This window comes from Xenorhabdus thuongxuanensis, assembly GCF_001908095.1.
In the GTDB taxonomy this organism is placed as follows: domain Bacteria; phylum Pseudomonadota; class Gammaproteobacteria; order Enterobacterales; family Enterobacteriaceae; genus Xenorhabdus; species Xenorhabdus thuongxuanensis.
Genome location: NZ_MKGR01000024.1, coordinates 1 through 57,671, shown reverse-complemented (window position 1 = coordinate 57,671; position 57,671 = coordinate 1). Strand labels below are relative to the sequence as shown.

Annotated in this window: 45 protein-coding genes and 5 pseudogenes (1 of these 50 running past the window's edge); 22 read left to right on the top strand and 28 right to left on the bottom strand. The window is 41.1% G+C overall.

Features of this window, described 5'->3' with window-relative positions; genetic code table 11:
• The 3 genes and pseudogenes from Xentx_RS14415 to Xentx_RS14405 form a co-directional block, all read right to left on the bottom strand.
• Positions 1-989 carry the 5' portion of a peptidase domain-containing ABC transporter gene (locus Xentx_RS14415; protein ID WP_074020960.1) on the bottom strand. Its footprint begins 1,108 nt before the window's first position, so the window shows 989 of its 2,097 coding nt (coding positions 1-989); the start codon lies at positions 987-989; its stop codon lies off the left edge, out of view.
• Entirely contained in the window at positions 982-2,256 is a 1,275-nt protein-coding gene (locus Xentx_RS14410; RefSeq protein WP_074020958.1) for an HlyD family secretion protein, read from the bottom strand. Before Xentx_RS14410 ends, Xentx_RS14415 begins: the two co-directional genes overlap by 8 nt.
• Positions 2,257-2,685: 429 nt before the next feature.
• Positions 2,686-3,709 (bottom strand): annotated as a pseudogene (locus Xentx_RS14405) (IS110 family RNA-guided transposase).
• A 1,272-nt stretch (positions 3,710-4,981) separates the two neighbouring features.
• Between Xentx_RS14405 and Xentx_RS14395 the strand changes: the two are divergent.
• On the top strand, positions 4,982-5,311 hold the full coding sequence (locus Xentx_RS14395) for an E492 group microcin (RefSeq protein WP_074020955.1): 330 nt from the start codon (positions 4,982-4,984) through the stop codon (positions 5,309-5,311).
• A gap of 29 nt (positions 5,312-5,340) precedes the next feature.
• Here Xentx_RS14395 and Xentx_RS14390 read toward each other — a convergent pair.
• The 4 genes and pseudogenes from Xentx_RS14390 to Xentx_RS14375 form a co-directional block, all read right to left on the bottom strand.
• Positions 5,341-5,541 (bottom strand): annotated as a pseudogene (locus Xentx_RS14390) (hypothetical protein); the annotation flags it as partial.
• A 221-nt stretch (positions 5,542-5,762) separates the two neighbouring features.
• Complete coding sequence (locus tag Xentx_RS14385; RefSeq protein ID WP_074020953.1) at positions 5,763-6,743, bottom strand: ParB/RepB/Spo0J family partition protein; 981 nt, start codon at positions 6,741-6,743, stop codon at positions 5,763-5,765.
• Positions 6,733-7,950 (bottom strand): AAA family ATPase, encoded by a 1,218-nt coding sequence (locus tag Xentx_RS14380; protein WP_074020952.1) that lies wholly within the window; start codon positions 7,948-7,950, stop codon positions 6,733-6,735. Before Xentx_RS14380 ends, Xentx_RS14385 begins: the two co-directional genes overlap by 11 nt.
• A 450-nt stretch (positions 7,951-8,400) precedes the next feature.
• Positions 8,401-8,667 (bottom strand): helix-turn-helix domain-containing protein, encoded by a 267-nt coding sequence (locus tag Xentx_RS14375; RefSeq protein WP_074020950.1) that lies wholly within the window; start codon positions 8,665-8,667, stop codon positions 8,401-8,403.
• A gap of 1,230 nt (positions 8,668-9,897) precedes the next feature.
• On the opposite strand from Xentx_RS14375, the gene Xentx_RS14370 reads away from it, so the two are divergent.
• Together Xentx_RS14370 and Xentx_RS14365 are read left to right on the top strand one after the other, a co-directional pair.
• Entirely contained in the window at positions 9,898-10,161 is a 264-nt protein-coding gene (locus Xentx_RS14370) for a RepB family protein (protein WP_074020948.1), read from the top strand.
• Between the two features lie 387 nt (positions 10,162-10,548).
• Positions 10,549-11,763, top strand: coding sequence for a hypothetical protein (locus tag Xentx_RS14365; RefSeq protein ID WP_074020947.1), 1,215 nt, complete (start codon positions 10,549-10,551; stop codon positions 11,761-11,763).
• Here Xentx_RS14365 and Xentx_RS14360 read toward each other — a convergent pair.
• Positions 11,663-12,304, bottom strand: a complete 642-nt coding sequence (locus Xentx_RS14360; protein WP_074020945.1) for a recombinase family protein — start codon at positions 12,302-12,304, stop codon at positions 11,663-11,665. The two genes, Xentx_RS14365 and Xentx_RS14360, sit on opposite strands and share 101 nt — an antisense overlap.
• 169 nt (positions 12,305-12,473) lie before the next feature.
• Between Xentx_RS14360 and Xentx_RS14355 the strand changes: the two genes are divergently transcribed.
• Positions 12,474-15,446: a Tn3 family transposase gene (locus tag Xentx_RS14355; protein ID WP_074020944.1), complete on the top strand. Its 2,973-nt coding sequence runs from the start codon at positions 12,474-12,476 to the stop codon at positions 15,444-15,446.
• 444 nt (positions 15,447-15,890) lie between these two features.
• Here Xentx_RS14355 and Xentx_RS14350 read toward each other — a convergent pair whose 3' ends face one another.
• Positions 15,891-16,424, bottom strand: a complete 534-nt coding sequence (locus Xentx_RS14350; protein ID WP_074020942.1) for a tail fiber assembly protein — start codon at positions 16,422-16,424, stop codon at positions 15,891-15,893.
• Positions 16,424-16,738, bottom strand: coding sequence for a hypothetical protein (locus Xentx_RS14345; RefSeq protein ID WP_074020940.1), 315 nt, complete (start codon positions 16,736-16,738; stop codon positions 16,424-16,426). The genes Xentx_RS14350 and Xentx_RS14345 overlap by 1 nt, the downstream gene beginning before the upstream one ends.
• A gap of 595 nt (positions 16,739-17,333) precedes the next feature.
• Here Xentx_RS14345 and Xentx_RS14340 point away from each other — a divergent pair.
• The gene (locus Xentx_RS14340) at positions 17,334-18,029 is read left to right on the top strand and encodes a Thoeris anti-defense Tad2 family protein (RefSeq protein WP_083600988.1); all 696 of its coding nucleotides are present in this window, start codon (positions 17,334-17,336) and stop codon (positions 18,027-18,029) included.
• Between the two features lie 627 nt (positions 18,030-18,656).
• A complete protein-coding gene (locus tag Xentx_RS14335) occupies positions 18,657-18,857 on the top strand; it encodes a hypothetical protein (RefSeq protein WP_074020937.1) in 201 nt (66 codons plus the stop codon).
• Positions 18,858-19,203: 346 nt separating this feature from the next.
• On the opposite strand, the gene Xentx_RS14330 is transcribed toward Xentx_RS14335, so the two are convergent.
• Together Xentx_RS14330 and Xentx_RS14325 are read right to left on the bottom strand one after the other, a co-directional pair.
• On the bottom strand, positions 19,204-19,449 hold the full coding sequence (locus Xentx_RS14330) for a hypothetical protein (RefSeq protein WP_244149870.1): 246 nt from the start codon (positions 19,447-19,449) through the stop codon (positions 19,204-19,206).
• 480 nt (positions 19,450-19,929) lie between these two features.
• Positions 19,930-20,769: a DUF927 domain-containing protein gene (locus Xentx_RS14325; RefSeq protein ID WP_208607590.1), complete on the bottom strand. Its 840-nt coding sequence runs from the start codon at positions 20,767-20,769 to the stop codon at positions 19,930-19,932.
• On the opposite strand from Xentx_RS14325, the pseudogene Xentx_RS18580 reads away from it, so the two are divergent.
• Positions 20,686-21,299, top strand: a pseudogene (locus tag Xentx_RS18580) (IS1 family transposase); the annotation flags it as partial. The gene Xentx_RS14325 and the pseudogene Xentx_RS18580 overlap by 84 nt on opposite strands.
• Positions 21,300-21,459: 160 nt before the next feature.
• The gene (locus Xentx_RS14310; RefSeq protein ID WP_074020930.1) at positions 21,460-23,238 is read left to right on the top strand and encodes an ABC transporter ATP-binding protein; all 1,779 of its coding nucleotides are present in this window, start codon (positions 21,460-21,462) and stop codon (positions 23,236-23,238) included.
• Positions 23,239-23,515: 277 nt separating this feature from the next.
• Here the strand turns inward: Xentx_RS14310 and Xentx_RS14305 are convergent, their stop codons facing one another.
• The 6 genes from Xentx_RS14305 to Xentx_RS14285 form a co-directional block, all read right to left on the bottom strand.
• Complete coding sequence (locus tag Xentx_RS14305; RefSeq protein WP_074020929.1) at positions 23,516-24,322, bottom strand: PhzF family phenazine biosynthesis protein; 807 nt, start codon at positions 24,320-24,322, stop codon at positions 23,516-23,518.
• Positions 24,312-24,965, bottom strand: coding sequence for a helix-turn-helix transcriptional regulator (locus tag Xentx_RS14300; RefSeq protein ID WP_083600986.1), 654 nt, complete (start codon positions 24,963-24,965; stop codon positions 24,312-24,314). Before Xentx_RS14300 ends, Xentx_RS14305 begins: the two co-directional genes overlap by 11 nt.
• A 771-nt stretch (positions 24,966-25,736) precedes the next feature.
• A complete protein-coding gene (locus Xentx_RS19845; RefSeq protein WP_279625095.1) occupies positions 25,737-25,871 on the bottom strand; it encodes a hypothetical protein in 135 nt (44 codons plus the stop codon).
• A 213-nt stretch (positions 25,872-26,084) separates the two neighbouring features.
• Complete coding sequence (locus Xentx_RS14295) at positions 26,085-27,086, bottom strand: ParB family protein (protein ID WP_074020926.1); 1,002 nt, start codon at positions 27,084-27,086, stop codon at positions 26,085-26,087.
• Positions 27,083-28,285 (bottom strand): AAA family ATPase, encoded by a 1,203-nt coding sequence (locus Xentx_RS14290; protein ID WP_074020924.1) that lies wholly within the window; start codon positions 28,283-28,285, stop codon positions 27,083-27,085. The genes Xentx_RS14295 and Xentx_RS14290 overlap by 4 nt, the downstream gene beginning before the upstream one ends.
• A gap of 952 nt (positions 28,286-29,237) precedes the next feature.
• Positions 29,238-30,137: a hypothetical protein gene (locus tag Xentx_RS14285; protein WP_074020923.1), complete on the bottom strand. Its 900-nt coding sequence runs from the start codon at positions 30,135-30,137 to the stop codon at positions 29,238-29,240.
• Between the two features lie 595 nt (positions 30,138-30,732).
• Between Xentx_RS14285 and Xentx_RS14280 the strand changes: the two genes are divergently transcribed.
• The 5 genes and pseudogenes from Xentx_RS14280 to Xentx_RS14260 all read left to right on the top strand — a co-directional run bounded on the left by Xentx_RS14280 (position 30,733) and on the right by Xentx_RS14260 (position 37,303).
• A complete protein-coding gene (locus Xentx_RS14280; protein WP_074020921.1) occupies positions 30,733-31,146 on the top strand; it encodes a DoxX family protein in 414 nt (137 codons plus the stop codon).
• 198 nt (positions 31,147-31,344) lie between these two features.
• Positions 31,345-32,478 (top strand): efflux RND transporter periplasmic adaptor subunit, encoded by a 1,134-nt coding sequence (locus Xentx_RS14275; protein WP_139292500.1) that lies wholly within the window; start codon positions 31,345-31,347, stop codon positions 32,476-32,478.
• Positions 32,475-35,567: a MexW/MexI family multidrug efflux RND transporter permease subunit gene (locus Xentx_RS14270; RefSeq protein ID WP_074020919.1), complete on the top strand. Its 3,093-nt coding sequence runs from the start codon at positions 32,475-32,477 to the stop codon at positions 35,565-35,567. The genes Xentx_RS14275 and Xentx_RS14270 overlap by 4 nt, the downstream gene beginning before the upstream one ends.
• Positions 35,568-35,696: 129 nt before the next feature.
• Positions 35,697-35,829: pseudogene (locus Xentx_RS20175) on the top strand (IS1-like element transposase); the annotation flags it as partial.
• 517 nt (positions 35,830-36,346) lie between these two features.
• On the top strand, positions 36,347-37,303 hold the full coding sequence (locus tag Xentx_RS14260; protein WP_074020918.1) for an IS110 family RNA-guided transposase: 957 nt from the start codon (positions 36,347-36,349) through the stop codon (positions 37,301-37,303).
• A 407-nt stretch (positions 37,304-37,710) separates the two neighbouring features.
• Here the strand turns inward: Xentx_RS14260 and Xentx_RS14255 are convergent, their stop codons facing one another.
• The 4 genes from Xentx_RS14255 to trxA all read right to left on the bottom strand — a co-directional run bounded on the left by Xentx_RS14255 (position 37,711) and on the right by trxA (position 40,385).
• A complete protein-coding gene (locus Xentx_RS14255; protein ID WP_074020916.1) occupies positions 37,711-38,049 on the bottom strand; it encodes a helix-turn-helix domain-containing protein in 339 nt (112 codons plus the stop codon).
• Between the two features lie 536 nt (positions 38,050-38,585).
• Positions 38,586-38,837 carry a YdgH/BhsA/McbA family protein gene (locus tag Xentx_RS14250; RefSeq protein ID WP_074020915.1) on the bottom strand — a complete coding sequence of 84 codons (252 nt, stop codon included), beginning with the start codon at positions 38,835-38,837 and terminating at the stop codon, positions 38,586-38,588.
• A 175-nt stretch (positions 38,838-39,012) separates the two neighbouring features.
• Positions 39,013-39,963 carry an NAD(P)/FAD-dependent oxidoreductase gene (locus Xentx_RS14245; RefSeq protein WP_074020914.1) on the bottom strand — a complete coding sequence of 317 codons (951 nt, stop codon included), beginning with the start codon at positions 39,961-39,963 and terminating at the stop codon, positions 39,013-39,015.
• A 101-nt stretch (positions 39,964-40,064) separates the two neighbouring features.
• Positions 40,065-40,385, bottom strand: coding sequence for a thioredoxin (gene trxA, locus Xentx_RS14240; protein WP_074020912.1), 321 nt, complete (start codon positions 40,383-40,385; stop codon positions 40,065-40,067).
• A gap of 148 nt (positions 40,386-40,533) precedes the next feature.
• On the opposite strand from trxA, the gene Xentx_RS14235 reads away from it, so the two are divergent.
• From Xentx_RS14235 to Xentx_RS14225, 3 genes are all read left to right on the top strand, one after another.
• The gene (locus Xentx_RS14235) at positions 40,534-40,890 is read left to right on the top strand and encodes a carboxymuconolactone decarboxylase family protein (RefSeq protein ID WP_083600983.1); all 357 of its coding nucleotides are present in this window, start codon (positions 40,534-40,536) and stop codon (positions 40,888-40,890) included.
• 198 nt (positions 40,891-41,088) lie between these two features.
• Entirely contained in the window at positions 41,089-42,573 is a 1,485-nt protein-coding gene (locus Xentx_RS14230) for a class I adenylate-forming enzyme family protein (RefSeq protein ID WP_074020911.1), read from the top strand.
• A 38-nt stretch (positions 42,574-42,611) separates the two neighbouring features.
• Positions 42,612-43,502, top strand: a complete 891-nt coding sequence (locus Xentx_RS14225) for a GNAT family N-acetyltransferase (protein WP_074020909.1) — start codon at positions 42,612-42,614, stop codon at positions 43,500-43,502.
• A gap of 101 nt (positions 43,503-43,603) precedes the next feature.
• On the opposite strand, the gene Xentx_RS14220 is transcribed toward Xentx_RS14225, so the two are convergent.
• Complete coding sequence (locus Xentx_RS14220) at positions 43,604-44,734, bottom strand: thioester reductase domain-containing protein (protein WP_244149869.1); 1,131 nt, start codon at positions 44,732-44,734, stop codon at positions 43,604-43,606.
• Positions 44,735-45,178: 444 nt separating this feature from the next.
• Between Xentx_RS14220 and Xentx_RS14215 the strand changes: the two genes are divergently transcribed.
• Both Xentx_RS14215 and Xentx_RS14210 read left to right on the top strand, forming a co-directional pair.
• A complete protein-coding gene (locus Xentx_RS14215) occupies positions 45,179-46,315 on the top strand; it encodes an efflux RND transporter periplasmic adaptor subunit (RefSeq protein ID WP_074020908.1) in 1,137 nt (378 codons plus the stop codon).
• A 13-nt stretch (positions 46,316-46,328) separates the two neighbouring features.
• Positions 46,329-49,421, top strand: a complete 3,093-nt coding sequence (locus Xentx_RS14210) for a MexW/MexI family multidrug efflux RND transporter permease subunit (protein ID WP_074020907.1) — start codon at positions 46,329-46,331, stop codon at positions 49,419-49,421.
• Between the two features lie 83 nt (positions 49,422-49,504).
• Here Xentx_RS14210 and Xentx_RS14205 read toward each other — a convergent pair whose 3' ends face one another.
• Entirely contained in the window at positions 49,505-50,491 is a 987-nt protein-coding gene (locus Xentx_RS14205; RefSeq protein WP_074020905.1) for a methyltransferase, read from the bottom strand.
• Positions 50,492-51,204: 713 nt separating this feature from the next.
• Here Xentx_RS14205 and Xentx_RS20170 point away from each other — a divergent pair.
• Positions 51,205-51,441 (top strand): DDE-type integrase/transposase/recombinase, encoded by a 237-nt coding sequence (locus Xentx_RS20170; protein WP_074020904.1) that lies wholly within the window; start codon positions 51,205-51,207, stop codon positions 51,439-51,441.
• Between the two features lie 356 nt (positions 51,442-51,797).
• Here the strand turns inward: Xentx_RS20170 and Xentx_RS14190 are convergent, their stop codons facing one another.
• Positions 51,798-52,445: an ArsR/SmtB family transcription factor gene (locus tag Xentx_RS14190; RefSeq protein WP_074020901.1), complete on the bottom strand. Its 648-nt coding sequence runs from the start codon at positions 52,443-52,445 to the stop codon at positions 51,798-51,800.
• Positions 52,446-52,685: 240 nt separating this feature from the next.
• Here Xentx_RS14190 and Xentx_RS14185 point away from each other — a divergent pair, with 240 nt between their 5' ends.
• The gene (locus Xentx_RS14185; protein WP_074020900.1) at positions 52,686-53,183 is read left to right on the top strand and encodes a DUF2938 domain-containing protein; all 498 of its coding nucleotides are present in this window, start codon (positions 52,686-52,688) and stop codon (positions 53,181-53,183) included.
• A 474-nt stretch (positions 53,184-53,657) separates the two neighbouring features.
• Positions 53,658-55,118: an amidase gene (locus Xentx_RS14180; protein ID WP_074020899.1), complete on the top strand. Its 1,461-nt coding sequence runs from the start codon at positions 53,658-53,660 to the stop codon at positions 55,116-55,118.
• A gap of 181 nt (positions 55,119-55,299) precedes the next feature.
• Here the strand turns inward: Xentx_RS14180 and Xentx_RS18395 are convergent.
• Together Xentx_RS18395 and Xentx_RS20165 are read right to left on the bottom strand one after the other, a co-directional pair.
• A pseudogene (locus Xentx_RS18395) lies at positions 55,300-55,640 on the bottom strand (ISKra4 family transposase); the annotation flags it as partial.
• Positions 55,633-55,725, bottom strand: a complete 93-nt coding sequence (locus Xentx_RS20165) for a recombinase family protein (protein ID WP_415843376.1) — start codon at positions 55,723-55,725, stop codon at positions 55,633-55,635. The pseudogene Xentx_RS18395 and the gene Xentx_RS20165, both read right to left, overlap by 8 nt.
• A 20-nt stretch (positions 55,726-55,745) precedes the next feature.
• Here Xentx_RS20165 and Xentx_RS14165 point away from each other — a divergent pair.
• Positions 55,746-56,499 (top strand): IS5 family transposase gene (locus Xentx_RS14165; RefSeq protein ID WP_208607589.1). Its coding sequence is split into 2 segments (ribosomal slippage): positions 55,746-56,209 and positions 56,208-56,499, totalling 756 coding nucleotides; the frame shifts between segments, so codons are not numbered across the junction.
• 520 nt (positions 56,500-57,019) lie between these two features.
• Here the strand turns inward: Xentx_RS14165 and Xentx_RS14160 are convergent.
• Positions 57,020-57,671 (bottom strand): MFS transporter (locus tag Xentx_RS14160; protein ID WP_139292499.1); only part of this gene is annotated, 652 nt, incomplete at its 5' end.

Below are 57,671 nucleotides of genomic sequence, written 5' to 3'. Positions count from 1 at the left end.
CGAATCAAGATATAAGTGGCCGTAAATCCCAATACAACCCATGTTAAATAACCGCCATATAATAACAACATGGTGAATAACCCGATTACCATAATGCTGTCCATAATGGCACCAACGACACTGGTTGTGAATGTCTCACGCAGTGCATTTAAAGATGCAAAGCGGGATTGAATCTCTCCGAGCTTACGTCTTTCAAAATAATCCAGTGATAACCCCAATAGGTGCTTAAATAATCCTGATTGCCACTGTATATTGATAAGTGTTGCCATTACTAGTGATGACCAGGCACGAACCATACTCACTGCGGCATTTAACAGAATAAGCAATGTGAGCCCTGAACATATAAGAGTTAATAGCCCTTTATCACTCGCAGGGATAACATGATCCATAGCCAGCTGCGTTCCTATAGGTAACACAAGGTTAATGGTTTCAATCACAATTGACAGGAAAAAAATTTTTACCAGAGCGCCTTTGATGCCATGGATGCTAGAAATCAAGGTTTTTAATTGAATTAAGCTCTTATTTTTTTCTTTGGTAAATTCACTATCTGGCCAAACTTCAAGCGCAACACCAGTAAATGATTGTGACATTTCCGCCAGACTGACGACTCGACGTCCTTGAACCGGATCATGGATCACAAAAAAATTCTTTTTTACACTAACTAGCACAACAAAATGGTTGAAGTTCCAATGAAGAATACAAGGTGTTCTTAGGGAGCTAATTTCATCCAAATCCAATGATAGGGCGCGACTTGCCATATTTAACTGGTCAGCAATGTCTTTCACTCCTGCCAATGTAGTACCATGTCCTGATAGATTAAATTTTTGTCTCAACGTTATCAGATCTATATTTTTACCATAATGCCCCGCTATCATTGCGAGGCATGCCATCCCACATTCTGATATTTCTGTTTGATGAATAACTGGTATACGATAGCGTAATCCAATATCCAATTTACCTAAGAGGGATTTCAATGTAATGCTACTCACTGACTGGTCCTTGTACGCTGTGTTTCATGTCATAAAATGGTGACAACATCCATTGATAAATTTTTCTTTTTTCGAGAAATAAGGTGGCTTGTGCTTTCATGCCATTTTCCAGTGGCATAGATTTATCTCTATAGTGAATGTGCTGATATTCAGGTTTAACAATAACTTTATAATAAGGTATAGAAAGACCTTGGGTATTCTTAGGGGAACCTTGATAAGTAAGCATTTCTTGATAAGAAGCTGGAATCTTAGATATTAACTCAATAGTAGCTGCAAACTGACCAAATTTTTCAGCGGGAAAAGCCTCGTAACGGACATTAATTCTATCTCCAATTGAAATATAGGGAATGGCCTCATTAGGAACCCAGGTAACCAAATAGTAATTTGTTATTTTTTCAGGAATGATCTGTAACAAACTATCTCCCACATTTACCATTTGACCAATTGTTAGACTCAATGAGTCTATTTTTCCATCTGATAAAGCACGGATAATAATCTCACTACCGGCATCCGTATTTACCCGCTCTTTTTGTAATTCATATTTTTGAATCTCCATCTGATATATGCGGTTATCAAATTCCGCGGCTTGTGTTTGAGTCTGACTTTCTAAACTTGTTATCTCTAATAAATTCTGTTTATTCTGTCCACTTAGATTTAACAGATTGTTCTGTTGTTGGTAGTAATTTGATACCTGATTAGTTAACTGGTCCTTATTAATTAGACCTCTGGCTTGATAATTTCGATAATTATCCATATTGTTTTTGGCTATTTTTATACCTTCTTCAGCTCTTTTAATTATCTCAGATGAGTTTTTAAATGCCTCAGTATATTGTTTTTTTTGTTTTTCTAATGTTTCGAGTGTAATTTTTTTATTTTCTTTAAGCCGTGCAATCATCCCATCAATCTTTGTCAATTGGTTTATAATATCTTTTCTCTGATTGTCACTGACAACCCCACTGAGCGTGCTTTTACCAACATCAACTTGATAAATTGGCTGACCTTTTTTTACTATTTGTCCTTCGCTTATAAATTGTTTTACCACAAACCCCTGTACTCCAGAATAAACACTTACTGCCCTAGGATTGGTGGTAATTTCTCCAGTAACACTTACTCTTCTTGTATATGTACCAAAAATAATAAATATAAGAAAAGCAACAAGAAAAAAAACACTGAATATACTAACTAACCAAGGGGATACGCCTGGTAGCAAAATGGTTTTTCCCCTCCATTTTTTTTTCCGACTCTCAATAGCCTGCTGACGAAACAATGAAACCTCCAAATGACAATTATGATATTAAAATTTCTTGCATTCACATAAATAAGCTACCGTCTTTATTGTCAAGTTTTGATAGCATAGTTTTCATCATATGATTGCTGGGTATTTAGTACTCCATAGCGCAAGTGAACTAATCTACGCATCACATCTCATAAATCCTACAGCACCAGAAAGAATTTTTAACTTACTTTGTAATCATTTTTTCATTATTTTTGTTCCCTAAAAATAGCTATTAATTACTTTGAAAAATACCTTATATGCCAAAGCATGAGGAGGATTTTTAGTAGAAGCATGAACTGATACAACCTACTAATAATTAAGTATAACTCGTGTAATTATCAACCTAATAGTCATATAAGGCCAGATAACCGTTTAGCTCATCAACTGAAGTCAATTTTATTGAAAATGAAACAAATTTATTTAGGCAAAGGCCTTGCTCACCTGGAACACGTTATTATTAACCATGATTGACCAGCATATTCTGGCGCATTTATTGGCGTAAGTGACACACGCTTTATTAAACCCCCGCCGGTTAACCAAAGACTGCATCCAGTCACCCAGTGCATCGTGCCGTAACGTTCTGCGTTGCATGGCTGCTCTGGCATCATGAATTAAAATACAACGCAAGTATCGATTACCATTTTTGGTGATTTTACCTAATTGTGTTTTCCCACCACTACTTGCTTATCGGGGAACCAACCCTAGCCAAGCCGCCAGTTGCCTGCCGTTATTGAATTGCTTTCCATCACCGACATAAGCGATAAATGCAGAGGCGATTAGGGGATCAATGCCGGGAATAGATTGTAATTGCTGCCACTGCGCCGTTTGTGATGATAGCAATTTGAGGGTTTCTTCTATTTCCTCTGTTCGTTGGTGCAATATCAGCCAGTCTTCATAAAGTTGTTTAAAAATCCTACGTGTAACCACCGTTAATCCATTACTAGCATCCTCAAGTGCTTCATACAGCGATTGTCTCAGGGCAGCAGCGTTGCGGAAAAACGATGCCATATTCTGCCGCCAGTCCTCTGATTTGGTTAGAGGTGGCAACGCGTTTCTGAACTAATGACTGTCGCACATTATGGAGAGCACAAAGGTCTTGTTGAGAAAGGTTTTTCACTGGCACAAAATGCATATCAGGCCGATTCGCAGCCTCACAAATTACCAGAGCGTCATTAGCATCATTTTTATGGTTTTTGACGAAAGCTTTAACGTGATGAGGGGGGATAAGGCAAACCTCAAAGCCAAGATGCCCAACCATCCGTCCCCAATAGTGGGCAGTGCTATAAGCCTCCATCGCAACCAAAGTCCCGGGTTCCATTTGTCTGACAGCATCCAGTAACCGATTGCGAGTCATTTTTTTATTAAAGACAAGGTGATTACCGTCGAGCAAACAGAGCTGAAAGACCGATTTTGCTAAATCAATACCAAGAATTTTATTACGCATGATGGACGCTCCCGTAAAATGAGTATGCTATTTCATTTTGGTACAAATGACGCCATGTGGGACGTTCATCTCATCAGATTGTATCATTATTATGAGTATCATCTTTATAAATATTTATTGATCTTGACAGTATCGATTATTTTATATAAGGCAATGCAATTCAGTCAAATAAATTGAAGTATTTTAATATGAAAATACTTATTATTGAGTACATAATGGGATTAAATTTGTATTTAACCAAAGGTAAGTTTCTCACAATCTAAATTAACTATTTAATAGACCCTGCTCATTAGGATTAGATCTCGTACCTTAAACAGGGTTATTTGCGAAAATATCACTCTATTTTCGCATAAAAAATATATATGGCAGATATCGAAACATCTCAATAAAACTGCATTGAGTGTGAGAAATAACCAATATCAGTTCAATGGTTATTTTTCCACAAAGTGGAGTCCTGCTCTGTTCATAGGTTTGTGTAATTTCTTGTTTTTGGGTATGTATTAAATGGTTAAGTCTCCCATTAAATACATGCCACAGAATATGCACAAGATTACACCATTTTCAATAGCAGGAATTGGGTACAGAGTGACAGTTTTAAAATAAAAAAATGAGCATGATATAAATGAGGTTTGATATACCTGTTGTCTTTCAAGTTGTCGTTTTTTTTGGCTGCACTCACACACACCAGTCACATCGTTATCTATGTTCCCGGGGATTCATTCCCTTGCAGCCTCGTTGCATCTTGAAACCCATTGGGTACAGGGCGCGAGCATACTTTGATTAATATTCGTACTTAAAATGTTGATATCGTTCTTTAACTCTTTGGTTGGCTATAAAAGTTTAAAGAACTGTATTTTTGATTAAATATAGCTCGACAAAAACACTGCTAAAGTTGTTTTTTTAAAAATAATAACCTATAAAAGGCAGCTAAAATAGTGTGCTCGCGCCCTGCCATTGGGTATATAATATCTATTATATCTTGACAAGGAGGAATAATGAGTTTTTTTCCTTTTGGTTTCGCTCCGATTTTTCTTTCAATTATGGGATATATAATTTACCTATATAAACGAAAGAATAAAATTAACATTAGGAAGCAAATAGTATTTTTGTCGTTACTATCTTTGTTTGTTTGTTTTTTTTACCCATTAAGCAGTATTTATATTACTCATAATTGCAATCTTTTTGATGGATTTGTATTATTATGCTTTATCTCATCATTAGTCTCTATTGCAATAAATTTACTTATACTCTTTATATATAAAAGGATAAAACATGAAAACATTATCACAAAATGAATTAAACTTTATTTCAGGGGCTGGTGATTCTGTTGATCAAGCTAATGATAAACTTATCAGTGATTTAGGTAAAAATATAGCTTGGGGTACAGGTTTAGGTGCAATCACTGGAGGTCCTGTTGGGGCTGCTGTGGGCGCAGTAGGCGCAGCTGTTCAAACAGTAGTTCAAGAAGCGATTAATCACGGTCCAGTAAACGTCCCTATTCCTTCTATTCCTATGAATCCATCCTGGACTATGGATAGTAATGGTTTATTTAATGGGATGACCTTTTGTCAGATGAAAGATATGCCTGAGGACTGCATGTAAAAACAGAAGCACTCATAAGTAAAATTTTCTCATAATATTAGGGTGTGTTGATGTTTCATGTTCATTATCCAATCAACCCACATTGATAGCCAGACAATAATAAACGCCAGTGCCTGCATACTGGCGTAATTTCGTTCAAGCTTGTCGTACCTTGTTGCTATGGCACGAAAATGTTTTATTCTAGCAAACGCATTTGCTACTAAATGTTGGTAACGGTATAAACATTTATCGTAAGCGCCCAATTAAGCAGTGCGGTTTACATGTGTAGTTTCGTATCGGGTCACATGCGTTGTAAATTTGTTACCTTATTTAATTTCAACAGCTTCTTCAGTTCTACTTTTTAGGTATCCGTTAAGCTATCTTCTGCGATGAAATTTTGGCGATTTCACTCTGAAATTCTTCAAGTAAATTAGAATAAATTTATCTGTTACAAGTTAAATCGGCTTAAGAATTATTTGTCTGAATTGAAGTATTTTTTCATTAACACCTGAATCATTTTTTCCAGTTCTTCCTCAAATTCTTTTGGTACGCGATTAAATTCAAAGCTCACAGATCTATCTTTAACTCGTTTGCGGGCAAAAGAATCCTTATCTTTGAAGTCCCAAAGGGAGCTTACCTGCTGCTTTTCTACTGCGGTTTTTTTTGCTTTGTTGCTGCTAAAATCTTTAAACAGCTTGATGATGATAGACTTCATTTCGTCGGAAGCAACCAGCTTGGTTTTGTTCATATTCTGGATTTCATCACGCACACAGCTAACAACTTCATCAATCGAAAGTTTATTTTTCTTTATGTCAACGGTGACGTCCAAAAGCGCTTTATAATCTGCGTAACTCAATTCTGCCATAATAGGGAACACGGCAACAATATTGCTAGGCACTGAAGCGCACTGGATTGCGCGAGTCACTTTGGCTTGTGACATGTTGTTAGATTCAGCAATTTCTTTTTGGGTCATCCCCCCTTCCCGTAATCGGATCAGACGCAGACCGACTTCACGAATGTTGTGTTCTCTTGCAGTCTGGATATCTGCGGCAAGTTGTCTTGCGTCATCGGTGCTTATGTTTGTGTTCGTGACTAAGATATCTAAACCTACACCACAGAAAATAGCAGCAGCACGTCTGCGAGAACCATCCAGAATCTCTATCTTGCCATCAATACGACGGCCTATTGCCGGGAAGAACTGTTGAAGATTGATAGTACGTATGATGTCGCTGACAGATTCTTTTGTCAGTGCGCTTTGATCCCGGCCGTTGACCCAAAAATTAACGGTCGTTTCAGACTCCAGTTTATTGGCTGGAATGTGCTCTAGTTGAAACATGACTGTTTGTCCGGAAGCAAGTGTGAAACGCTGTTCTGTAGTTTGGTTTACTGCCGGTGTTTCCAAGGATACTGAATTGAACGTTCTTCCGATAGTTGGACGTTTTTTATTTTGCATTGTTGCCTCTGTTAGCTCTGATGAACTCAATACGGTCAAAAACTGCTTTGGCAAAGTCTTCTGCTGCTCCTTTCGCATTCTTTAATGCTTCCCCACTGCCGATATACGTGGCAGGGTTTGCGGAAATAACGGTGTCAAAGGACTCACCGCAACGCTCGAACCCATCCAGTCGCGGGATAGAAAAATCAAGCATGTCACCACCAAAAATTTCTTTTGCCAGGCTATGGCACAGCTTGTGATCGGTCTTATTCACTAGTTTGGACATAAAACCGATGTTACCTCTGAGGCGAGTTGATGCGCCTGTCGATTCGATTATGTCTACCAGCTCCGGCAAGCGAGCTAGATATTTCAGTGTACTGTGGAAATCCACTTGTGCAGGTGGAATTGGCGTCATCAGAAAATCTGCGGCTGCGATCGCGTTAGAGAGGAAGGAGTCCAAGTGTGGCCCACTGTCAATAAAGATGAAGTCGTAATCGTGTTTCACTTTATCGATGATATTCTCGCGCAGAACGGTATAGATGTTCTGGTTTGGCAGGTATTCTGCACAAAGTTCTTCCCAACGTGATGCAATGAATGCGTCTTCAATGGATGCTGGGATAATGTCTACGCCAGAAACAACTGAGGATGTGATAAATTCAGACAGTAACTCTTCGCGTGAAACGTTTTGCAGCATGGCTTGGGCTGATGTTGTATCAACAGAGCCGATCGACTGCTTATGATCGAGGAACATAGTTGCCGATGCCTGTGGGTCAAGGTCGATGACCAAGATCCTAAGGTCTTCGAAAATCAGGTGTGGGTGAGTACGTAATGCATGTGCCAGGGAAACTGTACTGACGGTTTTAGATACTCCGCCCTTCAAATTCCCGATAAAGAAAGTCAAAGCTTCGTGATAGCGATCCCGGTATTTGGGTACGCCTCTGTGATGGTATAAATCTATGATGTTCTCAATGGTCATTGCGTACTTGGATGAAGAGCCTGCTTGCTTCTTGCCAAATACATATCCCTGTCCTTCCATTTCGTTAACGGCATAATCCACGCTTGCACGCGTTAACTTTGGTAATTTTGCGAGAGCCGCTTTTGAATACGTTTGGTAATAAGTTGTTTTACTCAGCTCCTGCTTTTGGCTTTGGATTTGATCGCTGAGTGACTGGAGTAGACGAACTGACCTTTGCGCAACCTTGTCTAATTGTTTATAGGGTTCATTCATATCTTTACTCTATATGTAGGTTTTTTGATTTTATTTAAATATCCTACATAAAATAATAAATGTAAAATTTTTTAATTGAAAAACGCTTTATTTTGCTTATTTTTCTCCATAGATATTTCATTTTTATCTTATTGTTTTAAATCATTTTTAATGAAAAATTTCAGGGTGAAATCGCTAGAATTTCGCATCAATTTCAGAGGGGGGATAGAATTTTGTGTTCTGGCTTAACCTGCTTATCAGGAGGGCTATTGAGAGATCATAAAATTCCACATGAAAAAGGTGAGCTGGTAAACATAGAAACGGGGATATGGTTTTAGATAGCACGCAAAGTCAAAGTAAACCAAAAAAGCCGTGGAGTTTAAAAATGGCTAAATCAGGCTGCCATTTAAATCTCACGGCTTCATATCAAAATTTATCATTTTCACAAACTGGCTAAAAAACAAAGGTGGGTTATTTCTGTGGTTTGTTGCGAATTTTACGCTCAATAAGTTGACCACGCTGATCAAAATAACGGCTAGGCCAAATCTCTGAGGGATGGATGCCGAGATAATTTGCGATGATCCATTCACCTTTAGGCCACGGTCTGCTGAATGCATTTGCGAGTGTTGATGAGCTGAGTCCCGTTTCTCGGGAGAGTGCTGCTAAGGTTGTACCGCGTTTACGTAATGCAGCAATAATGTCGGCCTGATGCCAGTCATTTCTAACATTGTTATTCATTCCTGCTACCCCTTTCCATTAATTAATATTGATGGTGGCGATCCAGACAGGGTTTGCAATACCGGGACACTCATCCGGCGAGGTCGAAACCTCCCCTGCCTGAATCCCCATAGAAAAGGCGAACGCAGGCACACTGGTAGAAATATCCTACCAGTGAAGTGTCCACAGGGTTGCAAATCCCTGACCATTGGTATTTGCCAATGGCGGGAATACTTTAACTGATTGTTTTAGCTTACTCAATAACTAAACCGCTAAGTTTAACGGCTATAATTCCTCTCAAAAGCGCACAAACTCAGGGAAGAAAACGGACGGCTAAATCAATCTTTGTTATTTATTCTCGTTCGTGATCACTTCGCTATCCGTATTTCCCCTTTGTTTTCAGACTCATTTTACTTATTTCGAAACATTTTCCCTGCGTGTCGGTTAGGTTCACCGTTCCGTGGTGCGTCAGATAATGTGTAGCAGGGCGAGGGTTATGTTGAGTTTTTGCAGGAGTTCGCTGCGTGCTCAGCACGGCGATGGTTTACTCCCCGTTCAGTGCCTGATTCAATCAGGATGAATGCCTCATTATTCGTGACGTGTGATATCTCCTTTCTTTACTGCATCGGCCTATTACAAGGCGGTGAGTGAAAAACAAACGAAATAAGTGAATTAAGGCAGAAAAATGCCAATGAAAAGTGGTGACACTGAGTAGTACGGGGTTCAAATCGGTCGTAAAGCCAGACCGGACGTGCTCTGGACGTTGATCACCTGGCGGCGTCACTTGGTAATCGCTTCGCTTAAACGCAAGTGACGCCGCGAAGTTTTCGGGACGTTTATTGTGCGTGACTTAAAGCGTAGGTAAAAGTCGTATAAGGTAAAACGGTTATGGTGACCGTAGCAGGATATTGCTCAATGTATGTGATAAGCCTGTCTGGTGTATAAAGTGACAGGATAACTTTCATCGTCAGACGATATCTGCTTCCAAAAGTGTGCAGATGTACCGCTATTTTGCTCTCCCTTTCAGGCTACAGGAGTTTTATTTCGCCACCCGAAGGCGATCCTGATAGGCGATGGATCGTTTTTGTAGAAAAAATATTAACGGTTAGGTAAGAAGACGTCAAACTGTTGCTGTGACTTTTACCTCAATTTACCTGTGCATTGTTCGGGAATAACCCATATTAACTGGTTATGATATATACTGATTTATTCGCCAATAAGTAGATTTTGAATTATATGCATGGGGGTTCTATGCCACAAACAAGTACTGCTACTTCTTCTTCAAAACGCCCATACAGAAAAGGTAACCGATTAACTGGGATTGAAAGACAGCAGGCTTTTATTGCTCGTCGTAAAGCTGCAAATGATAAATCTATTAGAGTATATGTATCTAATGAACTGAAGCTACAGTTACAAAAAATGTGCAAAGTAGAGGGAGTATCTCAAGGTGAGATGATTAGTCGCTTAATCGAACGAGCCAGTGCGGATCACAGTACTAATGATGTTAAGTCATAACTTTCTTGAGAGTTTATTCTTCCGGTGCTAGTATGAATATTGTTTAATTTTTGTTTACTGATTTTATTTTTTTGATAAATTTAGATAGAGTATTGGTGAGAACAAAAGCAATTATAAAGGTTTATTGAATTTTTTGTTTCACAGTGCTAGCTTATCAGGGTTTTTCGTTGGTCAGTCACGCCGAAAGGTGACTAAATGCGGGCAGTTAATAACGTGATTAACTAACCGCTAAAAAGAAGAAACCCCACAATCTGTATCAAACTTGGCGGCTTGCATCAGATATATGGGGCCCACTTGCAGAAATCGAATTAGTGGTTTCTGCATAGGAGTATAGAACGATGAAACTTCTATTGCAACCTTTTAACCCCCGCCATAAGTGCAGGGGATGTGTTTAAAAATCAACACACCCAATCAACATTTGATCTCTCTGTTCGTCGTAGCCGGCGTGGTGAATCCAACGCTTTACGTCGGGGGCAGCCTAAAATCCATCGGCGCAATATCCCGAAACAGGACATCAAAATCCCAACAGGAACGCCTGCTCGGTTGTCTCGTACCCTAAAAAGTCATGACTGGCGGCGGGATAGAGCTCTTATCGCGCTTCGTCAAAAGGGCTATACGCCGTATTCCGAGCGAAAAAATCCGCACTATGTGCCAAAACCCATGCGTATCAGTACACGCTCTGAGAGCCGTGAAGCATTAACTTCGTTGTCGCTGGCGTTCGTGGCGAATGCGGATTTTTTCCCCGGTCATGATTATCTGTTTGAAGTGATGGTGCCCTTTGAATTTATTGCTAAAGCAATGGGAGTATTGCATGAATATGATAACGGCCGTAAATCGTATGATGTGGCACTTCATGCTTTGTCTGTTCTTGAGCAACTGGAGCAAATCGTTGTTCATAGGGATAAAGACAGGGATGCTGGCCAAAATAAGCCCGTGCGGATTTGGTTGAAACCGGAATTTTTTATGTCTAAAGGTATTCCGTGTGACGAAATCCGGCGCAGCTTGATTGACTTCCAAAACTGGGCAATTAAAAGTGGTCAGCTTGAAAATCTGGAAAAAAAATACCAGCGTCATTTATTGAATATGGTGCGATTAGGCATTGATATAGAAAGCAAACACGCGCTGCGTCAGCTACTGAAAAAGATTAAACGCTCAGTGGTTGCTCCGGATTTACAGGAACAGAAAGTTGAAGCACTCAAACAAATTGAAGATAGTATTGAGTTGTTAGATCGTAAAAAATCAAAAAATCTGGACGCCGAACTAGATAGAACGCAACGTTCGGTCGATAGTTTGCGAAAGAAAGATAAATCAGATTCAATTTACTGGCGTATGTTTGTTGAATGGCAAAAAACAACAACACCGGTTGCTGTCTATTATGCAAAAACTAAATTAAAGGCACAGTATCCTCACGTAAACGAATATTCGGAGCAATTTTATCGATTGTTACTTGAACAAGGGGTCAGTTTGGATATCGAAAATTATTGTACGTTAAGTCTGCTTTTTAATCAGGCACCACTTCTTTATAAAGAGCCTGTATACGGCAAACCTGAGAAATGCTGTAACCTGTCGCTTCTGCGGTTTCGCGGATACTCAGTTTTTTAACTTGTCGGTAATACAGCACTTTCTGGTGTCTTTCTTTGTCAGCCTGCTTTCCCCGATACTTGCCCAGTGTATGTGCCCGTTCAATCCCTTGTTTTTGTCGCTGGCGACGACTCAGCCAGTCTTTATGCGACATCGCGGCCATCAGGTCTATCAGCATATTATTGATAGCGGTAATTACAGCGCGAGTAACCGGATCGTTTTGTGAGGGGTCTTGATCCGATAGTGCCTGCCATGACGTAGGAATATCCAGGCTGACAATGCGTAGTTCGTGCTGTTCAATCTGTCTTTTCAGCGTCAACCAATCATGGTTACTCAACCGGGTTAACCGGTCTATTTGTTCGAGCAGTAAAATGTCATTTTGATGACTGTCCATCAGTAAACGTCCCAGCTCCGGTCTATCGAGTTTTGTACCACTGACATTTTCCCGATAGTAACTGGCAATCTTATGTCCCCGTTCCTGAACAAACTGTTCCAGCATTTCTTTTGCCCGATCAGCAAACTGGTCTGCTGTTGATGCTCTTAAATAAGCCCGGATAAACATTTTTTTCACCGCGTTATCGCATTTAGATTATTGCGTTTATTCTATCGCATATAGGTTATTTCATTAACGGGTCGTTCGCCTATTTTTGACTATATTATAAGGGTGTACCCTTATGCGATATCCAGTTTTGTTAAAAATACCGTGCTGAATAATTTACGAGGAAAACTATATGGCAAGGAGGCAGATTCTTTCTCTGTCTGAAAGAGAATCATTACTGGCATTACCGGACGATGAGTTAACGCTGACCCGAATGGCGTATTTTAGTGAACATGATCTGGCGCTTATCAGTGCTCACCGTAAACCCGCCAGCCGTTTTGGTTTTGCCGTCCTTCTTTGCTACCTGAAAAATGTCGGCTTTGCCCCAGATAAAAAAATTCCACCATCTGATGCACTGCTGAAGCATATCGCCAGCAGGCTAAAACTCACCGGGGATCTCTGGCCTGCTTACCTTTCCGGCAGGGATACAACCCGGCGTGAGCATTTAACCGAACTGTACCGCTATCTTGGCGTAAAGGCGTTCACCGGCAAAATACAGCAGGACTGTATTACACACCTGCTGTCGATGGCGACTCGCACCGATAAAGGTATTCTCCTGGCCGAAGAGTTACTGGTCTATCTCCGGCAGAACAACGTGCTAATCCCCGCGATTGATGTCGTGGAGCGTACCTGTGCGGAGGCCATGGCAGGCGGCGATAAAATCGTATTTCAGACCCTGAATACCCCGTTAACTCCGGCTCACAGGGATGCCCTGGATCGTTTACTTGAGTCCTCAGATAATCAATCTTCCAGGCTGACATGGCTTCTGCAACCGCCGGGTAAAATCAATGGTAAGAACGTGCTGCAACACCTTGATCGGCTCAGTAGCATTGAATCCCTGGCATTACCGGAAGGTATAGATCGTACCATTCACCAGAACCGGTTGCTGAAACTGGCGCGGGAAGGCCGAAAGATGAGTAGCCGGGATTTGACCCGATTTTCAGCAGCCCGGCGTCATGCGATCCTGGTGTGCGTGCTGGAAGAAGCCAGAGCCACACTGACAGACGAAGTGATTGAGCTGCATGAGCGAATGCTGAACAGCCTTTTCAGCAAAGCCAAAAGAACACAGGCTGAGCGTCTTCAACAGACCGGAAAGCTGATCCAGTCAAAACTGAGGCAATACATCGATGTCGGTTTGGCACTGTCTGAAGCCCGTGATTCCGGTGGCGATCCATGGCTCGCAATAGAAAATATACTGCCATGGCCTGAATTTGTCGCCAGTCTGGAGGAAACACGCCATCTCGCCAGGAAAAATAATTTTGATCCGCTGCATATTATTACCGAGAAATACAGCACATTACGGAAATATGCCCCGCGCATGTTGTCCGCTTTACAGTTAGTCGCAACCCCAGCAGCGCAACCTCTGGCTGATGCGCTGGCTGTGATCAAAGATATGTACCGGAAGCAGTCACGTAAAGTTCCGGCGACAGCGCCGCTTGAGTTTGTCCCTGAAAGTTGGCGCAAAGTGGTGATTACACCTGCGGGTATTGACCGGCAGTACTATGAGTTTTGTGCGCTCAGCGAGCTTAAGGGTGCGTTGCGCTCCGGGGACATCTGGGTTAAAGGCTCACGCCGCTACAAAAACTTTGATGATTACCTCATTCCCAAAAAGGACTTTGACAAACTCACACCGGCGCTGCCACTGCCCGTATCTGCTGATTATAGTGAGTACATTACCAGCCGTATGACCCTGCTTCAGTCTAAACTTGAAGAGGTCAATGCCATGGCTACCCTTGGTGAGCTGCCCGATGTGGAAATATCTGACAGGGGCGTAAAAGTCTCTCCGTTGGATAACTGCGTCCCGGTGCAGGTTTCACCGCTGGCAGAGCTGGTTTACAGCATGCTACCGCGCCCTAAAATCACGGAAATTCTCGATGAGGTAAACAGCTGGACGACGTTTACCCGACATTTTTCGCATATAAAAAATGACATTACCCGTCCCGATTCCCGCCTGCTTCTCACCACCATCCTTGCGGATGGCATCAATCTTGGTCTGACCAAAATGGCGGAAGCCTGCCCCGGAAGCACCAAATCATCACTGGAAGATATCCAGGCATGGTACATCCGCGACGAAACCTATTCAGCCGCCCTCGCAGAGCTGGTGAACGCGCAGGGGAAAAGGCCGTTGGCGGCATTCTGGGGAGACGGGACAACGTCATCATCAGATGGACAGAATTTCAGAACAGGCAGCTCAGGCCGCTATGCAGGGCAGGTTAACCCGAAATATGGGCAGGAGCCTGGACGTCAGTTTTATACCCATATTTCGGATCAATACAGCCCGTTTTACACCTGCATAATCAGTCGGGTCAGGGATTCAACCCATGTGCTCGATGGCTTGCTGTACCACGAAAGTGACCTGGAAATCAGGGAGCATTACACCGATACCGCGGGTTTCACCGATCATGTCTTTGCCCTGATGCATCTGCTGGGATTTGCGTTCTGTCCGCGAATCAGGGATCTCCACGACAAAAAGCTGTTTATCAAAGGGAAAGCGGACCAATACCCGGCGCTTCAGTCACTGATATCAACAACCAGCCTGAATCTGAAAGAGATCGAAATTCACTGGCGTGAAGTACTGCGTCTGGTCACCTCAATAAAGCAAGGAACAGTGACGGCATCCCTGATGTTGAAAAAGCTTGCCAGCTATCCCAAACAAAACGGGCTGGCCAAAGCACTGAGAGAAATTGGCCGCATTGAGCGAACCCTGTTTATGCTCGACTGGTTCCGCGATCCTGCACTGCGTCGGCGGGTACAGGCGGGGCTGAATAAAGGTGAAGCCCGTAACGCGCTGGCGCGTGCGGTATTTATGCACCGGCTGGGAGAAATCAGGGACCGAAAACCGGAAAATCAGAGCTATCGCGCCAGTGGGCTGACGCTGCTGACGGCGGCGATCTCTCTGTGGAATACCGTGTATATGGAAAGAGCGGTCGATGCCCTGAAGCGTAAGGGGCTGAAGATCAACGAACAACTGTTGTCGCATTTGTCCCCGTTAGGCTGGGAGCACATAAATCTGACAGGCGATTATATCTGGAAAAGCAACCGGCTTCCGGCTTCCGGTAAGTTTCGTCGGCTGAGGCCAGCTAAAGTCGAAAGGGTCAAAAAATAGCCTTAACGTACAATAATTTTCGATATCCAAACTGACCCCTGCTGTATCTTGCGTAGGGCGTCCATCTGCTGACGGGTCAGTAAGATGGCCTTGTTATCGATTTTCATACTTACACCTCAATTGCTGATAATTTATACAGCTATATTATTGCAATATATGCAATAAATCAAATTAATGATGCAAAATAAGAAATAATAAGATTCACTATAAATTAAGGACAGGCAGGAAGCGGCAATATCATGTGATACCGCCGTTTGATGAGGCTTATTATTCATCAGGTAAAGCCTTCATTCTGACACTGGAAACATGAGAACAGGATACTGACAAATCTTTGCTTTTTAATGCCCGTTCTGTAGGTGGTGCGGGTATGTGATATTTACGAAGGGTATTAGTTAGACGTCCGTGTCTAGTTGGTATACAGCTAATACATAGCTACATACCTTGTCATTCCTTCGGTTGTTCCGGCCATACGATATCAGGTGCAGTAGTGCAATCTATCCGATTGAGTAGTATTCGGTAACGTTTCCATTTTGTTAGTTCAGTAATTTCCTGAACTGTTGATATATCAAGCTCTACAGCATCTTCTAAAGGCATAATTACAGCATTCGCTTTACTCAATAATTTTTTCTTATGTTCATATGCATGAGCAATAAGTTCATCTTGAGTATAGCTCCGCAACTTAATGCTACCATTTGAATACTGCCAATTTCCCAGAGTATCAATGTTATCAGGTAATAATTCAACTTCAACAATGCTTCCGTTTTCAGGGCATATTGTTGAAGCATCCTTACTTATCGCAACAATTATACCATTAGAGTCGTACTTTATTTTATACGTGTCATTATTGAATTTCGAAATACATGCATACCAATCTTGATTGTCCTCACTGCGATAAAATATTGCTTTATATCTTTTTTCAATTTCTTCTTCATCTTCATTACTTGGAGGATATCTGGAGAATTTTCTGAAGTGTAACATTATATAAATCCTATATTATACCAAACTCCATTAACTAATTTTTGCAATGGACGCCGATAAACAGAATCAATATATTTATCAGAATTATGATTAATAACACCAGTAATAACATATGGTGGAAAATCAGAAAATCCATATGATTTCCAAACTGACGCGCTTTCCACTGAACCTAAGCGAATATCTTGGATATATTTACCATCAGCATCAAGCTTAGCGAAACGCTCATCCATCAAAGAAGTTACTTCTTCAATTGCTCTTTTAACATCTTCTATTGTTGGAGCCACTACAGAGATATTGCTGTCTTGAGTACTCATATTCATTCCCTCATCTAATCAACAATACAACATTGCTAAATAACATGAAGGCGGTGGGAGACTTCTCCGCCGGTGAACATCAATAAAAGGGTTCATCAATACGAGAAAGTACGGCTTGAATTCAATTTGAGGCATGTTTTGATGGTAGGATGGCATAGAATAGCAGGCGGGTCATTAATAAAATTCTCTTCACTATTGATGGAAATTAACGAAATAAAAAGGCTACATAGATTATTAAATAATCAGATATGGGAATTCCCATAACGAAACAAATTCAAGTGGTTATATCAGGGTTGGGTAGCGCCATATACCATATTTAAATCAGTGTGTTAGGTGTGATTTTGGTTGATATGAGCAGCATCTCGATCCCTACAAATTAAGTCATACCAGCACCAAACTTCAAATATACACCTCACTGAATCACGCATCATCTTTCAAATTATAAGCCTTGCTATAGTCGTAATCCGATTGAGATGAAGATTTGACCTCAGTAAGGTTTCTGGTGCGTTAACAGTAGGATGAAATGACCTTTAACGAATAATAAAGTGAGGTGTTTATGTCTAATGTTAATAAGCTGGATAGTACGCAATGTTAAATTAACCCTGACCAATACAAAATTAAGATTGATACAGTAACTGCACCAGTTGGTTCCTGTCCGTGGGCAATAATTCAAGTATATTTGGGGAATAAGTTGCATCGTAGTGATTGGGACACCCCTAATGAGTACATGCGTCTTACTTCCAAAAAACAGGGTAATGATTCTGTTTATATTGAGAAAAGAGATAAACATGGTACTTGGTTTTCTTGGCAGCCCACACCAGAAGATTTGATGGCTTGCGATTGGATATTGTTGTCTGAAGTAAAACCAGTTGAATGTATGCTGTCTTTTGATCTTGAGATAGGGACTGGCCAATATAGTAGCGGTCAGGGTCAGGGTCAGGATTGGGGATATTTGACCAAGGGTGGACATGTGTGGGCAAGTCAACCTACTTTTGGTACTCTGACTAATCTTCAAAGCACTATAGGTATTAGAAGCATCTTGACATTTTATTATGAAGAAGCCCCAATCGGTACTTTTTATACTATAGAATTGCAAGTTGACACCCAAAACCAACCGAACTTAGGGAGTAAAACTCTTGAAGTGACGGTGAATGGTTCAACTTATAATCTGGGTACCGCTGGTAATTCTACAACTGATTTCAACTATACCTCTGACGGTGCAAAACAACTAGGCGATCTACTGAAACAAAACGTAGGTAATACACTGTCTTTTTGCCTCAACTGGAAATAAATCCACGTACTGAATTCAAGGCTGCTTAATGCCTGTCTCTTATACACAATTTTGTATCCTGCTGTTTTTTATATGAATTATTTTAAACTTATCGAGACAACGTTGGGAAATATTTCCTTTAAAATCAGTTGAGTATATTTATCAAATTACAGTCATTTACTCGTGATTTGAGATGTGACTAAAAGACAGGCTTAATGCGGCCTTTTTCACAAAATCCACCTTTAACTCATTGATATCCCTTATCTCCTGCATGGTGCAGGTTTAGTACCATGTCATGCTTCCGTTTGAAACGTAGGCATGGAAATAAACTCAGAGGCTACCCTCTTTAAGAGGGTTGGTTAAAAGTAGCTCAGTATGTTTGATATACCTACCTGCTGCCGTAGTCCTCACTTTGGCTCAGTTCTAATCAGTCAAATTTTAGTCCTATGAACCCACAGAAAGCTGCGGGTTAAAATCCGACCAATATTGTATAACTCAATCCTGAACCACCTGCGGCAACTGTAATGATTTCCGTTATGGTTGGATAGGACGTGCTGATCTTCCCGATTTGAAATCGGAGAAACATTGCCTCCCAGAGCAAATACTCTTCGCATTCAAAGTTACAAAACCAAAACTCAGGCAAGCCAAATGATAACATTTGATAACGTTAATGCTGAGAAGGCAGAAAGTGATTCTGCACACACCCAAGCCAGCACAATGATAAGTTTTGATAAGGTTGATGCTTTTCTCTGCACCCTACTTCAAAGAAATAGCACAAGCGAAATCCTAAGAAATCTTAAGGTAAAAGCCTCTTTTGGCAGACCAATCAGGCAGATCACTAATCGCTAAATCCTAACAAGTCTTAACATTAAAACCGTTTTACGGAGTATTGCAAACTCGTTCCGTACCTGTAACCTGCTGCGCAATACTGCGCAATACTGCGCAAACTCAGGCCACATCTGCGCAAGCAAAGTGCGCAAAGCAATAAACTGCGCAAAATGATACCCAAGAAAAGCCGGGGTATTCAGCCATTGCGCAGAATGAAACGGCTAAAACTGCGCAGTAAGAAGCGACGGAAAACGCGGGTATTCAGAGACTGTTGCGCAGAACGGGGGCAAAATGCGCAAGAAAACGCAGGTATTTTAAAGTGATACTGGAGTCGCCAATTTATCAGCGGCTCTTTATCCGTTTATAATTATTCTGTTTCTCTAAATATCGTGACTTGGAAAGTTTCTAACGCCTCCGCAATACCCCGAATATTCATCGCTAACTCATCTCGTGCCGCTGTCTTCATGAATGCGGCTATAAGCTCTGGGTGCTGTTTGGCATACCCTTCACCGAACAAAGCATCTATTTCTGTGACTGCTCTTTCCATCCAGTACGCCGCTGAATTAGCTGCCTGTCTTTCAATCGTTGTTGCATCTAACATAACGTACTCCATTTAAGTTAATCATTGTTTAAGCTGAATGAATATCGTTTCGGCAAAAATCATATATAGATAGGCGAATAGGGGTTGTCTCGGTTGTCTCAGTTGTCTCAATGAGATCAACTAATTGATTTTTAATAATTTAATTATTTTCTCTGAGACAACTTAGCTATTTTTGGTTGTCTCAATTTCTCATGACTTCGAGAGTTTATTTTTTATCTTTATGATTAATAACGATTTAACTTGTTTTGCTAGGTTGTCTCAGCCCTCTTTTTTGGTTGTCTCAGTAAAAAAATGGCCTGCCAGTGATAAGATTATTTTTATTTTCTGGGTTGTCTCAAAATCCCCCTAAGTTGTCTCAAAACAGGGTTAAGTTGTCTCAGGGTTGTCTCAGAAATAGATACTGTTTTATATAAATATCATATAGTTAATTATTTAATATATCCTTTGAGACAACCGAGACAACCTATAAATAGACTTTTCGTGATGTGGTATTTACTCCTCTTCATCCGGTATAAACATCATCACATACGCCCGCTGCTGCGTGTTCCCTAAGTGCCTCAGGCGGGGCGTTCTGCCCTGATAACCCTTTCCTTTGGCAGGCTTCTTTAACATTCCAATAGTGGCTAATGCGGCTGCGAATGACTCCGGGTTAAATCCCTTTGCCATTTCCTCCTTAAATGCGGATGGCAGGGTATAGAAAATGACAGGGGCATCATCATGTCCACTTTTTTTCTCCCGATACCCCGCTAAATCACGGATAGGCAAATCCCGATCATCATAGGGTAATGGTGCATAACGGCTCATTCCGTAGGTATTCAGGAATGCCGTTGCACGCTCCACTATCTGCTCAATTTCTTTGTTGCCCGTCCCGAATTCCGCTAACCAGACATTGAAAACCGCCTGTACCGTATCGCGGCAATCCTGCTCACTCCAGCCAGTGACAACATGCCCCATAAGTAATGCGGCTTCGATAGCAGCAAAGCGATCACTTGCTCGGTGCACCTGTTCGCCATAGCTGGACGGGATTAACTTACTCCAGCGCTTTTGTGCGGCTCTGTAGGCTTCCATTGCTTCGGCTTTGTGGTGAGAAAGATATTCAATCCAATAACGCCCGGCTACACCATAGTTAGCCCTGCAATTGATTTTGATTGCGTCAGCGTGCTCTTTCCCTGTTTCGCACTCGTGTAGCTCTGTGGCGCGTTCTATCGGGATATTGAGCAAGCGCACTAACTGCCCGGCATTAACCTTCAACGCTATCGCTGTTTTTCCTGCCAGCGCACCTTCCAACTGGATTACGCCTATCGCGCGTGCCAAGCGGGTATAAAAGAACACGTTGTTGACCTTGCCATGAATAATGCGGGTATCCGTGATACGGCCCGTGCATTACATATCAGTATCAATGCTGTTGTTCGCACTTTAAAAAACTCCAACCACGATGCGTAACAACGCTCCCACTGGATAATGTCAACGTTCAGCTCATTTGTGAAGTTGATGAGGTGTGGTCATTTGTCGGGAATAAAAAGTGCCAACGTTGGTTATGGTATGCTTGGGAACCTCGATTAAAACGTATCATTGCCCATACATTCGGAGCAAGAAGCAAAAAAACACTCAAGAAACTCCTCAAAAAACTGGCTTCGTTTAATGTTGTCTTTTGGTGTACAGATAATTTCAAAGCTTACAGTTTATTACCCAAAAACCAGCATGTTGTCGGAAAAACCTTCACTCAACGTATTGAGCGGGAGAATTTGACGTTGCGCAACCGACTTAAGCGACTCAATCGTAAAACGTTGGGTTATTCTAAGTCACCGGAAATGCATGATAAAGTCATCGGGACTTTCATTGAACGTGAATACTATGTTTAACACAAATCAACGGATTGAATACGCGACCGATTTTGACATTGGAACACTATCTGATGTTCTTCAATATGAAAATATTAATAGTTGGGTTTATCCTATTCCTTAGAAAGCATCCGGAATTTTATAAAAAGCACTACTAATTAAAACTTGGATAACGAAATATATGGATAATTTTGACGATTACGAAAAACTTTCTGCGCGCCATGTCTCTTTAAAACGCATTCTGACCCTATTTAAGCCTTGGCGAGGACGCATTATTTTTATTGGTTTACTCATCGTCATTGGGGCTGGTATCGGCGTTCTCGCGCCCTTTTTATTACGCGAAATTATTGATACTGCACTACCTCGACAAGACATACAACTCCTTGGCTGGTTAACATTAGGTTTGATCGTGATTACCGCTCTAAACGCAGGGATTAACGCAACACAAATGATATTATCTACCAAGATAGGTCAAGCCATTATGCACGATCTACGGGTACGGCTCTATGGGCACCTGCAAACACTTTCTCTTGCCTTTTTCACTCGAACTCGGACAGGCGAAATTCAATCAAGTATCGCCAGTGACATTGGCGGACTTCAATCTGTCGTCAGCAATACGGTGACCGAAATCATTCGCAATGCCACCATTACCGTAACCACCGCCATCGCGATGCTGTTGCTGGACTGGCGACTCGCCCTGTTCTCCTTTGTCGTCTTGCCGCCATCACTCTGGATCAGCCACAGAGTCGGACTCATACGTGAACGCCTGACGCATCAACAACAAGATGGTCATGCAAATATGTCTGCGATCGTACAAGAGACCCTATCAGCGCCAGGCATTATCCTGTCGCGTACTTTGGCACGTGGTCTTTTTCTGATCCAGCGTTTTGAAAACGCATCGTCCAAAACCTTGCATTTAGAAGTGCGTGCACATACTGCCGGTGAATGGTCATGGTCGGTGATTGAACTATTACTCGGTGCGATGCCAGCGCTGACATTACTATTGGGTGGCTTGCTGATTGGACAAGGCGTGCCAGTTACCATCGGTACGCTTGTGGCCTTGATCGCACTACAGGAACAATTGTTGTGGCCCTTAGAAAATTTATTGGAAAATACGGTAAAACTGCGCACTACACGGGCACTATTTACACGTATTTTTAAATATTTAGACACCCCTCCTGATATTGTAGAGCCTGTTCAGGTTCGAGACTTCCGTAATGAAGGTTCGCGTGGCCATGTACGATTTGAAAACGTCAGTTTTAGCTACGATAATACTGACATGTCAGGCTTATGCAATGTGTCAATAGATATCCCAGCAGGGAGTCATGTGGCTATAGTCGGGCCTACAGGTGCAGGTAAAAGTACCTTCGGTTATCTTCTGGCTAGACTCGTTGATCCGAGTCAAGGTCGAATTACCATTGATGGTATTGACCTTCGAGAAATGAGCTTTGAACAACTTGCAAGCGTACTTGGCGTAGTCACGCAAGAGCCATTTCTCATGAATGCCAGCATCGCAGAAAACTTACGCTTTGCCTGCCCAGAGGCCAGTGATAAGGATCTTGTTGCATCTGCACGTACTGCACAAATCCATGATTTAATTGTCTCGCTGCCTGAAGGCTATCAAACCAAGGTTGGTGAACGTGGCTATCGCTTTTCAGGCGGGGAAAAACAACGCCTCGCGCTGGCGCGAACGATCCTTCGTAACCCGCCAATTCTACTGCTGGATGAGGCAACAAGCGCGCTTGACAACACAACAGAGAAGGCAATTTCTCTAGCTTTAGCGCAAATGGCATCCGAACGCACAGTCATCTCTATTGCGCACCGTCTCTCTACTATTCGTCATGCGGATCAAATATTGGTGCTCAAGGATGGTCAGTTAGAAGAATGGGGAACCCATCAACAGTTGGTCGAAAAAGATGGCATCTATGCCGGACTGTTACGTACAGCTGAGCCAACTTAAAGGATGGTGAGCCGCCTAAGCAAGTACAGTGCCAGTAAAAGGGTATCTATCGTATTATGAACAGACTCGGTTTTCTACTACGTTAAAATGGGGTAATCAGAGCATGACAGAGATATCAATGCGGCGTTCAATATCAACCAGCAGGGTTTAGGCGGCGGGTCTCGTCGTCTCTGCTCATGGAGGCCAGCGTCAAACTTGTCACGCATAAGCAGCGACCTGTGAAGTGGGAAGCCTCGCCCGATAGGGCGGGGAGCAGTTACAATTTTCCAGCCTATTTTTAAAAATGAAAGGTTCCTTCAATCATTAATCGTGCAGAGCCGTAAAGCGCGATACGACCATCATCTCTTACGATGCAACGTAGCGTCCCTTTGCGGTTGCCTCCCTGCTGTGCCGTGAGTTCAGATTTCCCGGTACGTCCCGCCCAGAACGGAGCCAAAAAGGTATATGCCGACCCAGTTACCGGATCTTCATTCACGCCAACCCGCGGGCCAAACCACCTGGAAACAAAGTCAAACTGGTCATCATCCGCTGTCACTATGATACCGCGAGTTTTAAATACCGCCAGTTTATTAAAATCCGGACTGAGGTGCTCAATGGCGGATTTATCTTTTACCAGCACGACAATATCATCTGACTGCCAGATACCTTCTACTTCGTCGATGATCCCCAGCGCAGCAAGCAATCCTTCTGGTTCTTCGATTTCCTGAACCGTTTTTGCCGGGAAGTCCATGCAGTATTGATCCCCTTCTCTACTGACGGACAGAGTCCCGCTGCGGGTAAAAAAACGGATAACATTTTCAGGATAATTCTGTTTGTTGAATAGTACCCAAGAGGCTGCCAGCGTAGCATGACCACAAAGATCGACTTCTACAGTGGGTGTAAACCAACGCAGATGAAAACCGTCTTCTGACGGCACAAAAAAAGCGGTTTCAGAAAGATTATTTTCGCGGGCAATAGCCTGCAAAATGGCATCAGTAGGCCAATGTGTTAGCGGACAGACACCTGCGGGATTGCCGTTAAACGATTGTGATGTGAAGGCATCCACCTGATAGAAAGGGATTTTTGTAATATCATTATTTTTCATTGAGTTTATCCAGATAGTTATAAATGGTATAACGTGTCACACCGAGCGCTTTCGCAATATGGTTGACACTACCTTTGATTTTAAAAAGCCCCATAGCATATACTTCAGCCACAACCCGCATTCTGAACTCTTTGTTGCTTTCTGAACCCGTAGCTCTGAATCGTGAAAGCAGCTCATCAATGGACTGTTCGGATAAGCTGTTTATATTATTTTCCTGTTCGATCAACACCACAGGATCAGGAACCAGATAGTCCAATTCGCGCTTTAAGCGCGTTACGATGTCGGTGTCGACATTCACGCAAAACGCGACTAAAGGGCAACCGTTGTAGTCGTAGTAAAGTGTCGAAGAGCTGTGCAACTTTTTGCCCGCAGCAGTGATTGTCGTATAGCCGCTAAACACATGATGAGATAAATGTTGGGGTTTATCTATCAGGCCTAAAAAAGCCTCATCCTCATTTGGCCCAGATAGCAGGGCATCACCTTTTTTACGCCCACTGACATGCCCGTTTACTATATCGATAACAGATGCTTCCGGTCGGGTAAGATCGTGTAGTACAGCTTCTGTATTGGCAGGTAATGTCGTCCTAAGAGCTTCCAGAGAGGCCGAAAGTACGTTTATCAATATGCCGAGTTCATTATTCATATTTTCCTCGTTCATGAGTGACTACTTGCTTGAAGCTCTATTTCCACATCAAGATCGAATGCAACTAGATGATGGTGCCATAGAGAGGTTGTCCGTCTAGACTCATTGATACCTGTCCTGACAGAAAAAGAAAGCCATTCGCTTCTACTACGTCGGAGAAGAGAAAAGGCTTCATTGTTGAGTAACGAGTAAAATTCATAATGAAGATCTGGCGGTAAAAAGTATACGTCACGATAACACTGCCACAACAAAAAAATCAACATAATTTTAATTATCAACAAAGTGTTTATTTTGAATCACAATATCCGTGTTGCAAAAACAGGAGCGACCATAAATTCTGAGATAACCTCAAACAGGAAAGGCAAAAACAACGATGTCGCTTCTCTACTCCGTGCTAGTATCACATACCTGATTTCACCTATAAGCCCTATCCTGTTTGCAACACTGTGTGCCGTCATTACCACCACGTCTTGCAATTCTATGTGCGAGAAAAAACCGTTACAATCGCCAGTGGGTTGGATTAGTTCGACAATGTATAGATATCTACACCTCGACAGGATGGGAAACAGTCACATGATATGCAAGAGATTCACGAAGAAAAAATGAAATTTCCCCGCTATTTATTTTTTATTTATCAATTTGATTTAAAAGTGTTTTTTTAAATATTTTCAGGCTGAAAACCCCAATTTTTCATTCATAAGAAAGAGAAAAAATATTCGCATTTGTGTATAAACAATGGAGTACTTCAGAGTAGCTAAAATCAACCTTTCCTTACAAGATATCTACATCAAAAAAATAGCCTTGTACGGTTAATATCTCTGTTAATTCACCTGCTTTTGGCAATTCACAAAGTTGGACGATACCGGATAAATGCGTAACGAATTTATCAACTCCAACCGAATACATGTATAAATCTAGGAATCATCAAGCATCTATTTATGGTGGCGGACTTTCTATTGTTGGCAATAGGCTAACGTCCAGATTGTTAGTGATAAGAGATATCACGGAGATGCCGAGTGTTTACAGCATCTCTGCGGCTACGCGAAAATCTCATATGTCTTCAGAAAAATTAAGCCTGGTTATCAGCGAACATATTGAAGCTCTATGAAATCTGTATTATCAATCGTCTTCTGCTGATTGCGCTTTTTTTTCGTTGTACGATTTAAAGATGTCCTGTAACGCTTTATCTATACGGGATTGCAACTCTTTATCAATACGGGAAAACTCATAAACAAGGGTTCTATTTTTTGGATTTTCTTTTCGCCTCGCATACGTACGCTTATCTTCGAATTCAATCAATGGAGTTACCACTGCGTGGCTTATGGGACGTGAAGCTCTACGGGTCAATTTTATATTGCGAAAATGATTCATAATCGCATTCTTAATGGCATCTGGTGCCTCTTCTTCTATTTTTTCCTTATCTATTTTCTCTCGGACTTCATCCAATATTTCTGCTAATGAAAGCTGACGCTTTTCTATCTCTTTTACCATATCCAGCAGAAATTTATAATCTGGCAGGGAAAGTTCAGAGACGATTGGAAAAAAGGAAATTATTTCAATCGGAACTGATGCAGCCTGAAATGCGCGTGTGACCTTCGCGTTCGAAATACCCTCAACTTTGGCGATCTCACTCTTCGTCATCCCACTATCCAACATCAATTGAAAACGCAACCCCAACTCACGTAAATTATGCTCTTTGGCTGTCTGTAAGTCGGCTGCCAACTGACGGGCATCTTTTACGTTAATGTCTTCAGAGGCTACTAAAACATCCAATCCAATATTCAAAAAGATACAAGCAGCACGACGACGGGAACCGTCTAGAATTTCAATTTTCCCATTAACAATACGCCCAATGGTTGGGAAAAACTGCTGCAAATGTATCGTCCTAATAATGTCCTGCAAGGACTCTTCAGTCAGCATACTTTGGTCACGGCCATTAATGGTGGGGTCAACAAACGTCTTTTCTTGCAATTCATTTGCTGGTATATGCTGGCTCGTAAAAATTACCTTTTTCCCTGAGGCAAGAGTGAACGTCCGGTTTCCGGCTATCTGAGAAACCATCAGACTACTCAGTGGAGAATTCCCCATTGTGCGACCGAGCCGCTGAATAGGTTTGCTCACGGTTGACTCCTTATGTACTCAATTCTGTCAAATACAGCACGGACAAAAATATCAGCCTGATTTTTGGCGTTTCTTAGTGCATCCGCACTCCCCGGATACGATGCTGGATTGGCGCTAATCACCGTATCAAATGATTCGCCACTGCGTTCAAATCCATCCAATCGAGGAAGTGATGCATCCAGCATAGATGCGGTAAAGACTTCACGAGCATAACTTTGTGAAGTCTGGTGATCGTATTTGGTGCTCATTTTCGACATGAAACCAATATTGCCACGCAACCGTAATTGTATTCCTTCAGCCTCAATTCGCTCTACCATTTCTGGCAGACGAGTCAAATATTTCATTGTTGAGTGAAAATCGACTTGGGCGGGTGGTGTTGGTGTCAATAAAATGTCACTGGCTGCGATAGCATTGAGCATAAATGCGTCGAGATGTGGCCCTGTATCGATAAGAATGAAGTCGTAGTCTTTAGAAAGACGATCAATAACTGTTTTCCGCAACACTTCAGACGGAAACATGCCTGGCAAATATTGCTGTACCAGTTGACTCCACTCGCTAGCTACGAAAGCATCATCAATAGAGGCAGGTATTACATCCACTCCTGACATAACCGTAGGCCGTACAAACTGTTCAATAAGTTGTTCACGACTTACGTTGTTAAGCATCGCCTGAGCAGCTGTTTCCAGAACAGAACCAATACTGTTGTGATGACTTAGGAACATTGTGCTAGATGCCTGTGGGTCCATATCAATCACAAGAATACGTAGATCGTTATGAATTAAAGAAGGATGAGCACGCAAACCATGTGCAAGTGTTACCGTCGATACCGTTTTTGATACCCCACCTTTGAGGTTAACTACGAAGATCGTAAAAGCCTCTCCCCACTTATCTCGATAAGTCGGAATATTGCGGTGTTTATAGATATCGACGACATTTTGAAGTGTTAGTGCATACTGAGAAGTAGAACCAGTCTGACGTTTGCCAAATATGTAACCCTGTGCTTCCATCTCCACTACTGCCTGATCCACAGAACGACGATTCAGCATAGGCATTTTGGCTACAGTATTTTTCGTGAAAGTTTGATAATACCTAGTTTGTTTAAACTCTATACGTTGCTGCTCGATCTGATTACTCAGCCCTTGCAACATTATCTCCGCTCTTTTCGCAGTGTCTAAAATTCCACCATAGTTTTTTTTCATATGTACAACCTTATCCAAAATGTACAGAATAAGTATGATTGTACATAGTTTATATGTTTTTCTAAAAAAAGTTGTACAAATTTAAAAAATAATCATAACTGATTTGCTTCGAAGAAGTAGAATTCCATCTTGGCAAGATCGTAACGTGGTCAAATAGCATGTTTTCAAGAACAGATTGACAATAAAACAGGCAATTGTTCCCCTAAATATGTTCTCGGGACATGTAATAAACAGCATATTTGCAGGAACGGATTAGCAACAAAACAGGCAATTGTTCCTCTAAATATGCTCTTATGGCCAGGTAACAAACAGTATATTTGCAGAAACACCCTCATTACTGCATATTTACAAGAACAAATTGACAAAAAACAGGCAATTGCTCCTCTAAATATGCTCTTATGACCAGGTAACAAACAACATATTTGCAGGAACATCCTCGTTACTGCATATTTACAAGAACAAATTGACAAAAAACAGGCAATTGTTCCTCTAAATATGCTCTTATGGCCAAGTAACAAACAACATATTTGCAGGAACATCCTCGTTACTGCATATTTACAAGAACAAATTGACAAAAAAACAGGCAATTGTTCCTCTAAATATGCTCTTATGGCCAGGTAACAAACAGTATATTTGCAGGAACACCCTCATTACTGCATATTTACAAGAACAAATTGGCAACAAAGCAACCAATTGTTCCTCTAAATATATTCCTCCTATGAACACATAAAAAATACATATTTAGAGGAACGATATTCATGTAATAAATTGTAATATAAGGAATATGTGTTTTTTTAACATAACGAAACATATGTGCTTTCACACTGCATATTTAGAGGAACATTTTTAAAAAAACGTTTAACTACATGTAATTATGTAATCTACATCATTCAAAAAGAACAGCATAAAAACGTAATTCATTAAAAATACCTTCTATTATTAAAGAAATCTATCAATCTTCTGTCTCAGTTAGATCTGGATCACGAGAATTGATCGAGAAATAAACTTGACGCTTTCCTCCTCTAACCTTATAGCCTTCGGTATAAGTTAAGTATTTGACTTCCTCTAACAACTTCATAGCACGGCGCACAATCATCAGTTGTTTTCTAGGTTCAGAACGCATATTCAAGCGCTTCATGAGCCTGTCAAAAGACACAATCTGGACTTGATTGTTCGGTAGACCTTCCAAAAAAGTATAAATCGCCTTAGCTACTTCATCACGTTTAATCGCCGGGAATACCTTCAACTTGAGCACACGTTTTAGGTCAATATCATAAAGGTCTTTTAAGCCAGGATTGTATTCAAGAACGACTTCATTGTTAGCGGTATCAACTTTGGAAAAATTAATAAGATGGGTAGTTGCGCTGATTATTTCTTCTCCCATGTCTTTATACACAGACAACGAAGTAGATGTAATCTTACGCAGTGACTTTGCGATTCTTTCTTTAAGGTTTTTATTCACCTGCCTTGTACTGAACTCACAAAGCCGAGCAAAATCAGTGAAAGACATTGAAATCTGATTTTCCACAAGAGGATATTGAGTAAGTGCAGAAATAATAGCAACCCAGACTCGGAAATCAGTATCCATGTCGAGCTTTGGGCCGCTTATCGTCACTTTGTTATAACCTTCTTTATTAACGATCTCCAAATTACGAAGCTCTTCAGAAGCATCCATCGTTCGGTTAGCAACGTTTTTCTTCTCTCGCATACCAACAGGACAGAAAACACTCAATCTTAAAAGGGAAAGTGGCTGAATAGATCTTGTGCTTGTGGATGAAATGTATTCTATTTCGCCAGTTGACTTATTCAAATACTCAACAGATATACCTATATCATTGATATCTTTAGACATTTCATATTATCCCAGAATGTTCATTTGCCCACAAAGAAAAAGACATTTACATGTTTACAGGAACATTTATAGCATATTTAGAGGAACAGATTAGCATATTTAGAGGAACAGATGACATAATTGCAAGAACATATCACATATTTAGAGGAACAAAACAGCATATTTAGAGGAACAAAAAGTTCTATAACATTTTGTTTAATAAATAATTTTCCTACCTTAGATCCTTTAAGATCTTTTTAAAGATCCTTTTTTAGATCAATTAAGATCCTATAATTAGATCCATATTGTTAATAATGTGGATAACTTTAATACATTACTAAGATGACACTAGCTGTTATAGTGCATCAGATAACCCCAGAACCATCTATCAGCCCACTACTCAGCTTCCAAACAACAACTCTGCTACGTTTTGATATTTCTCTCAGAGAATTAAAGACACATTAAAATCAATGTCTTTATCTTTCACCTTATCTATTGACCTCAAGTTAACTTGAGATTTTATACTGCATACTTAATGTTTCTGTTAAAAACTACTCTATATTTTCATAAATTGAAAAAAGACAGTGTCTTCTACTTAAAAGGTAAAGACAAAATTATGCAATGGTCTGTTAAGAATATTCTGGAGAGTTCTTGGTTATGGATTATTACTCGATTACTTCTTTTGTTTATTTTCATTCCGTCAGGGCTTGCCAAGATTACCGATTTTGAAGGCGGTCTTGCAGAAATGAGAGCGGCAGGTTTACACCCTGATTGGTTTTTCAATATTTCATCAGCGATTGTTTTACTTTTCGGCTCAATATTGATTTTATTAGATCGTTTTGTCTGGTTCGGTGCAGGTACATTAGCTGTCTTTCTTTTGTTAACTATTTTTATCGTCCATACTTTTTGGAATCTCTCCGGCGAATATGCCAAAACTTCTTTCTACTTTGCGCTTGAACATACCACTGTAATTGGGGGATTGCTAGCAACTGCGATTGCAAGCCATTTAAGAAAAAAACTTAAGGCATAGACAAATATCTCACATACAGGAACTACTATGGCTGATCAAATACCGAGTTCGAAAATTAACATTTTCCCATGACTATCTACCGTTATACCGTTATTTCATTGGAGAGCAGTCAATTTATCAATTTTGTTTGCAACAAAAATGACTAACCACTCGAGAAAAACTCAATTCAAAATTAAATTCTTTAAGAGGTTGATACAAATGATAGGAAAAAAAATCTCTGTTAGTCTAGGAGTTGCTTTATTGTTAGTAATTAGTATTTTTATTTATAACCTAAATAGTTCTGCTAAGAATGAATCAGGGAGCATAGCTTATCCCCCTATAAAGGTAGCCTTAGCGGAAGTAAAAGAGACACATCTTCCAAAAATATTACATGGTGTTGGAGAACTTGAAGCTGACAAACAAGTTTATTTGGCAGCGGAAACCAGTGGAAGAGTGACAAATATTACATTTAAATCCGGTCAATATGTAGAACAAGGCCAATTATTAGTGCAAATCAACGATAGAGTTGAACAAGCTGAACTTGGCCGTTTACAAGCTCAATGGAGAAATACTGATAAGTTATATCAACGCACTAATAAATTATTTACTAGCAAGGTAGTTTCCACATCAGAATTAGATAAGGCATTAGCAGAGCGCGATATGGCATTAGCGGCCATTCGCCAAACAGAAGCACTGATTGCCCAGAAAACTATTCGAGCTCCTTTTTCAGGCATCATAGGTATCCAGCAAGTACAAGTAGGGCAATACCTGCATGCAGGAGATGCGATTGCCAGTCTGGTAGATGCCAAAAAACTCAAATTGAATTTTTCTCTTGATGAACAGACAAGTCCTAACCTAAGTATTGGGCAGTCAGTCAATGTGTTAATTGATGCATATCCAAATCAGAATTTTCCTGCCCGAATAAATGCTATTGACCCTTTGGTTGGTAAATCCCGCACTGTACAGCTACAGGCAATCTTGGATAACCCCGATGGAAAATTGAAAGCAGGTATGTACGCCAATATTCAGGTCGTACGTCAAGAAAATACGCCCGTTTTGACTATACCAGAGACAGCTGTGACTTATACCGCCTACGGGAATACTGTATTTATAGCACAAGGGACAGTACAAGATCCCAAACAGCCTATGACAGTAAAACGTGTTTCCGTTGATGTGGGACAAAGTTGGAATGGTTTGGTGGAAATTCAAAAAGGATTGGCTAAGGGAGAAATAGTTGTGACATCGGGTCAACTGAAATTACATGATGGTATACCTGTGGTCATGGTTGATGAAGATACACTGAGTACAGCAAAACCCTCCACAACAAGTGCTTTAATGGAGACGGAAAAATGACATTTACTGATATTTTTGTTCGTCGTCCGGTACTTGCTCTGGTAGTTAGTACATTAATCTTGTTATTGGGGTTATTTTCCCTCAGTAAACTTCCTATCCGACAATATCCACAATTAGAAAGCTCAACAATCACTGTTACGACAGAATATCCGGGGGCTTCATCCGATTTAATACAGGGATTCATTACCCAGCCCATTTCACAAGCTATTTCTTCTATTGAAGGTCTCGATTATCTATCATCTTCCTCGGTGCAAGGCAGAAGTACCGTCACAATTCGCATGGAACTTAACCAGGATTCAACCCAGGCTCTGGCACAAGTGATGGCTAAGATAAACCAGGTTAGGTATAGGCTGCCAAAACAGGCTTATGATCCTGTTATTGAACTCTCATCAGGGGAATCAACAGCGGTTGCCTATGTTGCATTCTCTAGTGATATGTTGCCTGTATCGGCGGTGACAGATTACCTTTCAAGAGTGGTTGAACCCATGTTTTCATCTATTGAAGGTATTTCTAAAGTACAAGTTTTTGGAGGACAACAACTTTCTATGCGCTTGTGGTTGGATGCAGATCGCCTAGCCGGGCGTGGATTAACCGCAGCAGATGTGGCCACAGCAGTCAGGCAAAATAACTATCAGGCGGCACCAGGAAAAGTGAAAGGTGAATATGTCGTTTCAAATGTCAATGTTAATACAGATCTCACCAATGTTAATGAATTCCGTGATCTGGTTATCCGTAATGACGGCAATGGATTAATTCGTCTCAAAGATGTAGGCACAGTAGAATTGGGTTCTGCAGCCACTGAAACCAGTGCAATGTTAAATGGTAAGACAGCGGTGCATCTGGGATTATTTTCAACACCAACAGGGAATCCACTTATTATTGTCGAAGGTATCAGACAATTGCTACCGGACATCGAAAAGACACTTCCCCCAGGCGTTAAGGTTGAGTTGGCTTTCGAAACTTCCCGCTTTATTCAGGCTTCCATCGATGAAGTTACTAAGACCTTATTAGAAGCATTGATTATCGTGGTGACAGTGATCTATCTCTGTTTAGGATCGTTGCGTAGTGTATTGATCCCCATTGTTGCTATTCCTTTATCAATGTTGGGCGCAGCAGGGTTGATGTTGCTATTTGGTTTCAGTATCAATTTATTAACATTATTGGCAATGGTATTGTCAATCGGTTTGGTCGTCGATGATGCGATTGTAGTGGTTGAAAACGTACATCGCCATATTGAGGAAGGGAAATCACCAATCGCCGCAGCGCTGATCGGCGCAAGAGAAGTGGCTGGTCCTGTGATTGCCATGACGATTACCCTTGCTGCAGTGTATGCACCAATTGGTTTAATGTCGGGTCTGACCGGTGCACTATTTAAGGAGTTTGCTCTAACATTGGCTGGAGCGGTTATCGTCTCAGGTATTGTGGCACTTACTTTATCCCCAGTAATGAGTTCTTTTCTATTAGATTCTAGGCAGCAAGAAGGAAGAATGGCACAGATGGCTGAAATGTTTTTTGATAAAACAGCTCATTATTATTCTCGCTTGCTAAATATCTCTTTACATTATCGGTGGATAACGGGCGGATTTGCTGTATTGGTTGTCATCAGCTTACCCTTACTTTATCAGCAAGCCAGTCAAGAATTAGCGCCGGTTGAAGATCAAGCAGGGGTTCTGGCCGCAATTAAGACACCACAACATGCTAACCTAGACTATGTGGAACAATTTTCTCACAAACTAGATCGCGTATTTAACGATGTTCCGGAAATGTCCGTTACATGGATTATCAATGGAGTTGATGGGGTTTCTTCGAGTTTTGGCGGCTTAAACTTATCAGAATGGAGTGAACGTAAGCGCTCAGCTTCAGAGATTCAGGCGCAATTACAGATCGCTGTGGGAGAAGTAGAAGGTAGCAATATTTTTATATTCCAGCTTCCGCCACTGCCTGGTTCTACTGGGGGACTGCCAATTCAGATGGTACTACGTAGCTTACAGGACTATCCTGTCCTGTACCAAACGATGGAAGATATTAAGCAGCAAGCACGCTCAAGCGGGTTATTTGTTGTGGTAGATAGTGATCTGGATTACAACAATCCGGTAGTACAAGTGCAGGTTGACCGTACGAAGGCCAATAGTCTGGGGATTAGAATGCAGGATATTGGTGAATCATTAGCGTTGTTGGTAGGAGAGAACTATATCAACAGATTTGGGATGCAAGGCCGTTCATATGATGTTATTCCACAGAGTATACGCAGCCAACGATTAACACCGGAAGCTTTATCCCGTCATTTTGTTCGGACTGAAAACCAAAATATGATCCCACTTTCTACGGTTGTCTCTGTTTCGACAAAAGTTGAGCCAAATAAACTGACCCAATTCAATCAGCAAAATGCGGCTATTTTTCAAGCTATTCCTGCACCAGGTGTGACTATGGGGCAAGCGGTGACTTTCCTTGAGAATGTGTTGGATAATTTGCCTGCAGGATTCAGCTACGATTGGCAATCAGACGCCCGTCAATATAAACAAGAAGGGCATGCCTTGCTTTTCGCATTCTTGGCGGCATTGATCATAATTTATCTGGTATTGGCCGCCCAATATGAAAGCATTGTTGATCCTTTGATTATCCTTATCACCGTTCCACTTTCTATTTGTGGCGCTCTGATCCCGTTAGCTATGGGATATATTACTCTGAATATTTACACTCAAATTGGATTAGTAACACTGATAGGGCTTATCAGTAAGCACGGTATCTTAATGGTGGAATTTGCCAATAAGTTACAGGAAAGCGAAGGGCTGGATAAGCGTTTGGCTATTTTGCAGGCAGCTAAAATCCGTCTTCGTCCGGTATTGATGACGACGGCCGCTATGGTAATTGGCCTGATCCCACTGCTATTTGCTAGTGGTGCAGGTGCAAATAGCCGCTTTGGCATTGGATTGGTGATTGTAACGGGTATGTTGGTAGGAACATTTTTCACCCTATTTGTATTGCCAACTATATATACCCTACTGGCAAAAAATCACTCTGCTTCTGCGATAACACCAAGAAAACAGCAGCTTATGGAAGCTGATAAGATACTAAATAAAACAGTTTAGCGCTCTGTTTAAGAAGGAAACTAAAATGCCTGAGGTACAACAACGCTTTTATCAAAGAAAAACGTTAATCGTACCTCAAGCTATAAATTCAATGGGAACCAAACTCTTTCGCTGCCGCCGTATGAAATTCAGTTGGAATACACTTATCACGTTTATAAACCCGATATGAAAGTAGTTTGTTGATATGGCCATGAATAACTCGTATATTCGTGATACCGCTCGTATCTTGAAAATTGGTATTAATACTGTCCTTCGCCATTTAAATCTATGGTCGCTATATGAACACATCCCGTTAGCAAGACAAAAATCACGTTGACATCGACGGTAAGTTGTGGCTCTGGCGACCATTCAGGTTTAGCAAGTCACGGTCTGACCTGTTTTTGTCATTATTATTATTGCCTCAGCAATCTTTCTGCATTCATCCTTGTCATTAAATATTGAGGTTAATCAGTGCCAAGTTTTAATTAAGGCCTGACACTGACGTAATCTTTTTGGTAATCCCGCTGATGGGCTAAGTGCGATGGTGTTCATAATGGTAGCGTCTATCAGAGATAATTACCCTGTTAATATACCGTCGCTAGGGTGAGAGCGGCCATCTTGTATCTTTAATCTGGTTTATGCTGGTTAAGTGAGATTGGCAACAATCATGCAGTCAGACAACCATCAAGGGATTAAGCCCGTTAATGAGCTTTCGACGCATGATTGTTGCTTTTCTTCGAGAAACCCGAACAGTTGCTTGAAACTAAATTCGCATTGGCAAGAATGGGAGCCGAAGAACCATGACTGAAACGATTTGTGTCGGTATTGATGTTGCCAAAGCTTCACTCGAAATTGCGCTTAGTACACAGGGAATTGTCATGACATTCCCAAATACCCCTGAAGGCCATGATCAACTAGCATCTATTTTGGCTAACTATGAGATTGATTTAGTTGTATTAGAAGCAACCGGGGGTTATGAGATGCCCGTTGCTTGTGTTTTGCAGGCCAGAGGGCTAGCTGTTGCTATCGTCAATCCCCGACAAGCCCGTGATTTTGCTAAGGCAATGGGATATCTAGCCAAAACCGATAAAATAGATGCTCAAATGCTGGCACAGTTAGCCCTGGTTTTATCTCAACAAACAGATCGGGATAAAATAATCAGAGTGTTGCCCTCTGCTCAGCAACAAGTGCTGCAAGCCATGATCACACGTCGGCGCCAATTAGTCACACTTTCCGTCTCGGAGCGCCAAAGATTAGGAAGCTGCCATCCAGAAATTCGAGAAAGCATCACTTTAATGATCAGCTTTATACAAGAACAACTTAAGGTCATTAAATCGGCGTTATCTAACCACATCAAGGCCTATTATCGTCCCAAACTCGATTTATTATCGACAGTAAAAGGCGTTGGTCCTGCCACAATAGCCACTTTGATCGCCGATGTCCCAGAGTTGGGTCAATTAACCCGCCGTGAAATTAGTGCATTGGTTGGCGTTGCACCGTTTAATCGGGATTCTGGGTTCTTCCGGGGAAAACGAACAATCTTTGGAGGAAGAGCAATGGTGCGTCGAATGCTTTATATGGCTACGTTAACAGCCATTAGATTTAACCCCGTTCTCTGCGCTTTCTACAAGAGATTAACCGAAGCAGGCAAGCCAAATAAAGTCGCCATCGTTGCTTGTATGCGTAAGTTACTGGTCATTCTCAATGCAATGATAAAAACAAATAAACCGTGGGATGAATCTTTCCACACGGTTTAAAGCGAAAGACAGTTGCTCATTAAACTCAGATCCAAATCGGTAGGAGTTAAACAAGAGCTTCAGGCGCATATATTATTACTTAACCTGACAAGAATATTGGGAAATTATTTTGACCACAGAAACGATGATGATGTGAGGGATCGTGTCGATAACAAGGAGAGCTTGGGTAAAAAACAGAAATTGAATTCAAAAAATTGTTTATTTTTGTAGTCAAATATCTCCCTTTCCTAGATATAAAACATTAAAAATCAATTTATTATAGATTTACACACTTGTAGCAAGAATGATACAACGGGTGAGATCAGGAAGACACTATCCACGGAGATCGATGAGTCTCAGAACACGACGGAATTCTTTTGATGCTCCGATAAGGATTTAACCGAATGCCATTGTCTGGCTTAGAATCCCTAAATTATTTTTTTTCTTCTCCATTCGCTTGGTGTTATACCAAAGTGTTTTTTAAATGAGCGGGAAAAAGATTGTTGTGAGTCAAATTGATACTCTAATGCTATATTAGCAATTTTATTTTCAGTTAAATAAATCGCAATAGCTGCATTAGATATACGTCTATTTATTATATAACGACCTAGAGTAATACCTGTTGTTTCTTTAAAAATACGCTGCAAGTGCCATTTGCTATAACCAGATCTTTTAGCTACGATATCAATATTTAATTCATTCTTGATGTTTTTCTCAATCCAGTGAACAAGATCTTTGATAATGTTTTTGTTAGTAAAATTATTCATTTATTTTAACCTGTTATAATTAATTATTAAGTTTTCATTTAAGCTAATTAGTTTAATTATTATTTCATATTCAATTTATAAATAAGTATATTCCTTTATTCCCAATAAATTTCAAAATGCGACACAGTAACAAGGAAAATAATCACTTAAATTCACCAATAAATTCAATGTGATATAGATTGATTTCTGTTGTCATTTTATGTTTATTCTTTTTAAAGATATTATCCCTTTGGGAAAAATTCCCAGTAAGTAGTGGATGAATTGGGCGGTTTATTATTCATATTCGGAAAGATGAGTTCTTTGCTTCAATTCTACACGGACAGCGCCCAGTTTTTTGTCGGAAATCGTGTTAGGATTAATTTCCTACAACCTACTTAAGTCGAAGTAACTGGGCTTGATTTATGTTCTTCCGAAAATAGTTGTCATTAAGCAGAATTAAGGCTAATTATTCAGTATTAAATCACACCTAAATATTGATCCAGATAGATGTTAAGATGTCTATAGGATAATGCCATTGTTGGATGAGACACTATCAGTTATCTATATATTTCGGCAGTTCCATTTAAGTGATTTTGACCAACAGCAGAAGTAATCCTGAAATATTTTGCTCCAGCCTCATCAGCCTTTTTGGATAATTTGTCAGTGAGTGTATCCAAAGTTTCTGCCCCTGTTACGGAAATAACGCCAATCTTCTCTCCTACAGCGGATTTGACCTCATTTGCTGCCGATGAACCAAATGAAATAGCGTTTAATACAAATAACAAACTAATATATATTGAAATTTTCATTTTGTAATCCTATGTTAATTTCCAGTTTACGAAAAAAACCATATAATATTTTACAAATTGATATAAACTACTATAAAATCCTAAATTAACTTTAGGCTAAGAGATATAGGGAAAAATATAAACATATTAATTTAAGAGCATAAAAAGTTGAGAATAGAATATAAATTAACAGTGGTTACCGATTATTAAGTTGTAACCATTTCTCCGCGTCAAGCGCAGCCATACACCCTGAACCCGCAGAAGTTATGGCCTGACGATACCTGCTATCAGCAACATCTCCTGCGGCAAATACACCAGAGGTTGATGTCATGGTTTCAAGCGTTTGACTCTTGCCATTGACAACAATATATCCCTCTTTCAGCTTTAACTTATTCTGCAAAAACGCGGTATTTGGAGTATGACCTATTGCCATAAAACACCCCCCAATGGGAAGGTCATATAAAAAACCATCAATTTTATTTATTAAAGTAAGTCCCTTAAATTTTCCTTGATATTCGATATATGCTTTCACCTCAGTATTCCAAAGTATATCGACTTTCCCTTCTTTAACTTTCGCCATCAGCCTATCCTGCAGGATTTTTTCAGCCCTGAGTTCATCCCGCCTATGAATAAGAAAGATCCGTCTGGCGATATTAGAAAGATACAGGGCCTCTCCAACGGCGGTATTGCCGCCCCCGATAACGGCGACATCCTGCCCTTTATAGAAAAAACCATCACAAGTCGCACAGGCCGACAACCTTTTACCCCGTAAGTTATTTTCAGCTGGTAAATTTAGATAACGTGCAGTTGACCCTGTTGCAATGATTATACTCTCTGCCTGATATTTATTTTTCTCACTGGAGACGAGAAAAGGGGTTACATTAAAATCGACTGAAACAATGTAGTCATTGATTATTTCCGGAACAAATTCTTTTGTATGGTTATCCATCCTTAACATCAATTCAGGGCCTATTATCCCTCCCGGTTCTCCCGGCCAGTTTTCAACATCAGAGGTATTCATTAATTGCCCCCCAACCTCCAAACCGGAGACTACAATAGGGGAAAGACCCGATCTGGCGGCATATATTGCCGCAGTATATCCCGCGAGGCCTGTTCCTATAATTAGCACTTTCGTATAAAAAGACATTAAATGCTCCTTGTTTTACCCGTAAATGATAATCTTGGAATCTAAAGCTGGATTAATAAAATAAATCAGCCCCATAATTTCCTGAATTAATTCAGACAGGGCTACAAATTTTGAGAAACCAGACTTTTAAATTGTGATAGAGAGACAACGCCAATCAGAGAATCTACGGGTTTTCCATCCTTATAAACTAATGTTGTGGGTATACTGCGAATGCCATATTTTACGGCAATATTCTGAAAATCATCGATATTAACCTCTCCGAAAGTGGCGTTCTCTTTCATGTCGTTTGATAATTGGCTGAATGTAGGAGCAACGGCACGGCAAGGCCCGCACCACGGTGCCCAGAACCGGACAACACAAACTCCTTTCTTATTAATAACGCTATCAAAATTCGTTTCGGTTAGTTCAATTAATGTACTCATGTTGGATCCTTCGTCATGATTATGCATACGGTTATGGTTAGCTTAGAATACCTGATATCAATTAGTCAATTATTATATTGAATACTATATTGGTTGAGTGTAGATTGAACAAGAAATATCGGTAACTTCGTGATTAAGGGTGGAAAACATGAGTAAGACACAAACCGTGAATGAACAGATACCGACTTTTTCTGATGCCATCAGTACGATGGCGCTCGCGTCAGCGGGTATGGCATCTGCCTTTGAAAATCTGTACACGGCAACTCTCAATATTGGGGAGATAACCTATAAATTCAAAGAGCTAATTGCAATCACTATTGCCATCGCATCAGGTGCCGATGAACTGCTGAGAAACCACATTCACTCAGGGGTAAAAAATGGATTAACACGAGAAGAACTCGTGGAAGGGATTGGGGTGGTCGTATTAATGAAAGGAGAGGGTGCGTTTATTTATGGGGCAAAAGCTTTAGCGATGTACGACCTTACTAAAAGCGGCGAATGTTAAAAAAACAAACCCCATGATTTTCAATAAGGTTTGTCATGGGGTTAGACAACGGATATCACTAATATTTTCCTTTATTTGCATATTAACCAAGCAGAATCGAAATAAGAGAGGTCATTGCCAGTAGTGCGCCCACCTTTCTTAGAAATTGTACTTATTAAGCGAATCCAAAAAAACTATTAATAAATGTAAGGAGCATTTATGGGAATTCGTGAACATTTTAAGCGATTACTCTATGAAACACCGGATGATGCTAATGCAATTGAATATTTTCAATCCTGGTGGACATGGGAAAAAATACGTGCCATTGCAAATAGGCTTGATGAGTTATTACAAAAAACAAGAGTGACAAAATTTGAAAGAGTTGGCGTTATTTTGGAAAATCGTCCTGAACATATTGCGATTCTTTTGAAATTCTTGGAGAGCAAACAAACAATAGTTGTATTAAACCCTTTAAAACCCTTACAGAAATTATTGGAAGATGTCAAGAGATTAAATGTCAGGGTGATTATAGGCGGAACGACATTATTTCAAGATAAAAGTTTACTGAATGAAATAATGATGAATACCGTGATTTTTGAATTAAATCATAGCGGAGAAATTTATTCTATTGGGAGGCAATTACATACAAGTGATATAACTGTTTCTGATATTGCCATTGAAATGTTAACGTCAGGCACAACTGGAATACCAAAACAAATAAAATTAAGCTATCAAAAAATAGAAAATTCTCTTATAGCAAGCGGGCAAATACCCAGTAATAATCAATTATTAATTGATTCAGTCTCATTGGTGTCAATGCCAATTTTTCACATCTCTGGTCTATGGGGAGTATTAAGCGCTCTGTATACCGGAAGAAAAATAGTATTAATGCCAAAATTTGTGTTAGAACCTTGGGTTGAAGCCATCGAACGCCACAAAATACGAGCAACATTTCTTGTACCTGCCGCTTTGCATGATTTACAAGGTGCCAATATTGATCCGGCTAAAATTAATTCATTAAAGATAATTACCTCTGGCTCGACCTATTGTCCCACCAAATTAATTGATCAAATTCTGGCTCTTTATGGAATACGAGTGTTAATGTCTTATGGCGCAACTGAATTTGCAGGTGCTGTTGCAGGCTGGAATTACGAATTACATAGGGAATGGTGGACTTTAAAATCAGGTAGTGCAGGTAAAGCATATCCCGGTATCAAGCTTCGAATTACCAACGAATTTGGTCACGAACTTCCCATTGGACAAGCCGGTTTCTTAGAAGTTTGCTCTGAAGGAAGGATATCAGAGAATAAGTGCCGATGGAGCCGTACCAGTGATTTAGCGAATATTGATGAGGATGGATTTCTCTGGATATTAGGGCGAGCCGATAACATGATTATACGAGGTGGATTTAAAATCCAGCCTGAGAAAATAAAGAATTTATTGGAAACTCACCCTTGGGTTAACGAGGCCGCAGTAGCAGGCGTTCCCGATGTTAGGCTTAATACTATCCCTGTCGCCGTTATCGAAACAAATTCAAATCAATATTCAAAAGTCAATGAATTAGTTAGCCTGTGCCATAAAGAATTATTGCCTTATGAAATACCGAAACATTTTATTACCATAGATAAATTACCTAAAACGGCAGCGGGAAAAATAAATCACACTGAACTTTTAGCTTTTATTAATAATTATTTAAGCCATTAAGTTATAATTAAAAATAGTTAGCAAGGAAATACTAAATAATGAACTCTTCAGAAAAAAAAACAATCTTTATAAATAAACTAAATGATTTTACAGTTAAAAAAGCCACACGTCAGGATTGGGAGTGTGTCGTTCAATGGGGAAATAAAGAAGGTTGGAATATTGGTTACCATGACGCAGATTGTATGTATTCAGTGGATAATGACGGACTTTTCATTGGGTGGATTGGTGATCAGGCTGTTGCAGCTGTTTCTCTCATCAATCACTCAAAACAGTATGCGATATGGGGGAACTATTTAGTTGATAATGATTTTAGGGGAAAAGGATATGGAAAAGCGGTATGTAAAGTCGCGAGATCCCACGCAGGTAATCGGGATATAGGTTCAAATGCAATGCCTTACATGGTCTCTAATTATAAAAAGTCAGGGTTGAATCCTATTTATAATATCATTCACTACACGGGGAAATTAAAAAAGATAGAATCAGAAAATATAAAAGAAATATCTATCATTAAACCCCATAATATTGACAGTATCATAAAATATGATAGTCTGTTTTTTCCGACATTACGGCAAAAATTTCTAAATAGTTGGTTATTTTCCTCTGGGCATATCTCATATTTAAAAATGGTTAATGGAGACATTTTTGGTTATGGTGTGATCCGGCCTTTGCCCGATGGTTTCCGTATTGGTCCATTAGTCGCAAGAACGCCATCTGATGCGGAGGAGTTATTTAACACCTTAACTTCAAGCTTGCCGGAAAACACAAAAATCTCCATTTTCTTACCTGAATATGTACATGAGTCGTTTTTTTCTTTTTTAAGGAAAAGAGGGATATTTGAACAATTTCATGTCGTTTATATGCACAAAGGTAATTTTAAAATGAATATACCCAATAATATGTATTGTATTGCTAATTTAGACTTAGGGTAATTTTGCAAGCTAGCTGTCATCTTTGCAAGTTGCCATCAATAATACGAGGAGGAGACTTATCTCTCTCCGCGAAGCAGGGAGAGATAACACGCTTCGTGAAGTTAAATTGGCATCGGTAAAAAATCTTTTTTTTGCAAATAAGCCAAATAGGTATCAAGTAAATCATAACGTAATTTTGGCAATGTCATATCAATCATTCCCGTCGCTTCTTTTGTTTTTTTATAGTGGAATTTATCTATTTCTTGCCAGAGAATTAATAATTTATCATAGGAATCTTCTGCTCCATAGAGTGGCAAAAAACGGTAAAGAGCATTATTTTCACCGCTGGCGATTAATTTTTGTTGCCATTGATAATATTCCATTAATTCTATATTAAACCCTCGAATATTTAACCAAGAAATAATATCTCTCCAATTTATCAGGCCTTCGTAATTAAATAAATTAAGGACATTTCCGGTTTCAATGGTATATTTAGTTAGCGCTATGATGGATACGGTATAGTCAATAGGGGTAAAATTCATAAGACCCGGAAAAATGGGAGCATAACCTAATTGAATACAGCTCTTCATGAAAAGCATAAATTGATTATCAGCAAAGGGAGCCTCTCCCGTTTTACTGTGCCCTGAAATATAACCTAAACGAAATATATTCGCTTTACCCCCTTTTTTTACGAAATTTTCCAACAGGCGTTCAGCTTCCCATTTAGAAATTAAATATCCCATTTCAGAATTAAGCATAGTGTCTCCGGGAAAATCCTCTACAATATTCCCGTATTCATCCGTTTTAGAGGCGGCTGAAAGCGTAGAGGCATAATTTATCACTTTCTTTTTACCTGTGTTAGCCATATTAATCATGTCATTGACACTATCAACATTAGGTGCTTTCAGTACGTCATAGGGACGTACGTGATTCACTCGTGCGGCTATGTGATAAATAACATCGACTTCATTGCACAATTCTTGAAAATCTGAATGGTTAATTCCACACTGAGGTAAAGAAATATCACCTTCAATAACCTTAATGTTTTTTGCAGATTTTAGGTGATGAACACCTTCTATAGCAAATTTTTCATAGGCTTCTTCTACACGAAATAATTTGTTTTCATCATCAACGGTTCTGCATAATAAATAAATTTTCTCTATTTCTTTTTTCTGCAAAAAAACATCCAAAAGATGTACACCAATAAAACCAGTTGCACCCGTTAATAAAACGTTATATTTCATTTTTATCATATTAATTACCTTTATGAAATATTTATCAATGAAGTTGAGTTGTGACGCTAATTTATTATAAATATTAAGTTATTAATTGAATTCAATTCAATGTCAATGCTTTTTTTTGACAAGAGGTGCATAAAAAGCTGCAAAACAAAGAATAGTAACTTATAGATATAGCTCTAATAGAATAGATTGTTAATTTTATAGTTAATTTATGAAACTATTTTATTTGCTGTTAATGGCAGGGTAAAAGGCCATTGACTTAATCCTATATTCAATATAATAATTTATTGTTAAGGGTTGGGTGATTTGAGGTCGTTATTGCCATGTGTATACCCACCGCTTTTCAAGATTCAGCGTGTAAGACGACGCGAGGCGTTATCACTCCCCGCGAAGCGGGGGAGTAATAACGCGCATCTCGAAGTTGAATTGGTACATGACTAAGAATTGAGAGATATGATGAATAAGGCAATCGTTGTTGGTCTGGGAATGGTTTTATTGGCGCTAATCGGGTTCTTCGTTTATGTCCTGCAGAGTTCTGCCCGGAATAATTCAGGGAATATCGACTACCCTCCGGTAAAAGTGGCTCTGGCAGAAGTAAAAGAAACCATTGTAGAGAAAGCATTATATGGCGTCGGAGAATTTGAAGCCGAGCGGCAAGTCCATCTGGCGGCAGAAACCAGTGGCAGGGTCGTTAAAATTGAATTTGAATCAGGTCAATATGTAGAAAAAGGGCAATTATTGGTGCAAATCAACGATGCGGTTGAACGGGCAGATCTTGCCCGCCTACAGGCACAATGGAGAAATACAGAGCGGTTATATCAACGTACCCAAAAATTATTTGCCAGCAAAATGGTTGCAGCCTCTGAACTGGACAATACACTGGCACAACGCGACATGGCACTGGCTTCTATTCGTCAGAAAGAAGCCGTTATTGCCCAGAAAGTTATCCGGGCACCTTTTTCAGGTGTGATGGGAATAAGACAGATACATGAGGGGCAATACCTGAACGCCGGCGATGCGATTGCCAATCTGGTAGATGCCAAAAACCTGAAACTTAATTTTTCTCTGAATGAACAGACAAGCCCAGAATTGCATGTCGGGCAGTCTGTCAACATACAGGTTGATGCGTATCCGAACCAAAATTTTCCGGCTACCGTTAATGCGATAGATCCGTTGATTGGTAATTCCCGTACGGTACAGGTACAGGCACGCCTGAATAATGCCGATGGAAAACTGAAAGCCGGCATGTATGCCAGCATTCAGGTTATGCGCCAGAATAATCAGCCAGCACTGGTCATCCCGGAAACTGCCGTCACCTATACCGCCTATGGTGACACCGTTTTTGTCACTCAACCGACGGAACAGGGGGAAAATCAGGCAAGCAAGCCGGCCACTCCGCAGGGAATAACCGTAAAACGGGTTTCGGTTGACGTTGGGCAGCGTTGGGATGGCTTGGTTGAAATCAAAAAAGGGTTGTCCCGGGGGCAGCAGGTCGTCACATCAGGACAAATGAAATTAACGGATGGAACAGCAGTTGTTGCCATTGCCGTCGATACGCTGAAGACAGCGGAATCAGCGGCTACGGATTCTTGATGGAGGCGAAAAAATGACTTTTACCGATCTTTTCGTTCGCCGTCCGGTACTCGCATTGGTGGTGAGCACATTGATTCTGTTACTGGGCGTGTTTGCCCTGAGCAAACTTAACATCCGACAGTATCCGCAACTAGAAAGCTCAACCATCACCATTACAACGACCTATCCGGGGGCATCCGCCGATCTAATGCAAGGGTTTGTCACTCAACCGATTGCACAAGTCGTCTCTGGTGTCGAAGGGGTGGATTATCTCTCTTCGTCTTCGGTACAGGGCAGAAGTGTTGTCACTGTTCGTATGGAATTGAACCGCGATTCAACCCAAGCTTTGGCGCAAGTGATGGCCAAGGTCAATCAGGTCAGGTACAAGCTACCGAAAGAGGCTTATGACCCGGTTATTGAACTGTCATCGGGAGAATCCACGGCCGTGGCTTATGTCGGATTTTCCAGTGATACGCTGTCGGCATCGGCGCTGACCGATTACCTCTCCCGCGTGGTTGAACCCATGTATTCATCGATTGAGGGCGTTTCAAAAATCGAAATTTTTGGCGGGCAAAAACTCTCCATGCGCCTGTGGCTGGATGTGAACAAACTGGCAGGGCGTGGATTGACGGCCACCGATGTTGCCGCCGCCGTAAGGCAGAATAACTATCAGGCGGCACCGGGAAAAATCAAAGGGGAGTATGTTGTTTCGAATATCCATGTGAATACCGATCTAACCAGTATTGAGGATTTTCGTGATCTCGTTATTCGCAATGACGGCAATTCATTAGTCCGTCTAAAAGACGTTGCCACTGTGGAGTTAGGTTCTGCCACAACAGACAGCAGCGGTATGTACAATGATAAAATGGCGGTGTATCTGGCGCTATTTTCCACCCCAACTGGAAACCCGCTGGTGATTGTTGATGGCATCAACAAGCTGTTTCCCGATATCCGGAAGACTCTTCCACCTGGTGTGGAAATGGGGCTGGCATTTGATACTGCTCGTTTTATTAATGCTTCAATTAATGAGGTCGCACATACCTTGTTGGAAGCGATAATCATCGTTATTGCCGTGGTTTTCTTCTGTTTAGGCTCATTGCGTAGCGTACTGATCCCGATTGTCGCCATTCCTTTATCGATGTTGGGCGCGGCAGGACTCATGCTGGCCTTTGGTTTTAGCATTAATTTATTGACGCTATTGGCAATGGTGTTAACTGTCGGGCTAGTGGTGGATGATGCCATTGTCGTTGTTGAAAACATTCATCGCCATATTGAAGAAGGGAAATCGCCGGTTATTGCCTCGTTAATCGGTGCAAGAGAAGTGGCAGCGCCGGTTATTGCGATGACGATTACACTAGCTGCTGTTTATGCGCCGATTGGCTTAATGTCAGGGTTGACGGGGGCGCTGTTTAAAGAGTTTGCGCTGACATTAGCCGGTGCCGTTATCGTATCCGGCGTAGTGGCGTTGACGTTATCCCCTGTGATGAGCTCTTTTTTACTCCAGTCCCAACAGAATGAAGGGCGAATTGCCCGTTCAGCTGAGTTTTTTTTCGAAAAGTTGACGCATTATTATTCTCTCGTACTCAATGTTTCATTGCGCTACCGTTGGGTCATGGGCGGGTTTGTCTTACTGGTTATGATCAGTTTGCCTTTGCTGTATCAACACGCCCGGCAGGAGTTGGCTCCCTCGGAAGACCAAGCCGTGGTGCTGGCCGCCATCAAATCGCCGCAATATGCCAATTTAGATTATGCAGAACGTTTTGCTCATAAACTGGATGGCATCTTCCGCGAAATCCCTGAGGCGGTCGGAACATGGGTTGTCAATGGTACTGATGGGCCTTCGGCCAGTTTTGGTGGGGTGAATTTATCGGCATGGAATGAACGTAAGCGCTCAGCGGCAGACATTCAGGCGCAATTGCAAAGGGAGGTCAATGATGTTGAGGGAAGCAGTATCTTTATCATCCAGCTCCCCCCATTACCAGGTTCTACGGGAGGCTTGCCGATTCAGATGGTACTCCGCAGTGTCGAAGACTACCCTGGGCTATACCGGACGATGGAAGAGATTAAACAACGTGCGCGTGAAAGTGGGCTGTTTATTGTTGTGGATAGCGATCTGGATTACAACAATCCTGTGGTACAAGTGCAGATTGATCGTGCCAAAGCCAATAGTCTGGGGGTAAGAATGCAGGATATTGGTGAATCTCTCGCGGTGCTGGTTGGGGAAAACTACATCAACCGGTTTAGTATGCAAGGTCGCTCTTATGATGTTATTCCGCAAAGCATCAGTCGTCAGCGATTAACGCCGGAAGCGTTGTCTCACCATTATGTCAGGACGGAAGATCAAAAAATGATCCCGCTTTCCACCATTGTTTCCGTCTCGACAAGAGTCGAACCCAACAAACTGACCCAATTTAACCAACAGAATGCGGCTACTTTTCAGGCCATTCCCGCCCCTGGGATTACATTAGGGCAAGCGGTGGATTTTCTTGAGGGTGTTGCGGATAATCTGCCGGCAGGTTATAGCCATGACTGGCAATCAGACGCCCGCCAATATAAGCAGGAAGGGCACGCATTGGCTCTGACGTTTCTGGCCGCATTGGTGATTATTTATCTGGTGTTGGCGGCGCAATATGAAAGTCTGGTTGATCCGTTGATTATCCTTATCACCGTACCGCTTTCAATTTGTGGTGCCCTGATACCGCTGGCGATGGGTTATATCACCCTGAATATTTATACCCAGATAGGGCTGGTGACATTAATTGGGCTTATCAGTAAACACGGTATCCTGATGGTGGAATTTGCTAATAAATTGCAGGAAAGTGAGGGTTTGGATAAACGTTCTGCCATCATACAGGCGGCACGAATTCGCCTTCGTCCAGTATTGATGACAACGGCAGCTATGGTGATTGGTTTGATCCCATTACTGTTTGCAAGTGGTGCCGGTGCTAACAGTCGTTTTGGTATTGGGCTTGTGATCGTCACCGGAATGTTGGTGGGGACGTTTTTCACCTTGTTTGTGTTGCCGACGGTATACGTATTTTTGGCCAGAAATCACACGGCAGCGGCGGTAACACCGAGAAAACAGCAACTGAATAAAGCAGATGACATAATGGATTCAACACATTAACCTGCTTCCAATATAATATGTTGCACCTGAGAGATGAATATCTCCCCGCAGAGCGGGGAGATATTCATGTACCTTGAACTTATTTATAATCTGGGCTGTTTCTTCATTTCAATAATACACTCCCTACTACCTGTTAGGGAAAGTTCCAAGTCTTGTATATTGATGATCGTCAGGCCAGCTTGTTCTGCGATCGATTGAAATTCTGACTGATATCGTGCTTTACCTGACAGCATAATATCCATATATAAATCAAATGATGCAGCATCTGAAATATTAGGTTCTTTAACCATCTCAATAACATATAAAACAGAGTTTTCACTCATTGCCTCATGGCAATTTTTCAGAATATTAATCGCCCGATTATCTGGCCAATTATGCAAGACGTTTTTTAAACAATAGGCGTCATATCCGGATGGAATAGTGGAAAAGAAATCTCCATTGATAAATGTAATTCCTTCTGACTCATTTCGGGTGAAATCATATTGATCCATGACATGGCATTGAATATCAGGGTTGTGCATTTTTATACTTTTTGCCAAAGAGCCTAACCCTCCGCCTATGTCAATGATTGAAGAAATCCCATTTAAAGAGATGAAGTTAATAATATGCTTACTCAATACCTCAGACATTTTTGCCATCAAATTATCAAAGTCCGTTTTGTGGGAATGATTTTCCTCGTGACTGAAATAATCATAAAGGGGTTCATTATGATAAAGTTCAAAGGCAGATTTATTGTTCGTTTCAGTTAAGGATGCGCTGTATTGTGACCAGGCGTTCCAGATTGCTGGGTTTAGCTCGAATTTTATATGCGTTGTTTTAAAGCTGTTTGGATTACTGAGTGATAAACATGGCTCAGTAAGGTAAAACTTATCCTCTTTTTTTTCTAACACCTTAAGGGATTGCATATAGTTACATAACCGTTCGATTTTATCTCGTGGAATATTGCATAATTGAGAAAGTTCTTTCACCGTTCTCCCTGCTTGGTTATTTAAGTATAAAGGTGCTTTGCTCTCTACAAAGGCAAATAGTGCTGCCGATTTGCGATAAGCTACCGTCAGTTCAAATAACATTATTTATTTTCCTTATTCAAATTTTATAAATAGAGTTGAAAAATATTTTTTACCAATAATTTTATTTTGCGAATTCATTAGCATGAAAAAATTCAATTGCGATATATTGTTAACTATCTGGTTACGCTATCTTTTTAGCCTGCATCATTCAATACAGTGCGGGATTCTGCTTTGAGCAAAAATCAATCATTTGTCAGATGTTGATAATTTTTTACATTCAATACGCTTTTATTGATAGATTTCTATATCTTGACTATATGTTTATTGAACGCAAAGAGTACTATTTTCGCTCATAATAATCATATTAAAGATATGAGATCTTGCCCTGTCATTCTATATGAACCGTTACCACTGCATGGCATCAAATAATAGTATGAAATTGATAAATCATCATAGACAGGATCTAATAACCTATTCAGGTTTAAAAAGATTCTGAATAGGTTATTAGAAGAACTTTACTGCTGCGTCAATGACTTTTGCCAAAAATTTATTCCTCTCTGACATCAACAGCTCATGGAGAACGGGTTACGCAAACGTGTAGTGGTATAAGGATCTCGGACATCTCAAAAGCCTGCTAATGTTATTAACATGACAAATGAGGTGTGACGATGAAATTGAAAACCCACCAAACGCTAATATTTCGCTGAATTTAAGCTGAAAGCGGTTCAACAGGTCGTTCTCCATCAACAACGGGTTGTAGATTTTCCCTCCAGGTGGTGGGAGTGGCCATTATTTTTTCGCCTGATGCTGAGCTGGTCTACCGGGTATTAAATAATGTACTGGAAACGCGTCGTATTGAAGAACGACTGGTTTTTCATTCAGATCAAGGAAGCCAATACAGGGGTAAAAGGTTTTTCTGCTTACTCAGGCAAAATAAAATTATCCAAAGCATGAGTTGCAGAGGTGACAGCTATGGTAATTCCTCGATGGAACGGGTTTCCGGAGTTTGAAAAATGAATGGATCCCGCCAGAAGGCTATTTGGACATCCATGAGGCAATGAGGGATATCACCCATTATTTGGGCGGGTATTGTATTACAACGACATCCGTCCCCATCACTTTAATGGAGAAATTTTTTCCGCTAAATACAAAAGACAGTGGGAAGAGGTTAGAAATGTGTCCGAAAGTTCTTGACCGCTACAATTCCCAGAAGGGCTACTTTAACGACATAGGCTTTTATGATGAGATTCCGGATAGGTATGCTTAGCTGCCCATTCTATCGCCGACTGAACAAAGTGTCCCACAGGATGTATTCAATATCTCCCCGCTTTGCGGGGAGATATTAATGACCTTGAAAGATAGTAGGTTAAGAGTCGACTTCAATATTCATTCCGGCCTCTTTCCAGCCTGAAAAACCTCGTTTAAAACGGCGGGCATTGATACCTTTGGCGCGCATTAATTCAAGGGCATTGGCAGAAAGCACACAGTAGGATCCCCGACAATAAGCGATAAGATTTGAGATGGAAGAGAGTTCATCTAACCGACTTTCCAGTTCATCAACCGGAATATTGATGGCATTTGGCAAATGCCCCTGATCGAACTCCTCTTTTGGCCTTACGTCTAGTAAGGTTGTACTCTTTTCCTTGATCCTGTCTAACAACTCATCCCATGAGATCGCTTCCTGATTGTTCATATCATCAATTAATCTTCGCATTTCAGCCCGATTAAATTCCGCATATTTCTGGATTGCGGTAATGATATCCATGACAGGACCATTTCCTAAGCGATAAAAAACATGCTTACCGACCTTACGAGATTGCAGGATGCCTGAGCGTTTTAAATGCTGTAGGTGTTGGGAGGTATTTGCGATGGACAGACCCGAAAGCTCAGACAGGCACTCTACGGATTGTTCCGAACCGGACAAACACTCAAGCAATGTCAGACGGTGGGTATTTCCCAGTACTTTGGCAATTTCTGCGATTTCCGCAAGAATTTGTTTATCAAACATTGACATCTGTTTTCCAATACCATTACATTCAATAGATTTATTTAGTATAATAATACCAAAATTTTTAAGGCAGTTCGAGAAAATATACTTCTCGCCTTCAAGATACCGCCTGTAAGGCGAGGGAGAGATAACGCGCATCTTGAGGTTGGGTTGATATATACCCTATGGATTTCAGGCTGCTGCACAGCCAACAAAACGGCAACCTGAAAGACGACGTACAAAGTTAAACTTAGAGGATATCAACAAATGGATGAAGGATTGGAGTTTATTGTTCGTTCAGTATTGATTGGAGCGGGTGCGACAGTCGTTATGGATATTTGGGCGCTTTTCCTTAAACGCTGTTTTGGCATCCCATCGCTGAATTACGCGATGGTCGGCCGCTGGCTGGGGCATATTCCGCAAGGGCAGTTTTGTCATCAAAGTATTATGCAAGCCCCTCCCGTGAAAGGTGAAACCGCGTTTGGTTGGTTTGCTCACTACCTGATTGGTATTCTCTTTGCCGGGCTTTTTCTCTTCATCTCAGACCCAGATTGGGTCAATAATCCGACATTTCTTCCCGCCTTGTTAATGGGAATTGTAACTGTTGTTGCCCCTTTTTTCATTATGCAACCGGGCATGGGGTTCGGCGTGGCGGCATCGAAAACTCCGGCACCGAATACGGCGAGGGTGAGAAGTTTAATGACACATACCATTTTTGGTGTCGGACTTTATTTATCCGCTCTGCTTTTACATTTATTTTATTGATTTAAAATATATTTATTATGGTTTTATCGCATTAACAAAGCGTTCGCATGAGGAGGCGGCGGTAATTTTTTCGGGGTAGCGCGGTGCCATTCCAGGCAGGCTGCTATGGCAATTAATTCGGCATAAAGCGAACTGAGGTATATTTAGGTTTTACCGAAACCTCCCCAAAAGTGACGATTCTGAGATCATAATCTCTAAACTGGGTGATGGTCGGGTAGCTGCGATAACCGTCAATCTTTGAGTAGGTGAACAAAAACAGTTTATCCCAGTTAACTTTTCGAGATAATGGGTATCAAAACCTCTGGTGGCTCTGTTTATGGGAAACGGTCAGGGTGTTTCCCCCTGGTTGCTCAAAGCATTGATGCAATGCCTTAACGTAGATTGTGATATCGACGAATTGGACATTACCTCTTTGGAAGTGTCATTTTCAGAAAGCAATTACACTAATTAGCGAAGCATAATAAGGAGGCTTTCATGAAACATGAAGACTATATTCAGCATGATGGTTTGAGTCTTGGAGAGCTTGTACGAGAGAGCAAAATAACACCGGAAGAACTATTGGATGCAGCCATTACCCAGATGGAGCGGGTTCAACCTACGATCAATGCCGTGTGTTGGCCTGAACTTGATTTGGCGCGCGATCAAGCAAGGCAAATGCACCAAACCCTGCAATCGAACAAGGAAACATTCAAAGGTCAGTTCCTTGGCGTTCCAATGTTGCTGAAAGACATGGGTATGACAGCTGAAGGATTTACCCTCACCAATGGATCACGCCTTTTTAAAGGCTATAAAAGCAATCAGGATAATGAATTGGCCTTGCGTCTTCGCAAGGCGGGGTTTAATTTTTTCGGGCGATCTACGACACCTGAATTTGGTGCGAACTGCACGACTGAAGCACTTGTTTATGGTGCACCAACGCGCAACCCTTGGAATACCGAACTTTCTTCAGGCGGCTCTTCAGGCGGGGCAGCAGCAGCGGTCGCTGCCGGTATTTTGCCAGTCGCCCATGCTTCCGATGGTGGCGGCTCTATCCGAATTCCTGCCTCATGCTGTGGTCTCTTCGGTCTTAAGCCAACCCGTATGCGCAATCCAACAGGACCGATTGTAGGCGAAGGCTGGGGCGGTCTTGGCGTGGAACACGTCATTTCGAGGTCAGTACGTGACAGTGCGGCTGTTCTGGATGCGACACATGGTAGGGACATCGGGGCCCCCTATTGTGCACCTATTTTTACCGGTCGCTATCAGGATTTAAATGAGACAGAACTTCAGCCATTACGCATAGGTCTGGTTACGAAATCCCCTTCAGGATTACCCGTTCACACCGATTGCCTTGCAGCCGTTGAAGATGCTGCAAAACTGTGTGAAACACTGGGTCATCATATCATACCGACAGAGCTGCCTGATATTAATTATGCGGACTTTGGCCATGCCATGCGCCTGATTGTTGCGGCCGGCATCGCACAGGTCGTACGGACAGGATGCGCCATGCATAATACAGCACCCAATCTTGACCTTCTTGAAATATCCATTTTCACCGCAATGGATTTTGCACAAAAACATTCAGCCGTAGATTATGCGGATGCTGTTGCACTGATACATCAAATTGGCCGCAAGCTTGGATTTTTCATTCAAAATTATGATGTGCTTCTAACCCCTACACTTACCTCCCCTCCCGTTGAAATCGGGCGCTATGCAGCAAATCGGGACTATGTGACTCATCGTTCCGATACGCTGCAATTTACGACCTTTCTGCCGTATTTTAACGCCAGCGGGCAACCCGCCATGTCAGTCCCCTTATACTGGAACAAAGATAACTTACCTATTGGCGTACAATTTGCAGCCGATGCAGGACGTGAAGATTTGCTGTTCCAGCTTGCCTTTCAATTGGAGCAAGCAAGATCATGGTTTGACAGATTAAGTCCTTTGGCTTTTTAACAAAGATGGAGAGTATAAAAAAGTGTGATGCACTTGAGTGACTTGTCTGTAAAATGGGCAATTCAACCGGACTATTACCTGTTAATGACCCATGAATATTTATACCGTTAAGTGGCTCTCCGCCATCAATCCTCTGATTTATCGGGGCTTCAGGTTGGAGAGCATAAAAAATCTGGGGCACTTATGCGGCAAGTGTCTCTGTCCAATAATGTTCCGTTTCTTCACCTAATTTTATTCCCTGATACCAATGCTCAAATTCGGTTTTCAAATCATCATTAAGTACTGCTGTGCGTGTCTGGAGTAAGTAATGTGCACTAAGTAATGTGCACCTTGTTAGCTCCATTGCATTTGCTGCTTTTTCACCATACGTTTAGCGATAACTTCATTGATCGTCGATTCAACAAATGAAGAGGAAATGGGTTCACCATATCGGTACATTTCACCGTAATTCGGGATCATCATGCTGTTATTTTCAATATAGGTATACATTTCATCTAGATGTTTTAACAATGATTTATTGGATCGTGTCACCGGTTCTGACCTGTTTGAGCAAATCCTGAAGTTGTGGCCGGTTGATGTTTTTCGTACTGGCCTGTTCGACATACACTTTATCAATTTTAATACCGGATGAAGACAGAGCCTCTTTCTGGCGCTCAACATGTTGGTCAACCCATGCAACACAATCGGCTTGTCTATCATAAAAAAACGCATCACCTCATTCTGGAAGGTATCCTTTTTCGAATGAGAACCGGGATCCCCTGGCGGGAACTGCCTGCTGAATATGGGAAATGGAATACGGTCTTTAAGCGTTTTAATGCCTGGTCAAACAAAGGTATTTTTAATTCATTATTCAATGAATTAGCTAAAGATTCTGATACTGAATGGTTGTTCATTGATGGCAGTATTGTCCAGGCTCATCAGCACAGTTCAGGCGCGGCTTCAAAGGGAAATGAAGCGATAGGGAAAAGCTGGGGAGGACGCTCGACTAAAATCCATTTGGCCGTAGACAGTTATGGTTTGCCTGTTCATTTTGAATTATCCGAGGGGCAAACTCACGATATTGTGCATGGGGAAAGTTTGGTGGAGCAATCCCCCCTCAGACTTTGTCATCGCTGACAAGGGGTATGATAGTCAGGCATTCAGAAATTATATCGAAGAACAAGGGGCAACGGCGGTTATTCCCTACCGAAAAAATAACCGCAACTCGGGTAAAAAGCTTGATAAGGGTTTATATCGTTATCGTCATTTAGTCGAAAATGCGTTTGCCAGAATCAAACATTTTCGTGCAATCGCAACAAGGTACGATAAATTGGCACGAAATTACGCCAGCACATTGGCACTGGCATTTGTCATTATCTGGCTACCCATGTGGGTCGAGTAAATGATGAATACAAAACGTCAACACACCCTAATGAAAGTTGATAGTAAGTGATTCCGCGGAGATGCCTAGTGTTTACAGCATCTCTGCGACTACGTGAAAATCTCACACATCTTTAGAAAAATTGAGCCTGGTTATCAACTAACATATTGAGATCCTATGAAATCTGTCTCATCAATCGTCTTCTGCTGATTATACTTTTTTCATTGTCGATTTAAAGATGTCCTGTAACGCTTTATCTATACGGATGAGTGGTAGTGCTGGCAGGGCAATCCGTCAGACAGTGCGAAGCTGGGATTTGAGCCACAAGACACCTCTGTCACTGGAAGCAGTAGTATTGTGTAGCCAAACATATCAATCTGCATCTTGCTAAATGGGTTATCCGCAAATACAAGCGTGTACACGGTAGTTTTGCTCAGGCGTATGAATGCTTAGACAGGATACGGAGCGCTAAGCCCTGTCTGTTTGCACACTGGGAAATTCATTATATTTCCTAGAAATGGCTTTAGTTCATTGAAAAGGTTCATTTTACAGCTCGTCTTTCATTATTTTTTAAACCACGAGCCAACGTGAATATCAAAAAAAAGGCGAATAAAGCGACAATCAACATACTGATCATCAACACATATCCATCAAAATTATCCATGACATAACCACCAACCAAGCTACCAATGGTAATTAATATCAAAAACATAAAGGTAATAAGCGCTAAACCTTTTTCTGTGAGTTCTGGAGTATGAATATGCATCCACATATTAATAGTTGCAGGCACCATGCCGGCAGCAGTACCCCATAAAAAAACAAATATAGCGCTAGTTGTCCAATTAAAATCCCAAATCGACAAAGCTAAAAATGCCATAGCTAATAAAAGTGCGCTGATTGCAAAGCTATAACGCACATTGTATTTACCAACATATCCCGTTAACACATTACCCACAACACTGGCGATACCAAAAAACAACAATAAAGCAGAAATCTGCCCTTCCAAAAAACCCGCCGTTTGTTTAAAGAAAACGGTAAAATAATTGTATGCAGAAAAATGAGCCAAAAATATTAATGTAAATATGATTAATCCTTTGCGTGCAATAGGGTGCGATGGCATCAATAATAATTCTTTCCATTGCATTGTGGACGACGGTTTTAATGAAGGTAAAGAAAAATATTGCATAATTAAG

Bases quoted from the DNA above. Each gene is read 5' to 3' on its own strand.
- Xentx_RS14395 (WP_074020955.1), top strand. From the start codon at position 4,982: ATGAAAACATTATCACAAAATGAATTAAACTTTATTTCAGGGGCTGGT.
- Xentx_RS14385 (WP_074020953.1), bottom strand. From the start codon at position 6,743: ATGCAAAATAAAAAACGTCCAACTATCGGAAGAACGTTCAATTCAGTA.
- Xentx_RS14380 (WP_074020952.1), bottom strand. From the start codon at position 7,950: ATGAATGAACCCTATAAACAATTAGACAAGGTTGCGCAAAGGTCAGTT.
- Xentx_RS14375 (WP_074020950.1), bottom strand. From the start codon at position 8,667: ATGAATAACAATGTTAGAAATGACTGGCATCAGGCCGACATTATTGCT.
- Xentx_RS14370 (WP_074020948.1), top strand. From the start codon at position 9,898: ATGCCACAAACAAGTACTGCTACTTCTTCTTCAAAACGCCCATACAGA.
- Xentx_RS14360 (WP_074020945.1), bottom strand. From the start codon at position 12,304: ATGTTTATCCGGGCTTATTTAAGAGCATCAACAGCAGACCAGTTTGCT.
- Xentx_RS14355 (WP_074020944.1), top strand. From the start codon at position 12,474: ATGGCAAGGAGGCAGATTCTTTCTCTGTCTGAAAGAGAATCATTACTG.
- Xentx_RS14350 (WP_074020942.1), bottom strand. From the start codon at position 16,424: ATGTTACACTTCAGAAAATTCTCCAGATATCCTCCAAGTAATGAAGAT.
- Xentx_RS14345 (WP_074020940.1), bottom strand. From the start codon at position 16,738: ATGAGTACTCAAGACAGCAATATCTCTGTAGTGGCTCCAACAATAGAA.
- Xentx_RS14335 (WP_074020937.1), top strand. From the start codon at position 18,657: ATGATAACATTTGATAACGTTAATGCTGAGAAGGCAGAAAGTGATTCT.
- Xentx_RS14330 (WP_244149870.1), bottom strand. From the start codon at position 19,449: ATGGAGTACGTTATGTTAGATGCAACAACGATTGAAAGACAGGCAGCT.
- Xentx_RS14310 (WP_074020930.1), top strand. From the start codon at position 21,460: ATGGATAATTTTGACGATTACGAAAAACTTTCTGCGCGCCATGTCTCT.
- Xentx_RS14305 (WP_074020929.1), bottom strand. From the start codon at position 24,322: ATGAAAAATAATGATATTACAAAAATCCCTTTCTATCAGGTGGATGCC.
- Xentx_RS14300 (WP_083600986.1), bottom strand. From the start codon at position 24,965: ATGAATAATGAACTCGGCATATTGATAAACGTACTTTCGGCCTCTCTG.
- Xentx_RS19845 (WP_279625095.1), bottom strand. From the start codon at position 25,871: ATGTATTCGGTTGGAGTTGATAAATTCGTTACGCATTTATCCGGTATC.
- Xentx_RS14290 (WP_074020924.1), bottom strand. From the start codon at position 28,285: ATGAAAAAAAACTATGGTGGAATTTTAGACACTGCGAAAAGAGCGGAG.
- Xentx_RS14285 (WP_074020923.1), bottom strand. From the start codon at position 30,137: ATGTCTAAAGATATCAATGATATAGGTATATCTGTTGAGTATTTGAAT.
- Xentx_RS14280 (WP_074020921.1), top strand. From the start codon at position 30,733: ATGCAATGGTCTGTTAAGAATATTCTGGAGAGTTCTTGGTTATGGATT.
- Xentx_RS14275 (WP_139292500.1), top strand. From the start codon at position 31,345: ATGATAGGAAAAAAAATCTCTGTTAGTCTAGGAGTTGCTTTATTGTTA.
- Xentx_RS14270 (WP_074020919.1), top strand. From the start codon at position 32,475: ATGACATTTACTGATATTTTTGTTCGTCGTCCGGTACTTGCTCTGGTA.
- Xentx_RS14260 (WP_074020918.1), top strand. From the start codon at position 36,347: ATGACTGAAACGATTTGTGTCGGTATTGATGTTGCCAAAGCTTCACTC.
- Xentx_RS14255 (WP_074020916.1), bottom strand. From the start codon at position 38,049: ATGAATAATTTTACTAACAAAAACATTATCAAAGATCTTGTTCACTGG.
- Xentx_RS14250 (WP_074020915.1), bottom strand. From the start codon at position 38,837: ATGAAAATTTCAATATATATTAGTTTGTTATTTGTATTAAACGCTATT.
- Xentx_RS14245 (WP_074020914.1), bottom strand. From the start codon at position 39,963: ATGTCTTTTTATACGAAAGTGCTAATTATAGGAACAGGCCTCGCGGGA.
- trxA (WP_074020912.1), bottom strand. From the start codon at position 40,385: ATGAGTACATTAATTGAACTAACCGAAACGAATTTTGATAGCGTTATT.
- Xentx_RS14235 (WP_083600983.1), top strand. From the start codon at position 40,534: ATGAGTAAGACACAAACCGTGAATGAACAGATACCGACTTTTTCTGAT.
- Xentx_RS14230 (WP_074020911.1), top strand. From the start codon at position 41,089: ATGGGAATTCGTGAACATTTTAAGCGATTACTCTATGAAACACCGGAT.
- Xentx_RS14225 (WP_074020909.1), top strand. From the start codon at position 42,612: ATGAACTCTTCAGAAAAAAAAACAATCTTTATAAATAAACTAAATGAT.
- Xentx_RS14220 (WP_244149869.1), bottom strand. From the start codon at position 44,734: ATGATAAAAATGAAATATAACGTTTTATTAACGGGTGCAACTGGTTTT.
- Xentx_RS14215 (WP_074020908.1), top strand. From the start codon at position 45,179: ATGAATAAGGCAATCGTTGTTGGTCTGGGAATGGTTTTATTGGCGCTA.
- Xentx_RS14210 (WP_074020907.1), top strand. From the start codon at position 46,329: ATGACTTTTACCGATCTTTTCGTTCGCCGTCCGGTACTCGCATTGGTG.
- Xentx_RS14205 (WP_074020905.1), bottom strand. From the start codon at position 50,491: ATGTTATTTGAACTGACGGTAGCTTATCGCAAATCGGCAGCACTATTT.
- Xentx_RS14190 (WP_074020901.1), bottom strand. From the start codon at position 52,445: ATGTCAATGTTTGATAAACAAATTCTTGCGGAAATCGCAGAAATTGCC.
- Xentx_RS14185 (WP_074020900.1), top strand. From the start codon at position 52,686: ATGGATGAAGGATTGGAGTTTATTGTTCGTTCAGTATTGATTGGAGCG.
- Xentx_RS14180 (WP_074020899.1), top strand. From the start codon at position 53,658: ATGAAACATGAAGACTATATTCAGCATGATGGTTTGAGTCTTGGAGAG.